A 43,898-nucleotide genomic window follows, 5' to 3' on the forward strand; every position below is an offset into this window, starting at 1 on the left:
GCGCCGAGCAATATGCAGCTGCTGTGCATGCTTAACTCCGCTTTCGGTATCAAAATAAGCGTAGGGAATATTACGTTTTACTGCCTCTTCTAAAGCAATATTGGCGTGCAGTAGAAGCGTTTTATAGTCATTACTAGTTGGGTAGCGTGTTACACCGCAGTTAAAGCTCATGCGCATTTCACCGTACGGTGTGCTAATAGCTTGGCTTAAACGGCTTTGTACGCCTTTGAGTAAGTCATCTAGGGTTGTTGAGCAATCTTGCTCGGTATAAATAACCACAAAGTTAGCATCGGCAATGTGGTAAAAAGTCAGTTTGTTTTTACTTTTTAACTGCTGAGAAAATTTATTAGCGCTGCGCGATAAGTGCATAGCAAAGGCATTTATACACTCGTTAGCCCCCGATAAACCATATTGCTCAAGCAATAGCTTAAAGTGGCTTACATCAATCAGCATTAAACTAAAAGGCTGCTCAAGCGAAATTAGCTCATTGGTGTATGTTTCTAAACTGGCTTGGTTAGGCAACTTTGAATACGGGTGGTGAAAGGCTAAATACTCTAATGAGCGCTCTGCCTCAAATTGCTCTGTTACATCGCGTATGTGTATATCAAAGGCATCTATTTCTTGCAGCCAATGTATTTGGTAAGTGAGGTAATGATTATCTAGCTGTGTATAAAAACGCTCAACATGACTAGCCGACTGCTTAGTGTCTATTAGTTGCTGCTTTATATTAGGGCTTAGTAATGCAATGGGCGTACTGTGTTTATCGCTTACATACTCTTTATGCATAGCAATAGCGGCAGGGTTACAGTAGTTAAGCTCAAGATTGGCGCTTAAACTCACAATTGGGTTAGGGTTGCGCGTTGGAAATAGCGCTAAACGTTCGTTACGGGCACTAAGCTTTATAAATTTAGATGCGTAACGCCCTGTATAAATGCTTACCAGCACTATGGCAAACGTAAACAAAAACACAATATTGACTGTGGTGTGCAGGTTGCTTTCGGTGTCTTTGTAGCCGCTATCAACCGCATTTGAAATAACCGTTTCTGCATTTGTTAAGTGCCCCATCACTTGGGCTTGCAGTTCGGTGAGTTGCTCTAGTTGCTCTCTGGCTAAATCCCAACTAGTGCTGCTGCTTGATAAGTTTTCGTGTAATTTAAGTGCTAAGTCTAAACCACTTTTAAACTCATCACTTAAGCTGCTTTCTAGCGCTAATGTGCTGTGGTTTTGATCTAGGTTTTTTATTAGCGCAAGTATACGTACATGGTTTTCTAAAAAGTCGATTAAATAAAGTTCACGCTTACTCGTTGCGTAATACTCATATAATAAGCGCTCTTGCTTTACTAGGTAGGTTTCGATTAATCGAATATCGCGTAGCGCCGGAATTTGTTGTTCCATTAAGGTCGATGAGGTGCGCTTAATGGTTTCTGCCTGATAATAAACCATCGCAGACAGTACACAGCCTACCAGCACAATACCGATATAAAACTGCTTAGCTTTACTGGCAAATTTATTAGTGAATATTTTCATATAAACGCTTGCTCTGACCCTAAAATATTAACAACTCATTTTAAAGCGTAATTATATACGATTAATAAAAGCACTATTGTTTATATTTGGTTATAAAAAAGGGTGTACAAACGTTAATCAGGCGGGCATAAAAAAGAAAGAGGCCGGCGAGGATGCCGGCCGTAATGATACCAATCCGCAATAATACTTAATCATTTTCAGGGGCTAAACGTGTCGCTATCTACGTTAAAAAATTCTCATTTAGAGCAACTAAATAGCGAATTTTTTGCCTTGCTATCAACACGCTTTTCCATCCTCAAAATAGCTCACTTAATTATGCGGATTGGTATAATTTATTGTACAGAAATAACAACTTTACCCATAGCTTGGCCACTTGCTAAGCGGTCATGCGCTTTAGCTGCTTCTTCTAAACTAAAGTCTTGCTCATCAAGTACTGGGCGCATACCGCCTGCTTCAACAATTTGCGTAAGTTTAGTCAGTTTGTCGCCGTGGTCTTGACGGTTAAAGTCGTGGATCATTGGAATAAGCATAAAGATTACGTTTAACGATAACCCTTTAAAGTGTACTGGGCTTAAATCTACTTCTAATAAAGAAAGCGTTGTAGATACCTGTGCATTTAGCTTTGCTGCAGCAAATGAGTTAGTCAGGTTACCACCACCTACGGTGTCAAATACCATGTCAAAACCAACGTTGCTTGTGTGTTTTTCAACGTACTGCTCTACGGTTTCGTCTTTAAAGTTTATGCCTGTAGCGCCAAAGCTTTCTATTAGTGCTAGTTGCTCTGCGTTACCGCCAGTTGAGTAAACATCAGCGCCAAAATGCTTAGCTAGTTGTACTGCTAAATGGCCTACACCACCTGCGCCGCCGTGTACTAATACTTTTTGGCCTGCACTTACACTTGCACGTGTTAAGCCTTCAAGTGCTGTAATACCTACAAGTGGAATAGCGGCTGCTTCTTTCATGCTTAGGTTTTTAGGTTTGTGAGCAATTAAGCGCTTATCAGCAAGAATAAACTCAGCAAGTGCACCTGGTAAATCGCCTAAGCCACCAGCACAACCATATACTTCATCACCTACTGCAAAGTCTGTTACACCTTCGCCAACAGCTTCAACGGTGCCTGCAAAGTCCATCCCTAAAATGCCCGGTAGTTTTGGAGCAAAGGGTAAGTCAGCGCCCATTTGACGAATCATCATATCAATTGTATTTACGCTTGTTGCGGCAATACGAACTAACACATTACCTGCTGTTACTTGTGGTTTTGCAACCTCAGCTGCTACAAACTCTTCAGTGCCACCAAAATTATTAATTGTCATTGCTTTCATGGGTATTGCCTCTGTTATCTGTTGATAAGTAATTATTTAATGAAGCTTCATTCTAGACACACCCTTTACAAATGATAATAAGGCTAAACATACAATCAGTTTCAAAATAATATTTATAATAGAGTTTAAAAATCCTCCATCACTGTTTAAAAGTAGGCGTTAAACAAAATCCTACCCAGTCGCTGCGCTATATCAATTTAAGCTAGCTATGGTTGATTTATTATTGTCTAAGCCCCAGAGTAATATATGAAAAGGTAGTAATTCACTTAAGTAACTCATTTATCCTACTAAGGAGCGAATATGTTAGGCGAAGACCACTCACTTACCAATGACTTTCCGCAGTACCTAAATACCATTGCAGAGCTAAATAAAAGCGACACAGAATTTGCTAAAAAGGCAGATAAATACGACAAGCTAGATAAAGAGATTCGTGTTTTAGAGCTTAAAGATGCGCCCATTAGCGATGAGCAAATGAATCAACTAAAACATGAGCGTTCAGAATTAAAAGATTGGTTGTACGAGCGTTTACAACAAGAGTAATGTTGCACGCAAAAAAAAAAGAGTTCACTGTTAGGTGAACTCTTTGACGATCAACAAAGGGTAAAACATTTAAAGCACATATCGGCTTTATAAAAAACAACTAGGCTTTATAAGGCATGTGTGAAATCTTTTCGCGTTAATTTGCTACTAGCTATCAGCATTTAGTTGAACAAGCAGGCTATCTAACGTATCAACTAACTGCTGATTTTTAGCAGGGTTGAGCGCATCTGGATGTGGCGGTGCAAAGCGCTCTGCATCGTTATCGAAATAAAGGCCGGTGGCATCTTTAAATTCGTCACTTAATGCGGCGCGGCAAAAAATATCAGCGCCTAGTTTTAAGTCGCCACCAGCAAGCCCGTAGGCATCTTTTACCATTTTACTACCTAGTAACGACTTAGGGTTTACCGCAACAACTAATGGCCCGTTACCTTTAAGTGCTAAACCTAAGTGACGCGACCACATAGTAATAGCCAATTTGCTTTGCGCGTAGGCTGCGCTATCTGATAGTGGCTTTTTGCCCACTAACGAGTCAAAGTTAACGCTGGTTTGTGCAGCCGATGACACGTTAACCACACGTGATTGCGTGTTCATTACAGGCAGTAACGCTTTAGTAAGTAAATAAGGCGCTAACGTATTAACTGCAAAACGTGCATCTAGCCCATTTACAGTAGTAATATTTGCCAATTTATAAACACCGGCGTTATTAATAACTACATCAAGTATTTCATTCGCGTTTTGTAAATCGGCTAACACTGACTGAGCCAAGGTGTTTACTTGCGCCATATCGCTTAAATCGGCAATGTAGGTGGCTGTGCTTGCTTGCGGGTAATCAGCGTTTAAGCTTGCTTGTACAGTATTTAACTTGTCCTGGTTGCGGCCATGTAATAATACAGTATGCCCTTGCGCTAACAACATTTTAGCGGTCTCTAGGCCAATACCGTCGGTGGCACCGGTTAATAAAATTGTTTTTTTCATGTTGAACGTTCCTTTTTGTATTAAGACTTTGGCCATTGCATTAACGACAAATTACACACGCATTAGCTCACTGCTATTTGCTAATAGTACCACCACTTTTAGCGACTAATAATTAGTGGCTCAGTAGAATCAGTTTATAGAATTAATTGATAAACCTATGCGCCCTTATTAAGTAGGTATAGCCATTGTGCCTTTGCTTGGGTGAATTTTAAGCGTTTATTTGAAATAACGAGCAATCATAACTATTGTTTTTAAATTACCTTAATAGTAGTATTTATCATATAAATACACTTTTCGAGAAAACACATGAAAGTTTTAGTTACAGGCGGTATGGGTTATATAGGTAGCCACACATGTATTGCCCTTCATGAGGCAGGCATTACCCCAGTTATTTACGACAACTTATCTAACGCAAGCCCCCGTGTGCTTGATCAACTCGAAAAAATTACCGGCACCCGTTTTGAGTTTATTTTAGGTGACATTCAAGACGAGCAGCAGTTTAAACTTGCCCTTAAACACAGCCAAGCTGAGGCTGTGTTTCACTTTGCAGCACTTAAAGCGGTAGGTGAATCAACCGAGCAACCATTGCGTTATTACCAAAACAATGTGTCGGGCACATTAAGCATGCTACAAAACATGCAAGAGGTAGGCGTTAACCATATTATATTTAGCTCATCGGCCACTGTGTACGGCGAGCCAGACTACCTACCTATTGATGAAAAACACCCTATACGCGCTACTAACCCATACGGTTGGACTAAAGTGATGGTTGAACAAGCCATGCAAGACGTATGTAATGCCAACAGCCAATTTATGGGCATTGCTCTTCGCTACTTTAACCCTGTTGGTGCGCACCCAAGCGGCTTATTAGGCGAAAGCCCAAATGGTATCCCAAATAACTTAATGCCATTTATTGCTCAAACTGCGGTGGGTAAACGCGAAGTGGTTAATATTTTTGGTGACGACTACGACACCAAAGATGGCACCGGCGTGCGCGACTATATTCACGTTTTAGATTTAGCTAAAGGCCATGTAGCGGCCTTTATGCAACATAAAACCGATACCGCCTTTCATGCATACAACCTAGGCACCGGCCAAGGTTATTCGGTGCTTGATATGATCAAAGCATTTAGCGCATCAGCCAATAAAGATATTCCGTATAAAATTGCACCGCGCCGTGCAGGCGATATTGCCTGTAATTACGCCGATGCCACAAAAGCGCAAACCACCCTTAACTGGCACGCAGAACTAACACTGAGCGACATGACTAACGACACATGGCGCTGGCAAACTAATTACCCAAGTGGGTTGGAGAGTTAACATGGCTTTATTAGAAAGTACTCACAGACGTAAAAACCCGCTAACGGGACGCTGGGTATTAGTATCACCACATCGTAATAACCGCCCGTGGTTAGGTGCTACAGAAGCAGTAAACGAAAGCGTACTACCAAAACACGATGAAAGCTGCCCACTTTGCCCAGGCAACACCCGTGCAAATGGCGACAGCAACCCAGATTACAAATACACCCATGTATTTAGAAATGACTTTGGCGCACTTACCCCTAATGAGAGCAAGCAATCGCAAAGCTTAGACTCAGACAGCGATTTATTTATTGCTAATGAAGCAAGCGGCGAATGCCGTGTAATTTGTTTTTCGCCAGAGCATAACAAAACACTGCCAGAGCTTGAGCACGATGCCCTACACGAAGTAGTAAAAACCTGGAAAGACAACTACACAGAACTTGCACAACACTATGAGTGTGTTCAGGTATTTGAAAATAAAGGCGAGATCATGGGTTGCTCGCAACCTCATCCACATGGCCAAGTATGGGCACATGCGCATTTATCAACCGAAATAGAAGCCGAAGATACGCAGCAGCTTGCTTATTATAAAAAGCATGGCAGCGCGATGCTTGCCGATTATGTGCAAAAAGAGCAAACAGATAAAACCCGCGTCGTATTTGAAAACGAGCACTGGCTTGTGGTGGTGCCATTTTGGGCAGCATGGCCGTTTGAAACACTGCTTGTAACTAAAGATAACATTCAAAACTTTAGCCAGCTAAACGATGCGCAAACAGACGCCTTAGCACAAGCGCTTAAAGTATTAACCACTAAATACGACAACGTATTTAATTGTAGCTTCCCGTATTCTATGGGATGGCACAATGCACCGGCTAATCGTGGCTCAGATGAGCAACATTGGCGCTTACATGCCCATTTTTACCCACCGCTACTTCGCTCTGCCACCGTTAAAAAACACATGGTTGGCTACGAAATGCTAGGCGAAAGCCAGCGCGATTTAAGCGCAGAAACAGCTGCCTCTATTTTACAAGCAGCCAGTACCACACACTACAAAAAAACAGCAGGACACACTGATGACGCTTAACGATTTTCAACAACAATTTTTATCACTGTACGGTGCGCCTGCTCAAGGTATTGCTGCAGCACCTGGGCGTGTAAACCTAATTGGCGAATTTACCGATTATAACGACGGCTTTGTATTTCCGTGCTCGTTAGAGTTTCGTACTCAAGTTATGTTTAAAGAGCGCGACGACAACATCATTACCGTGCATTCGTTAAATTACCCAGGCGAAAAAGACAGCTTTAGTGTTGATGAAGACATCAGCGAAGGGCAATCGCAATGGGGTAACTATATCCGTGCCGTGTCATTTGTACTAAAGCGCGCGGGCCATACTTTACGCGGCGCCGATTTACTTATTGACAGTAACTTACCGCAAGGCAGTGGCTTATCTTCATCGGCGGCATTAGAAGTGGCCATTGGTGGTATGTTTAACCATATTGCACAGCTTGGTTTAAGCGAAGAAAAAATTGCCTTACTAGGCCAAGAAGCCGAAAACGACTTTATGCATTGCCAATCGGGCATTATGGATCAGCTTATTTCGGCAAAAGGCGAAAACGGCCATGCGCTTTTAATTGACTGTGAAAACCTAGCAACTGAATCAGTAAAAGTACCCGATGATTTAAACATTGTTATTGTTAACTCTAACTACCCACGTAAATTGGTAGATAGCGAGTACAACCAACGTCGTGTTGACTGTGAGCAAGCAGCTGCAAAAATGAATGTAGCCACGCTTCGTAAAGCCACCATGGACACGCTTGAAGCAACTAAAGATGCACTAAGCGAAAACGAATACAAACGTGCACACCATGTAATTAGCGAAAACGAGCGTGTAATTGCAGCAACTAAAGCGCTGCAAAATAACGACATTGATACGCTGCGCGAGCTAATGGCGGCATCGCACCAATCGCTTAAGCATTACTTTGAAGTAACCGTGCCAGCGACCGACGGCCTAGTAGAAATTTGTAAAGAAGCGATGGGCGAACGCGGTGCAGTACGTATGACCGGTGGCGGTTTTGGCGGTGCGATTGTGTGTTTATGCCGTGATGCAGAAGTACCACTTATCAAAGCAGCGGTTGAGCAGCACTACTTTGAACGTTTTAATTTAAATGCCGACATTTACGTATGTTCAGCAGGTTCAGGATTACAAATTACGTCTTTTTAAACATCATTAAGGAATAAGCATGGCAAAGGTTAATTGGGGTATTATTGGGTGTGGCAATATTGCTCACACCTTTGCTAAAAGCATTGCGCATTGCGCTAATGCACAGCTTATTGGCGCAGCATCGACCAGCGAGCAACGCGCAAAAGAATTTGCCACACACTATTCAGTTAAAGGCTATGAGAGCTACCAAGCCCTTATGCAATGCCCACACATTGACGCCATATATATTGCTAATACCCACGAGCAACACTTTAAAACTATTGCGCAATGCTTAGTGCACGATAAGCATGTACTCAGCGAAAAGCCCATTACTGTTAATGCACAGCAACTCATAACCCTTAGCCAGTTAGCCGAGCAACAAAACTGCTTTTTAATGGAAGGTGTTTGGATGCGCTTTTTACCTGCCATAGTAAAACTGCAGCAGTTATTAAGCGAGGGCGTAATAGGCAAAGTACACAGTGTGAATGCCAACTTTAGCCTAGCGGGCGACTTTGCTGACTCACACCGTTTAATGAACCCTGCGACCGCAGGTGGCGCATTGCTTGATTTAGGTATTTACCCTATATCGATTGCCGATGTGGTATTTAATAAAGCCCCTGAACAAATTAAATCATTAGTACATAAAAGCACGACCGGCGTAGATGAGCGCAGTGTAACCCTTATAAATTACGGCCAAGGGCAATTTGCGCAGCTTAGTAGCGCGTTACAACAAAATGGCCCTACCGAAGCCTGTATTTTAGGGGAGCATGGGTATATTCGCATTGCTGAATTTGTTGGTGCACAGTCGCTAGAGCTTCATTTAAACGCACAACAAGTGCAGCAGTTTGATTTTAGCTTTAATGACGATGAAAACTTTAAATTTGAAATTGCGCACGTTAGCGAATGTATTTTACAACAACAAAAACAAAGCAATGTACTACCGCTCAGCACAAGCCTGCGGGTAATGCACATAATGGATACGCTTCGGGCGCAGTGGCAGCTTAAATACAGCGATAGCGTTGAAGCCCATCAGCTAGATTAATAATAAAAAATACACACAACAAGGATACACAATGACAACCACACACACGTTAAAGGCGCTTTCAAAAGCCTTGCTGCTAGCAACGGGCTGCTTAACAGCAAGTACTGTTTTTGCAGATCAAAAAACGCCAGAGCAACTCTACCCACCTTTAACCAGCGAAGTACTTCCTGAGCTTGCTGCTAAAGGTAGTTACAGCGTTGGCGTACAAACGCTTGATTTAGTAAATCCCGCGCAGTTTGACCCTGCAACCCAAGCTAAAAAAGATCGCCCTTTAAAAGTAGAAGTGTGGTACCCAGCAGCAGACAGTGCAAACGCACCCTTAACCAGCTACAGCGACATAACCCGTACAGGTAAAACGTTTACCTTACAAGCCGATGCCATGCGCGATGTAGCCATTAATAACAAAGAGCACTACCCTGTTATTGTGCTCTCACACGGTTATACCGGCTATCGTACAATTATGTATTACTTGGGCGAACATTTAGCATCGCATGGGTACATTGTGGCAGCCATAGATCATACTGACTCAACCAATGCAGATGTTGATTTTAAAAATGCGCCGTTTTCGGGCTTTTTTAGTACCCTTATAAACCGCTCACGCGATCAACAATTTGTACTTAACTACTTTAACGAACAGAGCAACTTTGCCAGCAAGCAAGTAGATAACAAAAACGCAGGCGTAATTGGTTACTCTATGGGTGGTTTTGGCGCGGTTAATACAATTGGTGGCTGTTATGACTTTAACGAGCAAACGACTGCAATGTTTACCGGTATAAAAGACCCTGCACAAATTAAACAAGTGCAGCAATTACTCAATAGCTGTGCAGGTGGGCAATATAAAAATCCACAAGTAGATACACGCATAAAAGCCATGGTAGCCTTTGCGCCTTGGGGCGGGCAACATAACTTATTTAATGCCAGTGCTATGCAAAACATTAAAGTGCCTTCGCTTTATATCGCGGGTAGCTTAGATGATATATCCGGTTATGAAGGCATTAAAAACCTATATAACCAAACGGGCAGCACCGACAAGTACCTGCTTACTTACAAAAATGCGCGCCATAATATTGCGCCGCACCCTGCTCCTGCTATTGCCAAACGTAGCAGCGAATTAGATATAGGCCATTACTACGAGCCATCGTGGTCAATGCGCACCTTAAACGAGACCAACAAACACTTTGTACTTGCTATGATGGACTGCCACGTAAAAGGCATTACCAGCCAATGTGAATACCTAGACTTACCACAAAATGGCGACCAAGCTGTGGTTAATGGTAAGCCACTGCCAGCATGGCATGGGTTTGATAATCGTTTTTCTACTGGTATGGATTGGCAACAAGCTAAACCGCGCACCAAGTAACACAAACTTTGGCGGCTATTTTTATATTTAGCCGCATACGCACTTAAAATAATGCTGCTATAAAACACCTGTTATTTAAAAGAGTTAGCAAATAAAAACAGCGTGCTTATTTTTTAAACGGCTATTTTAAGAAAAAATCATTGCCATTAATGTAAGTTAAAGGCAATCTAGTCATATATAAGATAAGATAAATAACACAAATATCATGTCAAAATACATACTCTCAATTGATCAAGGAACCACAAGCTCTCGGGCCATCTTGTTTACAAAAGATGCAGACGTTTTTGGCTCAGCACAACAAGAATTTTCGCAGCATTTTCCACAAAATGGTTGGGTAGAACACGACCCTAACGATATTTGGCAAACCGTGCTAAGTACCAGCCGCGAAGTATTAGCAGATAAAAACGTTAAGCCTGAAGAAATTATTGCCATTGGTATCACCAACCAACGTGAAACCACTTTAGTGTGGAACAAAAAAACCGGCAAACCTATTTATAACGCCATTGTGTGGCAAGACCGCCGCACCAGCGATTACTGCGAAAGCCTAAGCACTGACGAGCTTTGCCAAACCATAAGCGATAAAACCGGCTTACTGCTAGACCCGTATTTTTCGGCCACTAAAGTGCGCTGGATTTTAGACAACGTTGAAGGCGCACGCGAACAAGCCCTTGCAGGTGAACTGGCGTTTGGTACCGTTGATACCTACTTACTATGGCAGTTAACCGGTGGTAAAGAGCACCGCACCGACGCCACCAATGCATCACGCACTATGTTATTTAATATTCATACTCAGCAATGGGATCAAGAACTACTCGATTTATTCGAAATTCCTGAATCTATGCTGCCCCAAGTGATGGACTCAGCCGACGAATTTGGCTCAACCAGCGATGAGATTTTTGGCGCACCAATACGCGTATGTGGTATTGCCGGCGATCAGCAAGCAGCCCTTGTAGGACATGCATGTTTTGAGCAAGGTATGGCAAAAAGTACTTACGGTACGGGCTGTTTTTTAATGCTGAATACCGGCGAAAAAGCACTTACCTCTGAAAACCGCTTACTAACCACGGTGGCTTACAGGCTAAATGGCAAACCAACATATGCCATTGAAGGCAGCATTTTTATGGCAGGCGCCACGATGCAGTGGATTGTTGAAGGCTTAAAACTATTAAGCCATGCCGGAGAGAGCGAATCGTTAGTAAAAGATGTACCGCTTGATCATGGGGTATTTTTAGTGCCTTCCTTTACAGGTTTAGGCGCGCCCTACTGGGACCCAAATGCACGTGGCGCTATTTTAGGTTTAACCCGCGACTCTGGCATTAGCACCATAGTTGCTGCTGCACTGCAATCGGTTGGGTATCAAACCAAAGACTTACAAAAAGCAATGGAGCGTGATGGCTTACGCCCAAGCGTGTTACGGGTAGATGGCGGTATGGTTAAAAATAACTGGGTACTGACCTTTTTATCAAACATTTTAGGCGCAACGGTAGAGCGCCCAACAGTGACCGAAACCACCTCTTTAGGCGTAGCATACTTAGCAGGCTTACAAACCGGTGTGTATGAGTCAACTGAGCAATTAGCAAAAATGTGGACCTGCGACCGTCGCTTTGAGCCAACAATGAGCGCTGACGAACGTAACGATTTATACGCAAAGTGGCAGCACTGTGTAGCGCAAGTTTGTCTCTCTAGTGATGATAGCAAACAAACGTAATACGCCCAGCCGCTAATTAAAATTAGCGGCTTACAAAACACCGACAACAGCGCTTAAATGGCGCGTTGTACGCTGTATGTTTTAAAAAGATCAGGATTAAAAATTAACAAGCAAAAAGCGCGGTTATCTATTGTCAAATAAGAGCCGCAGCTTTATGATGTTATATGTCTTATTTATATTACAAATAAAAAGGTTAGCTCGGTGGAATTAGCAGATAACGAATACGACCTACTCGTCGTCGGTGGCGGTGTAAATGGCACTGGAATAGCAGCTGATGCAGCAGGCAGAGGATTAAAAGTTCTATTGTGTGAACAATCAGACCTTGCCAGTGCAACGTCTTCAAATAGTTCTAAGCTGATCCACGGCGGTTTACGCTACCTTGAACATTACGAATTTAGATTAGTAAAAGAAGCCTTGGCTGAGCGCGAAGTGCTGCTTAAAAATGCCCCGCATATTATGTGGCCGCTTACCTTTAGGCTACCGCACCAATCCCACCTACGCCCAGCATGGATGATCCGCATTGGCTTATTTATGTACGACAACCTAGCTAAGCGCGAAACACTGGCTGGCTCGCGTGGCATTAAATTTGGTGAAAACAGCGTATTAGAACCTTCAATTACAAAAGGGTTTGAATACTCAGATGGCTGGGTTGATGATTCACGTTTGGTAATTTTAAACGCCTTAGCTGCCCAAAACAAAGGCGCAACCATTGCTACGCAAACCAAGTGTGTAAGTGCAAAACGCATCGATAACCAGTGGCAGGTAACGCTTGAGCAACAACAAACTAAGGCGCAACAGACTATTAAGGCCAAAGGTATTGTTAATGCAGCGGGCCCCTGGGTTGCAAAATTATTTGACGAAGCACTGATAGAAAAATCGCCACAAAATATTCGCCTTGTTAAAGGCAGCCATATTGTGGTGCCGCGTATTCACGATGAAAAACAAGCCTACATTTTACAAAATAAAGATCAGCGCATTGTGTTTGTTATACCGTTTGAAGATGACTACTCGCTAGTAGGCACCACCGATGTTGAACACAAAGGCGCAGCCCAAGATGTAAAAATTAGTGATGAAGAAATCGATTACTTAATCGATATTACTAACAGCTACTTTAAAAACCACATTAAACGCGAAGACATAGTACATACCTTTTCGGGTGTGCGCCCACTGCTTGATGACGAATCAGTGAATGCACAAAAAGTAACGCGTGATTACAAGTTAGAGCTTTCAAGTGAAGGCAAACACACACCACTGCTAAGTGTGTTTGGTGGCAAAATTACCACCTACCGTAAACTTGCCGAAGCTGCGGTAAATAAACTTGAAGAATTTTACCCGCAAATGAGTGAAGCATGGACCAAACACAGCGCCTTACCCGGTGGCGATTTTAGCTCGGTAGAAGCGCTGACCAATGAGCTTAAAGCAGCCTATAATTGGTTACCAGAAATCACTCTAAAACGCTTTGTACGTACCTACGGGACTCGTGCAAAGCTAATTTTAGGCAGTGCAACCCAGCTCAGTGATTTAGGCCAAGATTTTGGCCATGGCTTATTTGCAGCAGAAGTCGATTACTTACTAAATGAAGAATGGGCGGGTAACGCTTACAATATTTTATGGCGCAGAAGTAAACTAGGACTGCGCTTTAATGAAGCACAAGTGGCAACGCTTAATCATTATATTACGCAAAGCCAAGCGGCTAAAACAGCTTAACAGCAGCTTTAACCCTTACTTAATTTAAGAACTAGCCCCCAATAATTGCACAATCAATATTGGGGGCTTTTTTATATTTGCTTGGCTTTATTACTATTAAATAAGTAGTTAAAACCACTTAACGTAGCCTCTTTTACGTCAAACTCTAAACATTGCACACCAATGCAATTTAACGCATGGGTAAAGCAGGTATTTAGTTGCTCTGTGCCAATAACCACTACTTTAGAATTATTCACCAATTGCCATTCACTGGCATGGCGTGCAGCGCGTACATCACTACCAATAAGCACGCCCGACAAGTATGCCTTGGCTTGCACTGGTGTTAACTCTTTTGAAAGCTGGCGCGTACGGACACTAAAAATACCGTGCGCCAAATTACCGCTGTCACTGCCTAACGTGAGTTCACAGCCTTGCTCAAATGCATGCCAATCAAATTCCCCCGCTTCACAGTCGTTAGGAATAAGTACACTTTGATGACATAGCAAGTCGTATAATTCGCCGGTCATTGCGGTTTTAAAACAGATAATTTGACCATCTTTTAACAGCACCCATTTAGTATGGGTACCGGGTAAACAAATGAGTACGTTGCCTTGCTGATAGGCCGGGTTTTGTTTTAAAAAACCTAATATTTGCAGCTCTTCGCCGCGCATTACATCAAATAAATTGTTTTGTAATGTGCATTTTGTACCAGGCAAAGCACTGACTTTATTACCTGCACAATCAAAATTAATTGCGCCACTAAGTAGGCTTTCGGGGTTTATAGGGCACGCTAAATAAGGGGTTTCTTTCCAGCCAATACTTGAGGTGATTTGCCCTGCCATATAAATAGGTAAAACGCCGTATTCGCTGGTCCATGGTGCAACGACACCAATTAAAGTATGTTCAAAGTTTTGTTTATCTCTAATCACACCTGGGCCGTCGCGCTGAGCAATTAAAGTTAACTGCCCTGTGGTATTTACGCTGCATAAATAGGCGCGTAAATGACTCGTGCCCCAATCTACGGCTATAAAAAGGTTTAAGTGCTGCAACTTAGAGCCTCCCACCGTCAATTTTAATACCTTGACCGGTGATCATACTGCTTTCGTCGGCAGCTAAAAAAAGTGCCAAATTAGCTACATCTTCAGGGGTTACTAACTTTTTAAGAGCCATGGCTTCCATCCACTTCACTTGCTCTTGCTCGGTAAACCAACTGGCTAATTGGCGGTCGGTGGCAACCCAACCTGGTAAAATAGCATTCACCCGAATACCAAATTCACCATAATCGCGTGCCAGTGCTTTAGTCATGCCGATTAAACCGGCCTTTGCCGTTACATAACCCGCCATTTGTGGCTGCCCCATGATGGCATTGATAGAGCTAAAATTAATAATGCTCCCCGCGCATTCGCTTTTCATAAAAGACATAGCGACTTGCGAGGCAAAAAACGCTGGATTTAAGTTAATTTGTAGGCATTGATCCCAATCTTGTACTGTAACGTCTTCACTGGCTTGGCGGCGGTCGTTGGCTACATTGTTTACCAGTACATTAATAGCGCCTAGTTCAGCACATGCATCTACCAAAGATTGCTGTAAAGCATTTGAGTCGGTTACATCAACCTGTCTAAACCACAATTTGGCGTTAGGCAGTGAGGCTATAAGAGATTGGGCAGCCTCGTTATTAATATCTATAAAGGCAATTTTGGCAGCTTGAGCGGCGAACGCCTTTACCATTGCACGGCCAATGCCTGAAGCGCCCCCGGTAATAAAAACAACTTTGCCAGAAATACTGGGGTAGTGAGCGTGATTATTCAAATGCGTTTCTCCATAATACAGACTGCCCCTCTCAATATTTATAATTATTTGCTAAAGAGGATTACTGTTACAGCTGTGTTAAAATACTTGCCTTTAACAAAGTTTATAACATATCCTTTCGTACATTAATATGATATATGATATATAATAAAGCAATAACTCATTCGGATAACGCTCAATGAAAAGCCAACCTCGTCAAAATTTAACACAACAATTAACCCATGATTTAGGCTTTGCAATTGTGCGTGGCGTTTACCCTGTTAACGAAGGCCTGCCCTCAGAAGCTGACCTATGCGTAAAATACGATGTGAGCCGCAGTGCAACACGCGAAGCAGTTAAAATGCTCTCTGCTAAGGGCTTAATATCTTCTCGCCCTAAGCAAGGGATCCGCGTACTGCCAGAAAGCAGCTGGAATATGTTTGACACAGATGTACTGCGCTGGATTTTAAGCAGTAAACCGTCGCTTTCTTTATTAAAAGAGTTTACGCAAGTACGTGTCGCACTTGAGCCACAAGCCGCTGCCCTAGCAGCTGAAAATGCCAGCGCCGAACAACTTGCTGAAATAGACAACGCACTTGCCCGCATGGCCGATGCAGACCAAGGCTTAGACGATCCGCTTGAAGCCGATATTGCCTTTCATACCAGTATTTTAGTAGCCAGTAATAACCGCTTTTTTGTACAGCTCACTGAATTTATTAGCACCGCGCTGCGCGTAAGTATTCGTTACACCAACCACATTAAAGGTGTGCCAGGGGCCGACGTTGCAAAGCATGCTGATATTTTAGATACGATTAAATCGCGTAATCCAGAGCGCGCTAAAAAAGCAGTAGAAACCATTTTAGAAGAAGCGCTTGAGCTGATTGAGTCTAAACTCGACTAATAGCTTAAAAAACATTATTAAAAAAGGGAGCTAATTAGCTCCCTTTTTACTGCGTATTATATTTTAAGCTTTGTTAAGCTCAAAAATAAGTGATGTTTGCGGGAATGAAATTGGCATTTGTAGGCCAAATTCCATCAACGCTTCACCCGTAAAGGTTTGCCCGTTAACAGCGGCAATAGACGAAGGTCGGTATTCTTCAAATTTAACAGGCCACACTAAATTAAGTGTGTACTGTGTATCTGCATCTAAACCAACAAAACGAAGCTTATTAGGCGCAGTGCGCGGTGTTTCGCGTACACTGTTATACGCAAATAACGCTTTTGATTTTTGCTCGTCGATTAAACCAAAGTTAATTGATAAATCGTCGCTATCGAGGCGGTACAAATCGGCAGCATGAATAAATTCACGGTGCTCTTTGTGCAGCGAAATAGCCGCTTTAAGCGCATTGTATTCGTGATCGGTCAGCTCGCGTGGGTCCATTTCAATACCCATATGACCAAACATAGATACCGCAGCACGCATTTCAATACTGACATTACGACCTGTGATATGACAATCACGAGGGCCTACGTGTGCACCCATAACCGACGATGGGAAGAAGAACGAACAGCCGCGTTGAATTTCAAGACGGTCAAGTGCATCGTTAGAATCTGACGTCCATACACGGTCTGTGTGTGCAAGCACACCATAATCTACACGGGCACCACCTGACGAACAGCTTTCTATTTCAAGGCCAGGGTGCGCCGCTTTAATACGGTCGATTAAGCGATACAGTGCCAGTGTTTGCTGATGCACCGCAGGCTTGCCTGAGAAGTTACCCGCGTGGTTTATATCGCGGTTCATATCCCATTTAATGTACTTAATTGTTGGGTATTCAACTAAAATGTCATCAATCGCTTTGTATAGGTATTCAACAACCTCAGTGCGCGTTAAATCAAGCACTAGCTGGTTTCTAAAACTAAGTTGCTCGTTATTTTCTGAGCCTAATACCCAATCAGGATGAGCGCGGTATAAGTCACTATCTGGGTTTACCATTTCAGGTTCAAACCAAATACCAAACTCCATGCCTAAGTTGTTTACATGGTCAATCACTGGCGATAGGCCGTCTGGGTAAATTTCGTAGTCTACGGTCCAATCACCTAGGCCAGCATAATCACCACGGCGACCTTTAAACCAACCGTCGTCCAGTACAAAACGCTCAATACCTAATGGCGCTACTTTATCGGCTAACTGCTTTAGCGTGTCTACATCGTGATCGAAGTAAATACCTTCCCACGTGTTGTAATGCACTGGGCGTGTTTTTTCGCGCTGCGCCTGGCTAAGTAAGTTAGCTTTAACAAAACGATGAAAATTACGCGACAGCGCACTAAAGCCATAGCTCGAAAACGAGCCATAAATACTTGGGCTTTGATATGTTTGGCCTTTAGCAAGGGTTAGCTCGCCCGGTAATAATAACTCACCCATTTGCACATAACGGCGTCCTTCTGGTAGTAGCTCAGCGCGTAGCTTGTTGTTACCGCTCCAACCTAAATGAAAGCCATAACACTCGCCTTGTTGCTCGCCTGCGCCTTCGCTATGAACTAATAAACCAGGGAATACGTCGTGCGATGTTTTACCTTTGCGGTTTTCGCGTACAAAGCTGCCTAATACTAAATCAACCGATTGGCGTTGAAATTCGTTAGACCAACGTCCTTCAAAGCTCACTAGCTTGTTCATGCTATCGGGTAGTTGGAACGTAGGTGCGGCGCAAAAATTAACGCTTAGCGGTGCATCACTTAAATTGGTTAATACGGTATGCGCACTTAGCACATCGGTGTTGCTATCAAGTGTGATGCTGTGCACTACTTCAATACCACGCAGCTCATCAACACTTACAAACTCTAAACTAGAAGGGGTTGGCTGACGAACATCTTGAAGAGCAGGCCCAACTGACCAAGCTATGGTGTCGTTTGACAGCTCTAGTCCTGGCGCGCCGGTAAAGCCTTCACCTAATAGCGGAGAAAGAGAAATAGGTGCTTCTTCAACCACGGCACATTTTACTTCCTGACGAGTCGCAAGCTGAGTTAGCATTGTTTCAGTTGTTTGCTCAGATAGGCGCTTACCAAAATAAAGTAACGCTGGGGTTTTGCTCTGGCAGTCGAAAATAACGGTGCTGTTTGCGCTGTCTAATCGAAAGAATGGTTTAATATCAGCCATGATTCTCCTGTCCTCTTTAATGAAGATGAGTTTAATACGCGAGTACATTATATGTGTGCTTACTCGCCGCTTACTGCATCAAATTGCAGTCAGTGATTTTAAAATAATAGTATATATCATACAAATTACTTTTAGATAGTGTTTACGGTGTAATTTAGCCAATATTATTACTGGCTATACCAGTAATTAACTTAAACAGCGGTTAAAAAATTTAATACCACCTTGAGCAATATTATATTTAGTGCGCTTTTAGCCTAGGGTAGCCTTTAAAGCCCCAGCAGGTAGTCACACGTTTAGCCCCGCAAAATGATTAAGTATTATTGCCCACAGGTGTTATCTACAGTGTCGATTAATTGAATAAATAAAAATCGGCCTAAGTTACCTTAGGCCGATTTAGGAATGTGTTAACTGGCTAATAAAAAGTGACTTAACTTTTTATTGCTGGTTATTTTGGTGCGTGCACTGGTGGCGTATCTTCAATAGCAGGTGTTTTACCTGCCCACTGTGCATTTAAACCAAATACCACTTTATTAACGATTAACGCAAAGGCTACACATACAATCAGTGTAATTGGCATTAAGTGAATATAGTGTAGTTCAGTATGTAGTGGCGAATTTTCAAACGTCAGCATGCCATACATAACCACGCCTAAAATTACCGCGGCAATACCTGCACGCGCATCCACATTTTTAAACAATAAGCCCACTACAAAAATTGAGAATATAGGCATACTTAACAAGCCGTTTAACTGTTGTAGTAAGTTAATAATGCTGTCAGCTTGCTGATAAATTGGCACAAGCACAAGCGTTAAACTAGTAAGTAACAACGTAACGTAGCCACTTAGCTTTACTACACTTGGCTCTTTATTAAAGTAAGCTTCGTGAATATCACACACGTAAAGTGCCGTAGCCGAGTTTAATAAGCTGTTATAAGTAGAAAGCACTGCTGCCGCCATTGCTGCGGCAAACACACCCGTTAACCAAGCAGGCATTACATCACCTACAATTCGGCCATAAGCTGCATCGCCAATGTCGCCATACAGTTTGTACGAAATAATACCCGGTAGCACCACAATCGCCGGTACAATTAAAAAGCGAATACCCGCTGCTGCAAATATCCCTTTTTGCGCTTCTTTAACGTTTGGCGCAGCCATTGCACGCTGGGTAATGGTTTGGTTAGTACCCCAGTAATACATTTGAATAAAGATCATACCGGTTAAAAGCGTAGGCCAAGGGATTGGCGAGTCAGCATCACCAATTAATGTTAAGCGCTCTTGTGGAATGCCGCTAAAGTCGTAATCAATCGCGTTAAGCGCTAAAAATACGACCAGTATTGCCATACCTAACACTAATAAACCATTGTAGGTATCGGATACGGCAACCGCTCGTAAGCCACCAAAAAATGCATAAATAGCGCCTACTAAAGCAAAAGCGGTCGCTATGTACATTAGCGGAATATCAACCTTAAACATGGTTTGCATAAATAGCGCACCAGAATAAATAACCGCAGGCATGTAAATTAGCGCATTACCTAAAAAGAATAAGCCACCAATAACAGCGCGAATATGCTTGTTGTTGTAGCGTTTTTCTAACAGCTCTGTGGTGGTTGTACAGTTGTACTTGTAATAAACAGGAATAAATACTTTGGCTAAAATAATAAGCCCTAAAATAGCCGCCAATTCCCACCACACGAGCAAGGCCATTTGATTGCCATTCATGCCCACCAGCTGGTCGGTACTTAAATTTGTGAGCGTAATTGAGCCTGCTACAAACATCCAAGTAAGGCCACCGCCCGCTAAAAAATACTCTTTTGTTTGATTATCACCACTATTACGGTTTTGGCCTCGGCACTTCCAATATGTAAGTCCACCAATTAAAGCGGTTACAAAGAAAAAAACCACCAACTGCAAAATGTTGTCTGACATGTGTGTGTCTCCAGCGCGTTAAACGCAATGTCTGTCTATGTGAACGTATTAACCTATCAAGGCTAATTAATAAATTGCACCTTACAGTGCGTGTGCATCTCGACTTAGTTCTAACTTAATTTGCTTTAATGGCATAAGTTCAGGATGCTGGTTGTGACGCTTTACTAACGCATTTAACTGAAACAACGAAATAAGCATGCTGTTAAGTACGCTCAGGTAACCTTGTTTGTGTAAATTGGCAATGGTATCGCTGTCTAAAGTTTGCAGTTTATCTTCATCAACAGTGCTCAAACCTTGAATAGTTTGCGCCTCGCCTTGTTCAAACTGCAAAACAATATCTATGTTTTTAATAAGCCCTAAGCGGGCAATTTCTTGGGTAAATTGGTACGTTTGATAATCATTTTTTAAATCGCTTTCTAGTAGCTTTTGCTGCGCACTTAAATACAGGCTTGGGTTGCCTTTGGCATCAAATAACGGCTCGCCTTGCTGGGTATTAACGGCTGAGCTTTGCTCATCAATAGCAATAAAGTAATCACTGCTATTTGCCTCACGAGTGAGTAAATAAAGCGGCTGGGTTTGCATGCACACAGGCGTGTACAGCGCTTGCCATTGATTGTTACTCACAAATAAACTTTGCTGAGCACTAAAGCTGGTTAAGCCGGAAATGGTGTAGCTGCCGTTGTGTGCGTTACGCGCTAAAAAAATAGGTAAATCGCAGGCTGCTTTTGCTACTTCGTTTGCACGTAGATTAACTAAATGCTGTGTTTTTGCGTATTCAACACCCGCATTAGGGTTAATTTTTATTGCTTGGTGTTGAGTATTTGATAGTTCACTAATTGCCATAGTTACACATCCTTAAACTGGGTTAGCCGCAAGCCACTGCTCAATATAAGCACGGTGAGGCGGCAACGTTTGCAACATCTGCTGTGTAAGCTGGCTGTTACGTTCAATTATTTGATTTGCTTGCGCATCGTTTGAGTACAAATACGCTTGCTTAGTAAAGTCGGGCTTAAAGCCCATACCGTATAAAACATACTGGTAACTGGCGGCAGGAAATAGCTCTAATGCGCCATGAAAATCTTGAATAAGAGGGCCACGCGTCCCCCAAAGCAGTAAATCTTCTTGTAAACTTTGCGGAATGCTTTGTGGTTGTACGTGCGCTTGCCAATAAGGCTCTGGGCGCTTAGTTAGCATGTAATGTAGTTTTAAAAAGTCGATAATACGCTGCCAGCGATAATCCATTTGCTCATTAAAGCGCTTTGCAACAATGGGCATTACTTGGGTATCGGCTGGCATGTGCTCTGCAACAAAGCGAGACGAAATTTCAACCAACATAATGGCGGTTGCTTCGAGGGGCTCTACAAAACCTGCCGACATTCCCACGGCAACACAGTTTTTGTGCCAAAACTTTTCGCGATAGCCTGACTCAAAACTTATTTTTCGGGCAGTTAAGCCTTTAGCGGCATCACCTAAATAGTTGCGTAAGTTTTGCTCGGCTTCTTCATCTGATAAAAACTTGCTTGAATATACATGCCCTACACCACGGCGATGCGTTAGGCCTATATCCCAAATCCACCCAGCATTTTGTGCGGTGGCAATGGTATGACTGGCCAGTGACTCATCACCTTCATCGTAGGGGACTTGCATAGCTAGGGCGCTGTCGTTAAATAATACGTGATCCATTTTTTTAAATGGCACGTTAAGGGCTTGGCCTAGTAACAGCGATGAAAAACCCGTGCAGTCTATGTATAAATCGGCGTTTATGGTGCGGGTTTGATCGGTTAAGGTAAGGGTGTCTATAGCCCCGCTTTCATCAAGCTTTACCTGATCAACGGTGCCAATAATGTGCTCAATGCCGAGTTTGCTCTTACAATGTTGCTTTAATAGCTCAGCAAAGGCACCGGCATCTAAATGATATGCGTAATTACAATTTGCTTGATACTCGCCTTGCGCAATGCCTCTCGGTGCTAGGTTTGCTTCGCAAATATCGTGCTGAAAATTAGTTTGCTGAGCAAAGTTTTCAACATTATCTAAATAGGGGGCTAAATCTATACGGCCGTAGCCTAGCGGTACCGTAAAGGGATGGTAGTAAAAATCGTTGTTGCCATGCGTCCAGTTTACAAATTTACCGCCTTGTTTAAAGGTGGCATTACAGGCTTTAAATACATCCACTTCCCGCAAACCAATTTGCTGAAGCGTGTTTTTCATAGTGGGCCAGGTACCTTCACCTACACCAATTGTTGGAATATCAGATGATTCTACCAACATCACTTTTAAGCCATCACCCTTATTACCTTGGTGATACGAAGCGATAATTGCAGCGCTCAGCCATCCTGCTGTGCCGCCACCAATTACGGCGATTGTTTTTATTGCTTTATTCATAACGGACTACTCTTTGAGTACTTTATTGATAACCGGTTAGACAACAAATGCCCTTTCGGGCATTTGTTTAAATTAGTCTCATTTTGTGCAAATTAGCTACTAACTTTATTAGTAACAGTACTTATAATGCACTGCAATGAAAACTAAGAGGCAATCGCTGCCTCTGCTATCAATTAAAACGTACCGCGAATACCAAACGCGTAACGTGAGCCATTATCTTCTACAGAGTAGATTTGATTAGCAAAACGGCCCGTTTGCACTAGCTCTTCTTCAGTAATGTTGATGCCTTCGGCAAAAATAGTGAAGTTTTCGTTGATATCGTAGCTTGCACTAATATCCCATTGACCGTACGTTTCTACATTCACTGGTTCGCCGTTAAAGCCGTTATCAACTAAGCGTAAAAAGCCCTCACGGTTGTTAAATGCAACACGTGCCTGCCAGTTATCTTGCTCGTAAAACAGCACTAAGTTTTGTGAATCACCTAACCCTTCAAGCGCAAATGTTTGGCTTGTATCGCCATCAACACTAATGTCGCTATCTACTACCGTGGCATTAGCAATAAAACCAAAGCCGTTTTCAAACATATGAGTTACACCGATTTCGTAACCCGTTACCGTTGCAGACTCGCCATTTTGCGGGCGGCTTACAGTGTAAACTTCTGAGCTACCGTTAAGTTCGGCATCGGTTTGATCAGTACAGGTTGTACACGCAAAATCAGGGCCTGTACGGTCAGTCATGTCGTATGTTTCGTCGCCGGTTAGGGTAACAATAAAGTCATCCACTTCTTTACTAAATACGGCAAAGCTAAATAAGTTAGCGTCGTTGTAGTACCACTCGTAAGAGATATCCCAGTTTTCAGATTGGAACGGCTTAAGTGCAGGGTTACCACCACTTGCTGTTAAGTTTTGACGACGAGGCTCGTTAAACGTGGTCGCAGGTGATAACTGTGACATAGTAGGACGAGTAATACTGTCGTACGCTGCAAAGCGTAAAATCATGTTGTCTTGCAGCTCAAGCTTAACGTTAAAAGAAGGAAGTAAGTTTGAGTAACTCGTCCCTTCTTGAATGTCTGTTGCCGGGCCAAATACGTTTTGGAATAAAGTGGCATCAGAGGTAGGAATAACATCGCTGATAAAGCTTTGTACAGCAGCTACTTCAATATCAGTTTCTGAGTAACGTGCACCCATGTTAACCGTAACTGGCATATCAGCTAGGTCAAAACCAATGGTAAAGTCCATGTAAAGGCTAGTGATGTCTTCGTTAATTGTGTAACGGTTATTTTGTAGTGTTGGCTCTACAGGGAAACCTTGGTCAGCAAGGTAATCAAGCATTTTATCGCCGTCGTAGCTATAAAATGTATCGATTAAACCTGGGAAGTAGTTACTTGCTGAGTAAGCTTCAAAATCAATTTCATCAAGTGGTGCTTCAGTGCCGTAACCACAAAATTGACATTGGCTACCAAAAATTTGGAAGCTTGATTTTTCACGTTCTTGACGATAAGCACCAAAGTTAATGCGATCAACAGGGCCTTTATCTGGTACATATTCAAAATCGGCTTTGATTTCGGTAATTTCATCTTCATCAGTAAACTGGTTACCAATTTCGTTGTAGTGAAGGCGCGCAAGGTTTGCATCTGGCAGCGAGCCATTTTCAAAACCATCATGCTGTACGGTAGGAACGCTACCGGTGCCGTCAAAGCTGTAGCTGTTAATAATACCCACTACGTTAAAGCGGTCATTACCAGCACGGTCGTTTTCAGCTGTTGAGCGAGATACGTCAAATTTTGCTTTTAATGACTCGTTTACTTGCCAGTCAACGTTAATACCAAATGCTTTGTTAGTTACATCACGCGAGTTACGTGTGTGTGATACAAAGTCGGTTGCAGGATTGCCACTGGCGTTACCTAAACCTACTTCTTGCGTAAAGGTAAGCAAGGTACCCGTTTCTGGATCGATTGTTGCGCTACCTACGCGGTCTGGTTCAAACCAAGAAGCTAAATCGCGTACTGATGAGTCCACTTCAAATTTTGAAATTAAACCATCTACGGTAATAGTAATATCGTCAGACGGTGCATATTGTAATACTAAACTTGCATTAGTACGTTCACGGTCTTGCTCATCTACAACTTGGTCCCAGTTACGTGGGATGTATGCATTGTCGTACAGTACGCCGTCTTGTGGATTTGAAATAGTTTGTCCACCGCGCCAACCAGCCGTTAAAATTTGGTTATTTTGCAGCTTACGTTGTTGGTTAGTGATGGCAAAAAGCACACCGAGCTTGTCGTCGTTAAACGTATTACTTACTAAAAATGAAGCCGATGGCGATACTTCTTCAGAAAGGCTTTCGTACATACCTTTTACTGAACCAATCACATGTAAGCCACCAAAATCGAATGGACGAGCTGTGGTTACGTTAACCGTACCACCAATGCCGCCTTCTTGAAGCGTTGCACTGTTACTTTTATAAATATCAGCGCCTGTGATTTGATCTGCCGCTAATACATCAAAATTAAATTCACGCCCTGCACTGTCAGTCGCAATTTGACGACCATTTACAAGTACCGTGTTAAATTGTGGGCCAAAACCACGAATTGTTACTGCTTGCCCTTCACCGCCACTACGGTCAATGGCTACACCTGTGATACGTTGCAGAGACTCTGCTACGTTTAAATCAGGAAATTTACCAAGATCTTCTGCTTTAATCCCATCGGTTACAACATTAGATGCTTTTTTATCTAACATTGATGAACGTAAGCTGCTGCGAATACCCGTTACTGCGATAACCTCAACATCTTTATCTACTACTGTCGGTGTGTCGCCTTCAGCGCCTTGAGCTGCAACGTGGCCGCTTGCCAATATGCCTGTAATAGCAATACTGAGTGCGGTTTTCTTGTTGAACGATAACTTATTGTTAATTATCATTTTTTAAAAACTCCTGATTGTGTGTAGTCATTTTGTCGTTGTGTGGTGTGTATAGCTTCAAATACTATTTATAATATAAATACTTTAAATTGAGCAAAAGTGCAACCTTTTCCTTAATTATGGCTATCTTTTTGTTACGTGTATTTTTCTTTTTGTTTTCTTTAATTTAACAGTGGAATTAGTACGTTATTGCGAAAACGCAAAAATTATTTGCTGATTATATTCTTCATTAGGCAATAAATTAGCTTTTGGATAATCGCTTCTATTTGCTGCATTGGGCCAGTTTTGAGCTTCTAAACACACTGCTTGGCGTGCTTTAAAAGGAGAACCTACAAAATTTGCCGTATAAAGCTGCATACCAGGTTGGGTACTTTTAAGGGTTAAATTAACGCCCGTGTGTGGCGAGGTTAATCTAGCCATTGTTTTTAAACGATTGTCATCACTAAAAATATAGCAATGATCAAAGCCACTACCGGCATCAAGCTGTGCATGCTGTGCGCACAGTGCATCGCCAATGGGCTTAGGGTAAGTAAAATCAAAGCAGCTGCCCGAGCCATCTTCATGATGGACAAGCGGTATAATGTTACTATCGATAGGTAAATACGTTGCGGTATTTATTTGCAGCAGGTGATTATTAATGCTCTCACTGCCTTCAAGATTAAAATAGCAGTGGTTGGTAAAGTTAACGAGAGTTTCTTTATCGGTAATGGCTTTGTAACTGAGGATTAGCTCGCCATTGCGTGCAGTAATTGTTTGCCAAACTTGTAATTGGCCAGGAAAGCCTTCTTCTCCATCTGCCGAGCAGTAATAGAGCTCCACTTCATTATTGCTTTGTTTAGTGACTTGCCACAGTACTTTATTAAAGCCTTTTTCGCCGCCGTGTAAGCTATTTGGGCCATTATTCGCTTTAAGTTGGTACTCTGTGCCTGATAATACAAAACGTCCGTTTTCAATACGATTTGCGTAGCGCCCGACTGTTGCCCCTAAATAAAATGGGTTTTCTAAATAATAAGCAGGTTCGTTAACGCACAGTGTCATCTCTTGGTTATTAAACTTTATGCTTTTGATAATAGCGCCAAATGGCAATATTTCTGCAGTTAAGCTTTTACCATCGCTAAGCGTTATTACCTCTAACGATTTATTGCCAGTTGTAGATGCCACATTCATTCTCCATAAACTACCAGCTCAACAGTACCTGTCATAGCGGTGCAACAATATATAATATAAATAGTATATAAGTGAGAAGCGTAACTCAATCAAAATGCGTTAAAATAACGCTATAAAAATTCACAGCTGTCGCTTGTGGTTTACATCACCGCTCCTCGTTGCGTGGAGCAAATGCACCTAGTTAAACTAGGTGATCGCTGAGTGCTGCGACTTCTGCTTCGCTTAAATTTTGTTTAGCTTTGTTTTTAAAGTTATAACGCACTAATACAGTTTTACCCACAACACAGCATTTACCTTGCTGCCACGCCTCTTGCTTAATGGTAAAAGAGCTATTTCCTACATGCTCAACAGCTGTTTTAATCGTCACTTCGTGAGCATAAAATAATTCCCCTACAAACGATGCTTCTATTTTAGCGATGATCAGTTTCCAGCCGTGTGGGTTTAGATCGGGGGTAAAAAATTTAAAAATAGGGACGCGTGCGGCTTCAAACCACACTGGTAGTACGGTATTGTTGATGTGTCCGAGTGCATCTGTTTCGCTAAAGCGCGGCATCACTTTTTCAATAAACATAAAAATCCAAATAATAACTAAATAAAAAGGTAAATCATGACGGACTTTATCCACGTTATTGATAACGCGTTAAGCGATGATTTTTGCGATAACTTTATTACCACATTCTCTAACAGCCCGCATGTAAAACAAGGTGTAACCTCTGGTGGTGTGGACTTAAAAAAGAAAGACAGCCACGACCTGCAATTAAACAGTTACCCAGAATACGCCCAACAATTAAAGCATATTCAGCAAACCACTGCACAGCATGTTTTTAACTATGTAGAAGCACACTTTTTTATGCTAATTGGCGCATTTGGCTTAAAAGTGTATCACCCAAAAACGGGGGATGTGGTGGATTTAACACAGGATAACTTTGACGAAGTAGGCAAACCACAGCTCTCTGTGCTGGTGCAGCAAATATTTAGACTTGGGAACATTCAGGCGCAAAAGTACGAGGTAAATAAAGGCGGCTACCCTTACTGGCATAGTGAAGTGTATCCACAGCTACAACACAATGAAGCACTGCACCGTGTATTATTATTTATGTTTTATTTAAACGATGTAGAGGAAGGTGGCGAAACAGAGTTTTATTATCAAAAACGTAAAATTGCGCCTAAAAAAGGCACTATGGTCATTGCCCCTGGCTACTTTACGCATACCCATCGAGGTAATAAGCCGGTATCGAACGATAAATATATATTAACTTCATGGGTGCTATTTAATCGCGCAGAGCACATATACGGCACACCTAAAAGCTAAAACAGTCAGCGGTCAAAAGCTAACTAACCGCTGACTACTTTAATGCATTTGAGCTTTAATAAGAGTTATTCAAAAGCGCAGATTTGTATTCATACCAATCCGCGATAATACTTAATTATGCGGATTGGTATAAACTGTCAGTTTCAAAGAAGTTGATCAAACAAATCAAATAACTTATCTAGCTCTTCGGTGGTGTTGTAATGCATACAACCAATGCGCACTACACCGCCTTTATCAAGTACGCCTAACTGCTCACATAAGCCTTGTGCATAAAAATGTCCATCCCATACACAAATATGCTGTTTGCCTAAAAACTCAGACACCTCACGCGGCTCTAGCCCTTCAAAGGTTAAAGCAAATGTAGGCGTACGCTCGTTTAAGCGCTCAAGGTCATCAATACCAAATAGCTTAATGCGCGGGTAATTAACTAAACGCGTTAAAAAGTACTCACTAAGCGCCATTTCGTGCTGCTTTGTTTTAGCAAAAGCCGCAGTTAACTTTTCACGGCGCGTGTGGCCTTCATCAAGCCCGCTAATTGCAGCAATGTAATCAACAGCGGCAATAAAACCTGCTAAGGCTTCGAAGCTTTGCGTGCCTGTTTCCCATCGACCTGGTGCTACATCTTTAGCTGGTTCTACTTTGTAAGGCGTAAAACCTTCAAGATGCTGTGTTTTACCGTACACCATGCCTAAGTGAGGACCAAAAAACTTATAGGCAGAACAGGCCAAAAAGTCGCAATCAAGGGCCTGAACATCAACAAGCTCGTGCGGTGCATAATGCACGGCATCAACGTACACTAATGCGCCTACAGCATGGGCAAGCTCTATAATACGTTTTATATCGTTAATAGAACCCGTAGTATTTGAAGCGTAAGTTACCGCAACCAGTTTAGTATTGCTGTTTAATAAGCTTTCAAACTGCGCCATATCTAAGCTGCAATCAGCCTCGTTAATTAAAGCGGTTTGAACTTTAACGCCTTTATCTTGCGCTGCTTGCTGCCATGACGATACATTTGAGAAGTGATCAGCGTTAGTCACAATAATCTCATCACCGGCTTGCCAATCACGTGAAATAGCACGGCTAAAGCTAAAGGTAAGGCTGGTCATATTAGGGCCAAACACTATATTTTGTGCACTTGGCGCATTAAGCAAATCGGCTGCTGCTTGGCGCGCATTTGCCATTAACTCAACGGTTTTATCACTTGAAAAAAACGCACCGCCTAAGTTTGAGTTGTAGTGCCCTAAATAAGCTGTCATTGCATTTAGTACAGACTGCGGCACTTGAGAGCCACCGGGGCCATCTAAAAATATTGGCGATTTACCATCAACGGTTTGTATTAATGCAGGAAACTGCTCACGTAGTTGCGCTATGTTCATGAGCATTCCTTAAGAGGTAAGTACAAAACAATCCAGGTAACCTGGCTTGTTTGTATCTACTTTGTTCATTGGCGTGGCATTGTGCCAAACTTGACGGTCGTTTATTAGTGCAAACATTCCGTCTTTAATTTCCATTTTAAAACACGGTTCAGCTTGCTTGTTTTCGTATACTAGCAGCTCGCCGCCTTCTAAGTTTTCGTGAGAAACACCACATACACAAACATGGTCAAACCCATCTTGATGCACACCTTCAGGTGCTGCCGGCGTATCGCTATCAATGGCAAGCATTCTAAATTGGTGAATTTCAATATCACGGCCTTCATCAATGCCGGTAAGCTCACAAAACTCACTTACAATGCTTTTCATACCTTCTGACTCAAGTAAGCTTTGCTCTAAGTTTTCATAAGTACGCTCAACATTACCCTGAAAGGTGTTAATAGAATCGTCTTGAACAAACGCTTTGGCAGCTTGTAGTTTTAGCTCACCATTTTGAAATTTAATTACCGAGTAACGACGCTTACGAAATTCACCATCTGCATACGGATTAGCAGGTAGGTTATCAAAAGAAGGCTTAACCAAATCAATATTTGCTTGGTTAATAAAACGAAGTTGCAGTAAATTCTGGTTGTTTAATGCAGTCATAAAATCTCGCTTAAAATAATGAGAATATTGAAAGAGATTTTAATGCATGTAGAAAGGAATATTTGCTTTATTATTTATATAAAAAGTGGGTAATGGTTATATTTAATTCAATTAAAACTCATTACAGCATGAAATATTCAATTTTATTTTAACCAATAAAAAACCCGCCTAAGCGGGTTTTTTTAAAACAGGTTTAGATTATACAGCTTGCTGAATAATTACGTTGTCTGCTTTTTTAGTGTACTGAGGCATACGGTGGAAGTTCAAGTAACGGTATGTATCTGCAGCCGTTGCATTGATTTTCTCTGCGTATTCTTGGTACTCAGCTGGTGTAGGTAATTTACCTAAAATTGCCGCTACTGCAGCAAGCTCAGCTGATGCTAAGAATACATTTGCGCCTGTACCTAAACGGTTAGGGAAGTTACGTGTTGAGGTAGAAACAACCGTTGCTTTATCAGCAACACGTGCTTGGTTACCCATACACAGTGAACACCCTGGCGTTTCGATACGTGCACCAACACGACCAAAGATACCGTAGTAACCTTCGTCAGTTAGTTGGTCTTTATCCATCTTCGTTGGTGGAGCTACCCAAAGTTGAGTTGGGATACGACCTGTAAAGCCATCTAGTAATTTACCCGCAGCACGGAAGTGACCAATGTTAGTCATACAAGAACCGATGAATACTTCGTCGATTTTCTCGCCAGTAACATCAGAAAGTAAACGCGCATCATCTGGGTCATTTGGAGCACAAAGGATTGGCTCTTTAATTTCTGCTAGGTCGATTTCTACAACGTGCTTGTACTCTGCATCAGCGTCAGCTTCCATAAGTTCTGGGTTAGCTAACCACTCTTGCATTGCATTAATACGACGTTCGATTGTACGTACATCGCCGTAACCTTCAGAGATCATCCACTTAAGCATAACAATGTTAGACTCAAGGTATTCGCTGATAGACTCTTTAGAAAGCTTAACAGTACAACCTGCTGCTGAACGCTCTGCTGATGCATCTGATAATTCAAACGCTTGCTCAACAGTTAAGTGCTCAACACCTTCAATTTCTAGTACGCGACCAGAGAATTCGTTGATTTTACCTTTTTTCTCTACTGTTAATAAGCCTTGCTTAATACCGTAGTAAGGGATTGCGTGTACTAGGTCACGTAAAGTGATACCTGGTTGCATTTCACCTTTAAAGCGAACCAAAATAGACTCAGGCATATCAAGTGGCATAACACCTGTTGCTGCTGCGAACGCTACTGCACCTGAACCCGCTGGGAACGAAATACCTAATGGGAAACGTGTATGTGAATCACCACCAGTACCTACAGTATCAGGTAATAACATACGGTTTAACCAAGAGTGAATTACACCATCACCAGGGCGAAGTGAAACACCGCCACGGTTCATGATGAAATCAGGAAGCGTATGGTGAGTGTTTACGTCAATTGGTTTAGGGTAAGCAGAGGTATGACAGAATGACTGCATTGTTAAATCTGCAGAGAAACCTAAACATGCTAAGTCTTTAAGCTCATCACGTGTCATAGGACCTGTAGTATCTTGCGAACCTACAGTGGTCATTTTAGGCTCACAGTATTGGCCTGGGCGAATACCTGCTACGTTACATGCTTTACCAACCATTTTTTGCGCTAGTGTAAAGCCTTTATCAGACACTTCTGTTACTGCTGGTACTTTAAATACGTCAGTAGCACCTAAACCTAAAGAGGTACGTGCTTTGTCTGTTAAACCACGACCAATGATTAGAGGAATACGGCCGCCGGCACGTACTTCATCTAAAATTACGTCTGATTTAAGCTCAAAAGTAGAGATAACGTCATCTGTACCGTGGCGCTTAACTACACCTTCGTATGGGTAAATATCAATTTGATCACCCATGTTGAACTCATCAACATTTAACTCGATTGGTAACGCACCTGAATCTTCCATTGTGTTGAAGAAGATAGGCGCAATTTTGTTACCTAAACATACACCACCAACGCGCTTATTAGGTACGTATGGGATATCATCACCCATAAACCAAAGCACAGAATTAGTTGCAGATTTACGAGAAGAACCAGTACCTACAACGTCACCTACGTATGCAAGTGGTAAACCTTGTGTTTTTAATTCTTCAAGTTTAGTGATTGGACCTACTTCACCCGCTTTGTCAGGAGTGATACCGTCGCGCTCATTTTTTAGCATTGCTAAAGCATGAAGTGGGATATCTGGACGTGACCATGCATCTGGTGCTGGTGATAAATCATCAGTGTTTGTCTCGCCGGTTACTTTAAATACAGTAACAGAGATTTTTTCAGCAACAGCTGGCTTGTTAGTAAACCATTCAGCGTCTGCCCAAGATTGAATAATCTTTTTAGCGTGCTCGTTGCCTGCTTTTGCTTTTTCTTCTACGTCGTAAAATGCATCAAACATTAATAATGTGTTTGATAGGCCTTTTACAGCGATAGGCGCAAGTGTTTCGTCATCAAGTAGCTCAATCATTGGGGCGATGTTGTAACCACCTAACATTGTACCTAATAATTCTGCTGCTTTTTCTTTAGATACTAATGGAGATTGTGCTTCGCCTTTAGCAACTGCCGCTAAAAAGCCTGCTTTGATGTATGCTGCATCATCAACGCCTGGTGGTACGCGGTTGATTAGTAAATCTAAGATGAACTCTTCTTCACCCGCTGGTGGGTTTTTAATTAGTTCAATAAGATCAGCCGTTTGCTGAGCATCTAATGGCGCTGGTACGATACCTAACGCGGCACGTTCTTCTACGTGTTTACGATATTCTTGTAGCACAATATTGCCCTCTTGGTGACGTGAAAGTATTCGGTAGCGCCTCATGCGCAAAAAAAGTAACCCAATACTTATAGTATTCTAACGCGGGATTATAAAGCTTTTATGTATAGATGAAAATCCATCCAGCTAAGCAACTGATTATACCGACTATAAATATTATGAATAGTGGTAAGCGTAAATTCTATTTTCGTGAATGTTTGTTAAGTAATAATCATTCTTGTTTAATCAAATTAATACTGCATATGCTGTTTTAAAGGCATAAAAAAACCCAGCACTAAGCTGGGTTTTTAAAATAAAGTAAGTAACTATTAACGCTTAACTTTTACACGTTCAATAGATTTTACATGTGCTTCTACACGACGGTTTTCAGCGTGAGCTTCTTTCGTGTTAGCTGTGTTTTTAAGACGTTCTTCACCTAGACCGACAGTTGTAATGCGATCTTCAGCAATGCCATCTTTAATTAGCTCTTGTGCTACATCATCAGCACGCTTTTTAGAAAGCATCTTGTTGTAGTTTGCGTTACCTACCGCTGACGCGTGGCCTTCAAGTAGTACAGTTGTATCTTCGTGCTCTTTTAAGAACTCAGATACTGATGCAATATCGTCAAAGTAACGTTGACCAACTTGTGCAGAATCATGTGGGAAAGTAACTAATAAGCTTGTTGTTACTTCACGGTCTTCGTATAAAGTACAGCCATCGCCATCAACAGCGTCTGTCATTGGCGTGTTAGGACATTTATCATCTTTATCTAGGATGTTGTCGTTGTCGCTGTCTTTAGGTTCTACAGGTACTTCTACTACTGCTGTAGGCGCTGGTTCTACAGGCTGTGCAGGCATAGAGTTTTGGCCAAATAAGTAGTTAATACCAATTTTAGCACCTACATCTGTGTAACCTTTATCAAGACCTTGGTATACCGCAGTTTCAGCGTTTACGAAAAAGCCATCAGTAATAAAGTGTTGGTAACCAACACCTGCGTTTAAGAATGTGTTGTCATCTACTACGTCCATTTCTTTAATACCGAATAGACCGTAGAAAGGACCGCCGTCAAGGTGGTAAAGCGCATCAATACCGTAACGCTCGCCGTCGATATTATTACGATTGCCCGCAGCTTTATCGAACGCGTTAAAGTCCATATCTGCATACTCAAGGCGTGCGCTCCAGTAATCGCTGAAACGGTAACCTGCTTCTACACCCCAACCAGTTGACTCGTTTACGTCAAGGCCAGCTTGAGCGCGCATGTTTTCCCATGACGCATCATAGTAGTCACCAAATGCACCAATGTAGAAACCTTCTTCTTTATCGGCAGCGAATGTAGACGCGCTAGTTGCAGCTAACGCAATTGCAATTGTAAGTGATTTTAATTTCATTGTTTTCTTCCCATTTTAACAACTTAGAAAATTGTAGCTAATCAATACTAGCTCAACCAGTTTTGTACACACTACCCGAGCTTTTGTTAATCGATACTTAACGAAAAATAAAGTTTATAAATTTTTTCAACGATCTACAGGCATTCCAACCACCAATTGTAGGTTAAGTAAAAATTTTTACCTAATCTGCAATTAATAAATTATGGTAATTTATAAATAGTTACTTTTTATGAATGCGCACAATAACACCGAGTGTGTAACTGCTCAATCATTGTACACTGCATTATTTAAAAATGACTATTTATAATCAAAAACTTACAATTAATTACAATACTTAAGTACCGCAAAAAGTTTGATAGCCCTTGTCATCTTTACCTGTCTCTTGAAAGCGGGCTAAGTTAGCTGATTTATCATATGGGTTACTCATCACCGTTAACAAGTCGCTTAGCAGCTCGCTCTCGCCGTGTTGATTATATTGCGCAAGGATTTCTTCGACGATGTGATTACGCGGTATAACCCTTGGGTTAGCCGCTCTCATTAGGTTATAGCTGTTTTCATCACATCTTTTTTGCCATAACTGGGCCCATTGCGTTAATTCATTTGGCACTTTGCCACCCTTTAGTGACTCAGTTAGGGCATCAAAGGTATTGGTGTAATCGAGCTTATGCTCTTGAAATAACAATAATAACTTACTTACAAGCTCTACATCGTCTTCGTTATAACCTGCTAAGCCTAATTTTTGTGCCCACATTTGATTATATTGCTCGTTAAATAACGTAGAAAACTGATTAATTAGCGGCGTCATTAAACTTACAGCTTGTTCGTCATCTTCATCTATTAGCGGTATTAGGCTTTCGGCTAAACGCGCGCAGTTCCAACTTACAATATTTGGCTGATTACCATAGGCATAGCGACCTTGCTTATCAATTGAGCTAAACACGGTATCAAAATCAAAGGTATTCATCATTGCACACGGGCCGTAGTCGATAGTTTCGCCGCTTATCAAGGTATTATCAGTATTCATAACGCCATGAATAAAGCCTACTCGCATCCAGCTAATAACCAGCGCTAGCTGACTATTTATAACGGCTGCTAAAAAGTCTAAATAGCGCTGAGCCCCTGTTGATTGAATACTTGGGTAATGACGCTCAATGGCTACATCAGCTAATTTTTTTAATCCCTTTACATCACCTTGAGTTGCTAAATACTGAAACGAGCCAACGCGAATATGGCTACTTGCTAAGCGGGTAACAATTGCGCCTGGTTGCGGCGGATTACGATAAACAGCTTCACCTGTGCCTACAACAGCCAAACACCGCGTGGTTTTAATCCCTAAGCCGTGCATAGCTTCGCTCATAATATACTCGCGAATAGCGGGGCCTAGTGCACATCGCCCATCGCCTCCTCTTGAAAAAGGAGTGGCGCCTGAGCCTTTTAACTGAATATCCCACAGCTGATTTTTATCATCGCTGATAGCCCCCAGTAAGTGCGCTCGCCCATCACCCAAGCGCGGCGAAAAGTGCCCAAACTGATGCCCAGAATAGCCAAGCGCTACAGCACATAACGGTTGAGGCTCGTTACCAGCAAAAGTACTGGCGCGCAGCGCAGGCTCAACATCTATATTAAACTGCTGTGCTAACGCTTCGTTCCACAGCAGCAATTGCGGGGCAGCAACGCTTGAAGGTTGATCCTCTATTGCAAAGTTATCTGCTATGTCTGTGTATCTTGGCACTAGTTTCATGGTTAATCCTCTGTTTGTTGGCTTATGCCTACGCGATTGTCGCCCACGCTGTAAGCCACAATTAAGCTAAGTTCTTGCAGGCTCAAACCACTTTGCTTTTGCATTTCGTTAAAAAACGCCTGTGCGGCAGTGAGCGATTTTTTAGTTTGCAGGCCGCCATCTATAATTTTGTGCGCTCTTAGGTAACTTTCTACATCTCGCGAAAGTAAAAAAGTATCTTTACCAAGCGCTCTTAAGGCATACGGGCCTGTATTGCCGCCCAAACGGGCGCCGTGTTTTTTTAAATGCGCCCATAAACCAATAATGTCATCGCCTGGCCAGTTAGCTACAAACTTGCTAAAACTGCCATGTTGCTGAGCTATTTCGTGGATCATGTAGGCATTTTCAGGAATTGTTTTTACTTTTTTATAATTACGAATAATGCGCTCATCAGTTGCTTTTTGCTCGAGCATATCGGGCGGCATCATAAGTAATTTATCAACACTAAATTGCCAAAAAACCTCTCTAAAACCTGGCCATTTACTGTTTATTACCGACCAGTAAAACCCGCTTTGAAATACTTTTCGGGTAAACTCTTCAAGCCAATCGTCGTCACTTAATGCGCTTAATGCTTTTTTAGATAAGGGTTTTGCGAGTAATAACTTAAGCATTTTTTCAGAACCTTTTCGCTCTACTGCTCGCTTATAAATATCGCTAAATTTTTCCATACTTATTAAATACCTCATCACTGCTCATAGGGTTAGTTTACGAGAAAAGCAGCCAATACGTAACCACCCACATTTTCGATGAACTAATCTGTATCCTGCAACTTGACACCTAGACGGCTAAAATGTTTTAATCGCCGCAATTACCCTATTTAAATTGTATTTTGTTAAACCTTTTGCGGTTAAACAAAATACAAAGGGCTAGAAGAGGTGCGTTATTCAGGTAGCGTATGTTAGGAGCGCAAACTCCAGTGAGCATATGTGAGGGGAATACCGCCGAGAGGTAAACGCTTTTGCGAAGCAATTACTTCGGGCGACTAGGTTGAATCCTAGCGACTGTCACCAATAGCTGTTTTAGAGCAGCTTATTAGTTTGGTGGAGAGCTTCTGGTCTTAAATAATAAGGCCGTGCGCCCTATTATTTTAAGCCCATTCGCTCTTCGAATACTGTTCGAATGACGTTAATGCGGCTCACATCATACAGCCTCCTTAATATCTCGAACACCTTATAGGTTCGTAAGAGATGATTCACAACTTCAATTTAGACGACTACGCACTGTGGACAGCGCTTGTTACGCCGTTTGATCAACAAGGTAATGTTGACTACGACACGCTCACAACACTTGTTAGCGAACAAGAAGCGGCACACAACGGTATTTTACTGCTCGGTAGCACAGGTGAAGGCTTAGCCCTTACACTTAAAGAGCAGCAAGGCATTGTTGAGCACGTGTGCCAATTAAAACCCAGTGTACCGCTTATGGTTGCTGTTGGTGGTAGTAACTTGGCCCAACAAAAAGAATGGGTTAGCTACTGTAACCAATTACCTATTCACAGCTACTTATTAGGCTCGCCTCTTTATGCAAAACCAGGGGCTGTAGGTCAAACACATTGGTACGAAAGCTTATTAAACGAAAGCGCGCATCCGTGTATGTTGTACAACGTACCTGGGCGCAGCGGTGTAAGCATTCCTATCGAAACCATTGAAAACTTAAAAGCGCACCCAAAACTGTGGGCTTTAAAAGAAGCCAGTGGCAACATCACCCAATTTGAAGCATACCGACAAGCCGCGCCTAATTTAGCGCTATACAGTGGCGACGATGCACTTATGCCCTACTTTGCCCAAGCAGGTGCAAAAGGCTTAGTTTCGGTTGCGGCCAATGCATGGCCTTTGCAAACACACGAATTTGTAAAGCGCAGCCTAAGCGGTCAACACCCCAATTTATTTGCTCAGTGGACTCGCGCTATCAATAGCCTATTTGCTGTAGCAAACCCTATTCCCGTTAAAGTGCTAATGCACCAGCAAGGGCGTTTAAATAGCCCACTGTTGCGCCCACCTTTAACGCATCTTGAGTTAACGCAAACCGATTGCATCACCACTGCAAACGACACCATTTTATCTTGGCATTAAACACAGGTTTTTATAATGAGCTGGTTAGAACTACTAAATAATTTAGAATCGGGCGCAGTACGCGCAGCATCACAAAACGAAAGCGGCCAATGGGAAGCTAACGTAGAAGTAAAACAAGGCATTTTAGAAGCCTTTAAAAATGGCACTAACACAGAGTTTGCAGGCGGGTTTGTTGATAAGCACAACCTTGCACCGCAAGAATTTAGCACTGAAGATGGCGTGCGTATGGTACCAGGTGGCACCAGTGTTCGCCGCGGTGCCTACGTAGCTAAAGGCACTATTATTATGCCACCAGCGTACGTAAATATTGGCGCATACATCGACGAAGGTACTATGGTTGATAGCCACGCATTAGTGGGTTCATGTGCACAAGTTGGTAAAAATGTACATTTAAGCGCGGCTGTTCAACTTGGTGGTGTACTTGAGCCAATTGGGGCAAGCCCTGTAGTGGTTGAAGACGATGCGTTTATTGGCGCAGGTTGTGTTATTGTTGAAGGCGTAGTGGTTAAAAAAGGCGCTGTACTTGCACCAGGTGTGCGTTTATCTGCAACTATTCCGGTTTACGACTGTGTTAACGAGCGCCAGCTAGATAAAGGCGAGCCAATTCCAGAGTACGCTATTGTAATACCAGGTTCTCGCCCTGCGTCTAACGAATGGGCTCGTGAGCAAGGCCTAAGCATGTCGTGTGCACTCATTGTTAAATACCGCGACGAGCAAAGCGATGCATCGTTATTGCTAGAAGAGGTTTTACGATAATGAGCTTTTTGAGCACGCCTATCAAGGCCGCCGTAAATACACTTACTCAGCAACTTGATACACCTTTTTTTGTTTACGACTTAGACAAACTAAACGCACACCTTACCCGTTTAGTTGCGCAAACCGATGTAAAGCTTTGGTATGCGGTAAAAGCCAATCCGCTTTCTAAGGTTATTCAATGCCTAGACAGCGCCGGATTTAACTTTGACGTAGCAAGTAAAGGTGAGCTTGAACAAGTCCTTGCACAAGGTATTAGTTCACAGCGCGTGCTCAACACAGGGCCTGCAAAGAGCCCTAAACAAATTAAACACTTTATTGAGCGCGGCGTGCGTATTTTTGTTGCCGAAAGCCTCAATCAAGTACGTTGGTTAAACCAGCAAGCGCAGCTGCAAAATACGCAGCTGCAAGTATTACTGCGTGTGCAATTACGCTGGCCAGAAGGTGAAAAAAACCCATTAGGGGGTGACAGCCTTACTCCGTTTGGGCTTGGTTGCGATGAATGGCAAGCGCTCAATACTGGCGATTACCCAGCACTTAATTTTGATGGCCTGCATATTTTTCAGTGGGGCAACATGCTTAGCACGCAAAAGCTAAGCGAGCTGTGGTCGCAAATGATTGCACCGCTTACCACCTTGGCTAATAACTTAAATATAAACCTTAAAATTTTAGACTTAGGCGGCGGTTTAGGTATTCCTTACACATCAAACGATGCAACACTTGAGTGGGATGGATTAATCACCGCGCTGGCAAAAATTAAAAAAGATGCGGGTGTAGACGAGCTTTGGATGGAGCTTGGACGTTACGCTGTAGGCGAATGCGGACATTACGCGAACCCCGTCGTTGAGTGCAAACAAAACTACGGGCAACAGCAAGTTATTTTAACCGGTGGTATTAACCACTTATTGCGCCCAGCTGTTACAAGCCAAGATTTTCCTGCGGCGTTACTGCGCGAATCAACAGCGCCAGAACAAGCAATGAGCTTATACGGCCCATTATGTACTGCCCTTGATTGCTTAGGCGAGCATACCCTACCAAGCGATTTAAACGAGCAAGACTGGCTGGTGTTTAGCCAATGTGGCGCCTATGGTTTTACCGAAAGCATGCCGTATTTTTTATGCCATGAGTTAGCAGCTGAATACGTGTTACAAAAGGGCGAACTCACGTGTATACGCCAAGCTGAAGATGCCAGCCACTATTTAAGGTAATAAACATGAGCATAACAACACCCATCAGCCAAGAAAATATTGTAGTAGGGGAAGTAGCAAACGGCTTACCGCTAACCATTCCTGTATATCGCTTAAAAGGTGATGGCACAGGTCCAAGCGTGTATATTCAAGCCAATATGCACGGTGCTGAAGTGCAAGGTAACGCGGTTATTTTTCAGCTATTAGAGCAATTAAAACAGCTTAATTTAAAAGGCGATATTACCTTAGTCCCTTATGCTAACCCTATAGGTTGTAATCAAAAATCAGGGGAATTTACCCTTGGCCGATTCGACCCTATTACTGGCACTAACTGGAACCGTATGTATCACTACAATAGTGATTTAGTTACCCAGTTTGCACACGAGCATAGCCAGTACGACGATGCAGCTTTAAAAAGTAACTTTAAAAAAGCCCTGCTTGATGAAATAGATGCCAAACTTAATGGCCCAGCTTACTTGCTCAATACCGGTAAACGCATTGCGCTTAACCTGCAAAAGCTTGCGCATCAAGCAGATATCGTGCTCGACTTACACACGGGGCCTATTTCAAGTAAGCATCTGTACTGTCCAACGTATGCCAGCGACAGCGCACGTTATTTTAATATTGAACACGTACTGCTTATTCCAAGCGACTTTGATGGCGCAATGGATGAAGCTAGCTTTTGCCCATGGTGGCATCTAAGTGATGCACTTAGTGCGCAAGGCAGGGACTTCAATGTACAGGTTGAGGCCTTTACAGTAGAGCTAGGCAGCCAAGAAAAAATAGATTTAGCAGCCGCCTTTGACGATGCAAACAGCATTTTAAGCTATTTGAACCATAAAAATGTATTGGTAGATGCAGCGCATCAACCTAAGCAGATGACCCGTTATGCGTGCCATTTAGATGACTACTTTGCTTATTATGCGCCGATTGGCGGCATGGTTGAGTATGTTGCCCCGTTAGGCGCACACATAAAGGCAGGCGAGCCAATAGCCCATATATTACGCATGGAGCGCTATTTAACTGAGCAACCCCTACAAACATTAAGCCTCGATTGCGATGCAATTGCTATTTTGCATTTTGCCTCAGCAAGCGTAAACCAAGGCACTGAACTTTATAAGTTTTTTACTAACGTATTTGAGTTATAACGCACCGCGCTATAACTCCCCCTTCTCATTGCGTGAGAGTAAGTTAACTAACTTACAATATAAGCGGCTATATGCCGCTTTTTTTGATCTGTGATAACGGTGTAAACGTAAGGTAATCAAATAAGTGTAAATTCAGTGAAAGTTCACCGTTACAAATGTAAAAACACGTTATAATTTATAAATCTACCTTACTCTCAAAGGAATAAACAATGAGCTGGCGTTATTGGATTGCAGTTACGGCTTTACTAAGCACCCCCTCTTTTGCCCAACAAGAGGTTAAAAAAAATGAACAAGACAACGACATAGAGCTAGTTAAGCAATGTATTTTAAATGAAGTAATTGGTGGCGATGGTAAGCAAACCTTAGACGAGCTGCGCACAAAATGCTCAGCCCTTGAAGAAAACAAACAACTTACCGCACTTGATAAACGCAAGGCTCGCGAAGAGGTAAGTAAAAAAAATCGTAACGTAATTACGCCGCATAAACGTAACTACATTTTACCTTTATCGTATGTCTCCCACCCTAACGATCGCCCGTTTGATGGCTTTGACGAGCTAACAGATGAAGAAAATGGCGAACCCCTTGACAACCTAGAGGCTAAATATCAGCTTTCTATTAAGGTGCCACTGTACGATGATTTTGCAGATGACGACCAAGCCATATTTTTTGGCTTTACCTTGCAGTCGTATTGGCAAATTTATAACTCAGAGATTTCTTCTCCGTTTCGTGAAACCAACTACGAACCAGAAATATTTTGGGTAAACTACCTAGACCAAGAAAACGTACTTTGGGGCGACGAAATGGCCATAGCGCTGGGTATTTCGCACCAATCTAATGGCCGCAGCCAGCCAAACTCTCGTTCATGGAACCGAATTTACGCCGATTTTATATGGGAAAAGAGCGGTTTTGTATTTAGCTTTAAACCTTGGTATCGCATTGCCGAGGATGAAAAAGACAATATATTAGAAGCCGATGGCGACGACAATCCAGATATTTACAAATACATGGGTTACTTTGAATTTGGCGGGGCGTATCGTTATCAGGATCATGAGTTTAGCTTTATGACGCGTAATAATTTAAATTCAGATAACCGTGGTGCACTTCAACTAGATTGGTCATTTCCGCTTTGGGGTCGTTTGCGTGGCTACGCACAATATTTTAACGGTTACGGTGAAAGCCTAATTGATTATAACGCTGATGTAGAGCGTATTGGTGTAGGTATATTACTTACCGATTTACTATAATTTATTAATACGCCATAAAAAAAGCCAAGCCCTTTTATAAAGTGCTTGGCTTTTTTATTAAAGCGTTACTCGTTATTTTTTAACCGCAAACACCCCTTCAAACTCTGCAACAACATCGCTGCCATCAAATATAGTAACAGGTACTACGTAACTTGCTTTGCCTGTTGTTTCTAGCTCACTGAGTTTACCTTTACAGGTTTGCACATCAACACAACCGCGTGGGTCGGTATTAAGTGGTTTTAAGTATTTTATAGTGGCATCGGCTAATACAATATTGCCCTCAAGCCCTGCCTCTTTAAGCGCTAAGTACGTTGCGCCCCAACCTGTTAAGGTTGCTAAGCTGTATATAGAGCCTGCAAACATGGTGTTGTGTAGGTTTAAGTTAGCGTCTAAATCAGCACGCGTTGTAAACTGCCAGTCTGTGTAGCTTTCTACTTTTATACCCATTGCATCACTAATTGGGATTGATTCACGCCAAATATTTTGCAGTACTTGCGTCCAATCAGGGTGGCGAAACCAACCCGGCTCACTAGGCTTTTGCTTAATCATTTTGAAATGTTGTACATCGCCATACGCTAAGTGGGCTTTTTCTTTTAGCTCGTAGCCGTGGCGCTTATAAAACTCAAGCGCACGCTCGCGAGCAAATAACACTAATTCGCCTGCATTTTGCGTCCATGCTATTTTTTCAAGCTCGTGTAATAAACGGCTACCAATATGCTGGTTACGGTTGCCTTCGGCTACGGCCATGTAACGTACTTGCGCTTGTTCATGGTTGTTAAAGTGTAAACGGGCCACACCAAGCACATCACCGTTGTTATTTTTAATAAAGCGATGCTCTGAGTCTTGTTCCATATCATCTTGTTCAGAGCCACGAGGCTCATTCCAAGGCGCACGTAGTACTTCCCAACGTAATTGATAGTACGCTTGCCAGTCTTCGCTGCTCTGCGGTGTAGTTACTTGAAACATATATACTCCTGTTGTTTTGCCGTAAATAAAAAATAAAGGCTACGGCATGTAATCCAACTGAATAACTCTTTAACCTGCACATTGGTTTTTACATTAGAAAATTAAAGATTAAGTTGGTTGGAATTATTATGGCAAATACCATACTCCATCTTTTAAACACTGCCAATACGACTTTGGTAAGCAAGCGAAAAAATAACTGTTTTACCCATAGCATCAGCTAGTTTATGCTGGGCCTTTAGAGATTGAACATGCACTGAGCGAAGGGTTCTGCCTAGGGGAAATTTACTCTTTGTTGCCTACATGGGTGTAAGCC

Annotated in this window: 34 protein-coding genes and 1 riboswitch; of the genes, 15 read left to right on the forward strand and 19 right to left on the reverse strand. The window is 42.4% G+C overall.

What is annotated here, in order from left to right; genetic code table 11:
* Together B2R65_RS14150 and B2R65_RS14155 are read right to left on the reverse strand one after the other, a co-directional pair.
* The coding region (locus tag B2R65_RS14150; RefSeq protein WP_286743683.1) for a GGDEF domain-containing protein at positions 1 to 1,527 on the reverse strand (1,527 nt) is incomplete at its 3' end.
* 332 nt (positions 1,528 to 1,859) lie between these two features.
* Entirely contained in the window at positions 1,860 to 2,849 is a 990-nt protein-coding gene (locus B2R65_RS14155; protein ID WP_024032031.1) for a zinc-dependent alcohol dehydrogenase family protein, read from the reverse strand.
* Between the two features lie 300 nt (positions 2,850 to 3,149).
* Between B2R65_RS14155 and B2R65_RS14160 the strand changes: the two genes are divergently transcribed.
* Positions 3,150 to 3,389 carry an HP1242/YdcH family protein gene (locus B2R65_RS14160; RefSeq protein WP_004588182.1) on the forward strand — a complete coding sequence of 80 codons (240 nt, stop codon included), beginning with the start codon at positions 3,150 to 3,152 and terminating at the stop codon, positions 3,387 to 3,389.
* Between the two features lie 147 nt (positions 3,390 to 3,536).
* Here the strand turns inward: B2R65_RS14160 and B2R65_RS14165 are convergent, their stop codons facing one another.
* A complete protein-coding gene (locus tag B2R65_RS14165; protein WP_286743686.1) occupies positions 3,537 to 4,364 on the reverse strand; it encodes an SDR family NAD(P)-dependent oxidoreductase in 828 nt (275 codons plus the stop codon).
* Positions 4,365 to 4,670: 306 nt separating this feature from the next.
* On the opposite strand from B2R65_RS14165, the gene galE reads away from it, so the two are divergent.
* The 7 genes from galE to glpD all read left to right on the forward strand — a co-directional run bounded on the left by galE (position 4,671) and on the right by glpD (position 13,684).
* Positions 4,671 to 5,684, forward strand: a complete 1,014-nt coding sequence (gene galE / locus B2R65_RS14170; protein WP_024032029.1) for a UDP-glucose 4-epimerase GalE — start codon at positions 4,671 to 4,673, stop codon at positions 5,682 to 5,684.
* Between the two features lies 1 nt (position 5,685).
* The gene (locus B2R65_RS14175) at positions 5,686 to 6,750 is read left to right on the forward strand and encodes a UDP-glucose--hexose-1-phosphate uridylyltransferase (RefSeq protein ID WP_286743689.1); all 1,065 of its coding nucleotides are present in this window, start codon (positions 5,686 to 5,688) and stop codon (positions 6,748 to 6,750) included.
* Complete coding sequence (gene galK, locus B2R65_RS14180) at positions 6,740 to 7,888, forward strand: galactokinase (RefSeq protein ID WP_024032028.1); 1,149 nt, start codon at positions 6,740 to 6,742, stop codon at positions 7,886 to 7,888. The genes B2R65_RS14175 and galK overlap by 11 nt, the downstream gene beginning before the upstream one ends.
* 19 nt (positions 7,889 to 7,907) lie before the next feature.
* Positions 7,908 to 8,909, forward strand: a complete 1,002-nt coding sequence (locus B2R65_RS14185; protein WP_096738945.1) for a Gfo/Idh/MocA family protein — start codon at positions 7,908 to 7,910, stop codon at positions 8,907 to 8,909.
* Positions 8,910 to 8,940: 31 nt separating this feature from the next.
* Positions 8,941 to 10,269: an alpha/beta hydrolase family protein gene (locus tag B2R65_RS14190; protein ID WP_286743692.1), complete on the forward strand. Its 1,329-nt coding sequence runs from the start codon at positions 8,941 to 8,943 to the stop codon at positions 10,267 to 10,269.
* Positions 10,270 to 10,474: 205 nt separating this feature from the next.
* Positions 10,475 to 11,977 carry a glycerol kinase GlpK gene (glpK, locus tag B2R65_RS14195; RefSeq protein ID WP_054983387.1) on the forward strand — a complete coding sequence of 501 codons (1,503 nt, stop codon included), beginning with the start codon at positions 10,475 to 10,477 and terminating at the stop codon, positions 11,975 to 11,977.
* A gap of 201 nt (positions 11,978 to 12,178) precedes the next feature.
* Positions 12,179 to 13,684: a glycerol-3-phosphate dehydrogenase gene (glpD, locus tag B2R65_RS14200; RefSeq protein WP_273589384.1), complete on the forward strand. Its 1,506-nt coding sequence runs from the start codon at positions 12,179 to 12,181 to the stop codon at positions 13,682 to 13,684.
* A gap of 71 nt (positions 13,685 to 13,755) precedes the next feature.
* Here the strand turns inward: glpD and B2R65_RS14205 are convergent, their stop codons facing one another.
* Positions 13,756 to 14,712, reverse strand: a complete 957-nt coding sequence (locus B2R65_RS14205; protein WP_121636845.1) for a 2-dehydro-3-deoxygalactonokinase — start codon at positions 14,710 to 14,712, stop codon at positions 13,756 to 13,758.
* Between the two features lies 1 nt (position 14,713).
* Complete coding sequence (locus tag B2R65_RS14210; RefSeq protein ID WP_286743699.1) at positions 14,714 to 15,472, reverse strand: SDR family NAD(P)-dependent oxidoreductase; 759 nt, start codon at positions 15,470 to 15,472, stop codon at positions 14,714 to 14,716.
* A gap of 178 nt (positions 15,473 to 15,650) precedes the next feature.
* On the opposite strand from B2R65_RS14210, the gene B2R65_RS14215 reads away from it, so the two are divergent.
* Positions 15,651 to 16,352, forward strand: coding sequence for a FadR/GntR family transcriptional regulator (locus B2R65_RS14215; protein ID WP_004588172.1), 702 nt, complete (start codon positions 15,651 to 15,653; stop codon positions 16,350 to 16,352).
* 63 nt (positions 16,353 to 16,415) lie between these two features.
* Here the strand turns inward: B2R65_RS14215 and B2R65_RS14220 are convergent, their stop codons facing one another.
* From B2R65_RS14220 to B2R65_RS14250, 7 genes are all read right to left on the reverse strand, one after another.
* Positions 16,416 to 18,548: an alpha-galactosidase gene (locus tag B2R65_RS14220; protein ID WP_286743702.1), complete on the reverse strand. Its 2,133-nt coding sequence runs from the start codon at positions 18,546 to 18,548 to the stop codon at positions 16,416 to 16,418.
* A gap of 445 nt (positions 18,549 to 18,993) precedes the next feature.
* A complete protein-coding gene (locus tag B2R65_RS14225) occupies positions 18,994 to 20,472 on the reverse strand; it encodes an SLC5 family protein (protein ID WP_024032020.1) in 1,479 nt (492 codons plus the stop codon).
* Positions 20,473 to 20,553: 81 nt separating this feature from the next.
* Positions 20,554 to 21,315 carry a SapC family protein gene (locus tag B2R65_RS14230; protein WP_029774126.1) on the reverse strand — a complete coding sequence of 254 codons (762 nt, stop codon included), beginning with the start codon at positions 21,313 to 21,315 and terminating at the stop codon, positions 20,554 to 20,556.
* Between the two features lie 12 nt (positions 21,316 to 21,327).
* Positions 21,328 to 22,854: a tryptophan halogenase family protein gene (locus B2R65_RS14235; protein WP_054983383.1), complete on the reverse strand. Its 1,527-nt coding sequence runs from the start codon at positions 22,852 to 22,854 to the stop codon at positions 21,328 to 21,330.
* A gap of 173 nt (positions 22,855 to 23,027) precedes the next feature.
* Positions 23,028 to 25,775, reverse strand: a complete 2,748-nt coding sequence (locus tag B2R65_RS14240; RefSeq protein WP_286743705.1) for a TonB-dependent receptor — start codon at positions 25,773 to 25,775, stop codon at positions 23,028 to 23,030.
* Positions 25,776 to 25,961: 186 nt separating this feature from the next.
* On the reverse strand, positions 25,962 to 26,936 hold the full coding sequence (locus B2R65_RS14245) for an aldose epimerase family protein (RefSeq protein WP_286743708.1): 975 nt from the start codon (positions 26,934 to 26,936) through the stop codon (positions 25,962 to 25,964).
* 187 nt (positions 26,937 to 27,123) lie between these two features.
* Positions 27,124 to 27,513, reverse strand: coding sequence for an acyl-CoA thioesterase (locus B2R65_RS14250; RefSeq protein ID WP_286743710.1), 390 nt, complete (start codon positions 27,511 to 27,513; stop codon positions 27,124 to 27,126).
* A gap of 36 nt (positions 27,514 to 27,549) precedes the next feature.
* Here B2R65_RS14250 and B2R65_RS14255 point away from each other — a divergent pair, with 36 nt between their 5' ends.
* A complete protein-coding gene (locus B2R65_RS14255) occupies positions 27,550 to 28,254 on the forward strand; it encodes a 2OG-Fe(II) oxygenase (RefSeq protein ID WP_004588165.1) in 705 nt (234 codons plus the stop codon).
* 143 nt (positions 28,255 to 28,397) lie between these two features.
* Here the strand turns inward: B2R65_RS14255 and B2R65_RS14260 are convergent, their stop codons facing one another.
* The 6 genes from B2R65_RS14260 to B2R65_RS14285 all read right to left on the reverse strand — a co-directional run bounded on the left by B2R65_RS14260 (position 28,398) and on the right by B2R65_RS14285 (position 36,883).
* Entirely contained in the window at positions 28,398 to 29,630 is a 1,233-nt protein-coding gene (locus B2R65_RS14260) for a cysteine desulfurase-like protein (protein WP_286743713.1), read from the reverse strand.
* 9 nt (positions 29,631 to 29,639) lie between these two features.
* Positions 29,640 to 30,272 carry a 2OG-Fe dioxygenase family protein gene (locus B2R65_RS14265; RefSeq protein WP_004588163.1) on the reverse strand — a complete coding sequence of 211 codons (633 nt, stop codon included), beginning with the start codon at positions 30,270 to 30,272 and terminating at the stop codon, positions 29,640 to 29,642.
* A 198-nt stretch (positions 30,273 to 30,470) separates the two neighbouring features.
* Positions 30,471 to 33,068, reverse strand: coding sequence for a bifunctional aconitate hydratase 2/2-methylisocitrate dehydratase (gene acnB / locus B2R65_RS14270; RefSeq protein ID WP_004588162.1), 2,598 nt, complete (start codon positions 33,066 to 33,068; stop codon positions 30,471 to 30,473).
* 308 nt (positions 33,069 to 33,376) lie between these two features.
* Positions 33,377 to 34,435, reverse strand: coding sequence for an OmpA family protein (locus B2R65_RS14275; RefSeq protein ID WP_004588161.1), 1,059 nt, complete (start codon positions 34,433 to 34,435; stop codon positions 33,377 to 33,379).
* Between the two features lie 334 nt (positions 34,436 to 34,769).
* A complete protein-coding gene (locus B2R65_RS14280) occupies positions 34,770 to 36,176 on the reverse strand; it encodes a protein adenylyltransferase SelO (protein WP_286743717.1) in 1,407 nt (468 codons plus the stop codon).
* Between the two features lie 2 nt (positions 36,177 to 36,178).
* Positions 36,179 to 36,883, reverse strand: a complete 705-nt coding sequence (locus B2R65_RS14285; RefSeq protein ID WP_024032011.1) for a DNA-3-methyladenine glycosylase I — start codon at positions 36,881 to 36,883, stop codon at positions 36,179 to 36,181.
* Between the two features lie 194 nt (positions 36,884 to 37,077).
* Positions 37,078 to 37,274: riboswitch (Lysine riboswitch) on the forward strand.
* Positions 37,275 to 37,402: 128 nt separating this feature from the next.
* Here B2R65_RS14285 and dapA point away from each other — a divergent pair.
* From dapA to B2R65_RS14310, 5 genes are all read left to right on the forward strand, one after another.
* The gene (gene dapA / locus B2R65_RS14290; RefSeq protein WP_029773500.1) at positions 37,403 to 38,287 is read left to right on the forward strand and encodes a 4-hydroxy-tetrahydrodipicolinate synthase; all 885 of its coding nucleotides are present in this window, start codon (positions 37,403 to 37,405) and stop codon (positions 38,285 to 38,287) included.
* Positions 38,288 to 38,302: 15 nt separating this feature from the next.
* Entirely contained in the window at positions 38,303 to 39,043 is a 741-nt protein-coding gene (locus tag B2R65_RS14295; RefSeq protein WP_054983375.1) for a 2,3,4,5-tetrahydropyridine-2,6-dicarboxylate N-succinyltransferase, read from the forward strand.
* Positions 39,043 to 40,248, forward strand: a complete 1,206-nt coding sequence (locus B2R65_RS14300) for a PLP-dependent decarboxylase (RefSeq protein WP_286743723.1) — start codon at positions 39,043 to 39,045, stop codon at positions 40,246 to 40,248. The genes B2R65_RS14295 and B2R65_RS14300 overlap by 1 nt, the downstream gene beginning before the upstream one ends.
* 5 nt (positions 40,249 to 40,253) lie before the next feature.
* Entirely contained in the window at positions 40,254 to 41,375 is a 1,122-nt protein-coding gene (locus B2R65_RS14305; RefSeq protein ID WP_286743726.1) for a succinylglutamate desuccinylase/aspartoacylase family protein, read from the forward strand.
* Between the two features lie 209 nt (positions 41,376 to 41,584).
* Positions 41,585 to 42,619: a phospholipase A gene (locus B2R65_RS14310; RefSeq protein WP_273587794.1), complete on the forward strand. Its 1,035-nt coding sequence runs from the start codon at positions 41,585 to 41,587 to the stop codon at positions 42,617 to 42,619.
* 72 nt (positions 42,620 to 42,691) lie between these two features.
* On the opposite strand, the gene B2R65_RS14315 is transcribed toward B2R65_RS14310, so the two are convergent.
* Positions 42,692 to 43,585, reverse strand: coding sequence for a bifunctional GNAT family N-acetyltransferase/hotdog fold thioesterase (locus tag B2R65_RS14315; RefSeq protein WP_024032005.1), 894 nt, complete (start codon positions 43,583 to 43,585; stop codon positions 42,692 to 42,694).
* Positions 43,586 to 43,898 lie beyond the last annotated feature (313 nt).

This window comes from Pseudoalteromonas sp. UBA2102, assembly GCF_002331165.1.
Classification (GTDB): domain Bacteria; phylum Pseudomonadota; class Gammaproteobacteria; order Enterobacterales; family Alteromonadaceae; genus Pseudoalteromonas; species Pseudoalteromonas atlantica.

Coding starts and splice junctions, on each gene's coding strand:
- B2R65_RS14275 (WP_004588161.1), bottom strand. CDS start 34,435: ATGAAATTAAAATCACTTACAATTGCAATTGCGTTAGCTGCAACTAGC.
- B2R65_RS14165 (WP_286743686.1), bottom strand. CDS start 4,364: ATGAAAAAAACAATTTTATTAACCGGTGCCACCGACGGTATTGGCCTA.
- glpK (WP_054983387.1), top strand. CDS start 10,475: ATGTCAAAATACATACTCTCAATTGATCAAGGAACCACAAGCTCTCGG.
- B2R65_RS14235 (WP_054983383.1), bottom strand. CDS start 22,854: ATGAATAAAGCAATAAAAACAATCGCCGTAATTGGTGGCGGCACAGCA.
- B2R65_RS14155 (WP_024032031.1), bottom strand. CDS start 2,849: ATGAAAGCAATGACAATTAATAATTTTGGTGGCACTGAAGAGTTTGTA.
- B2R65_RS14160 (WP_004588182.1), top strand. CDS start 3,150: ATGTTAGGCGAAGACCACTCACTTACCAATGACTTTCCGCAGTACCTA.
- B2R65_RS14310 (WP_273587794.1), top strand. CDS start 41,585: ATGAGCTGGCGTTATTGGATTGCAGTTACGGCTTTACTAAGCACCCCC.
- B2R65_RS14175 (WP_286743689.1), top strand. CDS start 5,686: ATGGCTTTATTAGAAAGTACTCACAGACGTAAAAACCCGCTAACGGGA.
- B2R65_RS14265 (WP_004588163.1), bottom strand. CDS start 30,272: ATGACTGCATTAAACAACCAGAATTTACTGCAACTTCGTTTTATTAAC.
- B2R65_RS14315 (WP_024032005.1), bottom strand. CDS start 43,585: ATGTTTCAAGTAACTACACCGCAGAGCAGCGAAGACTGGCAAGCGTAC.
- galE (WP_024032029.1), top strand. CDS start 4,671: ATGAAAGTTTTAGTTACAGGCGGTATGGGTTATATAGGTAGCCACACA.
- B2R65_RS14285 (WP_024032011.1), bottom strand. CDS start 36,883: ATGGAAAAATTTAGCGATATTTATAAGCGAGCAGTAGAGCGAAAAGGT.
- B2R65_RS14300 (WP_286743723.1), top strand. CDS start 39,043: ATGAGCTTTTTGAGCACGCCTATCAAGGCCGCCGTAAATACACTTACT.
- B2R65_RS14280 (WP_286743717.1), bottom strand. CDS start 36,176: ATGAAACTAGTGCCAAGATACACAGACATAGCAGATAACTTTGCAATA.
- galK (WP_024032028.1), top strand. CDS start 6,740: ATGACGCTTAACGATTTTCAACAACAATTTTTATCACTGTACGGTGCG.
- B2R65_RS14190 (WP_286743692.1), top strand. CDS start 8,941: ATGACAACCACACACACGTTAAAGGCGCTTTCAAAAGCCTTGCTGCTA.
- B2R65_RS14230 (WP_029774126.1), bottom strand. CDS start 21,315: ATGGCAATTAGTGAACTATCAAATACTCAACACCAAGCAATAAAAATT.
- B2R65_RS14255 (WP_004588165.1), top strand. CDS start 27,550: ATGACGGACTTTATCCACGTTATTGATAACGCGTTAAGCGATGATTTT.
- B2R65_RS14215 (WP_004588172.1), top strand. CDS start 15,651: ATGAAAAGCCAACCTCGTCAAAATTTAACACAACAATTAACCCATGAT.
- B2R65_RS14225 (WP_024032020.1), bottom strand. CDS start 20,472: ATGTCAGACAACATTTTGCAGTTGGTGGTTTTTTTCTTTGTAACCGCT.
- B2R65_RS14305 (WP_286743726.1), top strand. CDS start 40,254: ATGAGCATAACAACACCCATCAGCCAAGAAAATATTGTAGTAGGGGAA.
- B2R65_RS14295 (WP_054983375.1), top strand. CDS start 38,303: ATGAGCTGGTTAGAACTACTAAATAATTTAGAATCGGGCGCAGTACGC.
- B2R65_RS14240 (WP_286743705.1), bottom strand. CDS start 25,775: ATGATAATTAACAATAAGTTATCGTTCAACAAGAAAACCGCACTCAGT.
- B2R65_RS14220 (WP_286743702.1), bottom strand. CDS start 18,548: ATGGCTGATATTAAACCATTCTTTCGATTAGACAGCGCAAACAGCACC.
- B2R65_RS14185 (WP_096738945.1), top strand. CDS start 7,908: ATGGCAAAGGTTAATTGGGGTATTATTGGGTGTGGCAATATTGCTCAC.
- B2R65_RS14250 (WP_286743710.1), bottom strand. CDS start 27,513: ATGTTTATTGAAAAAGTGATGCCGCGCTTTAGCGAAACAGATGCACTC.
- dapA (WP_029773500.1), top strand. CDS start 37,403: ATGATTCACAACTTCAATTTAGACGACTACGCACTGTGGACAGCGCTT.
- B2R65_RS14260 (WP_286743713.1), bottom strand. CDS start 29,630: ATGAACATAGCGCAACTACGTGAGCAGTTTCCTGCATTAATACAAACC.